Raw genomic sequence first — 56,385 nt, forward strand, 5'->3', positions numbered from 1 at the left:
AAGTTGGCTCTGATTATTTAGTAGTGACTTTAGTTCAGACTCACTCTCTTTTATTTCTATATCTATTTGTTTTGCCATACTACAATATACAATTTATTGAGTAAATTAACAAAAGAAATGGTATAAAGACATTAATGTTTTTTGTTTCAATTTATGTATCATACTCTGCCTTTTTAAATTGAAACTGAATTTCAGTAAAGAAACTATGTCATTCCGAATGCTACGGAGAGTAAAATATATTTTACTTGAACGTATATAGCGTAGCTATTTAGGAGCCTGCCTGTCGGAAGCTACGGTGTACCCACATCTTTTAAAAAAGATTTATATTTTATTATTTACTTTTCTTTGCGCGTCCAAAGAAAAGTAACAAAAGAAAGGACGCCCCCTTCGATAGGAATTTCTTCTCTCTTGCGCTCGAGAAGAACCAGGCACAAAACTTCGACGTCGCGCCAATGCGCCATCCAATACTATGCTCCTAGGCTTCAAAGCTTTTGTGCTTTATTCTTACGAAGGGGTCGGGGATGCCTGATGGTCATTCCTTAATGAGCACCTTAGACCCCTTTTTTAAATTAATTCCCAAAATTATACCTGATAGTAAAACCAGAGCGAATAGTGGTTTGTGGAAATGCTGTAGAGATAGCATATTCTGAAAACGAGTAATCAAAATAAAAGAGTGCTGTTAAATTTTTACTAAACGCATAATCTGCAGAATATTTTACACCCCAAATTGTTTGCCCAGATGTTACTTGATTATTTTCCAGATCCAAATATCTAATAATCGTTTTATTATCTCTTACAGAGATATCTGCCTTCATGTTTAAATCGCTTACCACACGTTTTCTTGGTCCTGCTAATTTAGAGCGTATTTTTAAATCTTTAATTCTATACCCTAAACCTATAATATACTCATTTCCTTGCACCTCTGTCATTAAATTATTATCAAAACTTAGTGATAACAATCTGTCTTTTCTAACTTCTGCTAAGATTTTAACGGAATTCTTCATTTCAAAATCAAGCCTAACCAAAGGGCTAAACATCTCTGTTAAGTTAATGTTACTTAACAAACGTTCATTTTTATAATTACCAGATTGATCTTTAGTATTAAGTGCCTGATTATCGTAATCTAAAGTTGGATCTATGGCCTCATAATCTAGATTAGATTGAAATTGGTTTATTGTATATGTTGAACGGTACCCGTGTGTTAATGAAAAACGTTTAAAACGCTTTTTAAACCATTTAAATTTCATAAAACCAGAATACTTTAAATCCCAGTTAGGAATAGGCATATCTCTAAATGCTCCTAGCTTCACACTACTGGCATCTTGACCGGAATAGGCTGCTAAAAAAGCAGGCAACAATACGGCTTGACTGGTTTTTCCATAACCTTTTGGATAACCATTTAAATTATCATCTTCAAAATTAGATGGGAGAGTCATATTAACTCCATTTCTCGCAGCTAATCTCCTAGCTATTATAAGTCTGTTTGCCTTAAAATCATTAAAAGCTTCAGAAGTAGTTTCGTCACTTTTACTAAATGCTGTTTTTAATAAAACAGTTGATATATTAAAATTACCAAAGGTATTTGGTGTTAGCGACTCATATTCATAAGTATCTCCATTTTCAGTAACTTTAAAGTTTTCGGTATAATTTTCAAGGTAGCCACGACTTCCCACAATGTCAATTTTTAAACTTTTGACTGGTTCTAAACTGGCAGATATATCAAGTTGTTTTGTATTAGTTGCTGTATACTGTTGATTAAATTCTGGAAAAACGGTTAACCAGCCTCTCCTTGCTGCAAGATGCCTCACATCACTTTGACTACCAAATGTAAATGCTGTTGTTGGTTTTAAAGTCCCTATAAAACCTGGTGTTTGTAAATATCCTGGTAAAAATGTTCCACTATTTTCTGAATAATTAACTTGAATTCTTTTTATACTTGTTAAAATATCTATACCTGCATTTAATATTTTTGTAACCGATTGATTCTTTACTTTTGGCGGTGCTTTTTTCTTTCCACCGGGCCCTGGAGGTGCTCCTCCATTTGAAGCTGACCTAGAGCGTACTCTTTTAATAGGTTTTTTCACCAATCCAATATATTTATACAACTTTTTCATATCTAAAGTTGAATTAATATTATGAACACTTGAATTTGAAATAGTGTTTCCTAAATCATAAGTGGTATTAGGATCATCTGGTAATGTAATATCACCATACAAATCCGAGCCTTTTTGCCATTGAAAATTACCTGTGTATTGATAAGTCGCATCAAGAAAGCTAAATGTTGGTATTTTATTAATTGGTAACTGATATGTGATTCCCAAATCTTGATTTTGTCTATTTGGATCTCCAAAATCTAGAAAACCATCCCAAACATCTAATGTTGGATCTTGCTCTCCATTAATAATATCATCTTTAAAATAATTACGTACTATATTATTATTGGCTGCCCTAAAGTTTAATTGTAACGATTTTGTTAAATTGTAGTTAATGGTGTATTGAAAATCGAATGTGTAGTTTCTTCTAAATAGTTCCTCTATACCAATGTTTCCTCCAGTGAGATCAACTTCTCTAAACTTTTGTCTATTAAACTGCCTATTAACATCCGTGTTAATGGTAAAACTTGTTGGTAATAAGTTAACATTGAAATCTTTTAAAATTTTCCAGTATTTCCCTCTAAACAGCGAATCGCTTTTCTTAAAGGGCTCTATTTCAATTGGATTAAAATTAAATGCATAGTTTGCACCAACTCGCACTGTTTTGTTAACAGAATTTTCAATCTCAAAATCTCTATGCTCTACTTTATTATATGAATAATTTAAAGTTAAATTCTCTACATCATAAAAACGCGGTGTCGCATCTGATGTTCTAACTTTCCTCACTCCTATAAAATTAATACTTTGTCTTCTGGTATAGTCTTCAGATTGTTCTTTAATCTTATCTCTATCGTCTTTGGTTTCCGCAGCATCTAATCTGGAATCCAGAGTTAAATCTTTGTAAAACTGATCGTACTTAGGTGTTATAAGCTCTTCACTTTGGGCATAGTTAAAAGGCACCTGAACACCCCACTTTTTTGGTAATAACTGTCCAACATTAATATTTGTAACAACATCGTATTGCTGTACATCTTCTAAGCTACGCTGACTTGGCCCTTGTTCAAGACCCCCAAAACCAGCAGTACTTTTTCTTCCTGTTGCACTTATATTTGCAAAATCTGCAATATTAGTATCTACACTTAATACAGCTGCCCATCCTCCTTCGTTATCTAAATCTGATAAACGGAGTTCGTTAAACCAAACTTGCGTACAAATGTTAGAAGCATCTGTATTTTTAACTCCCACCATAAGCGTTCTGATATCCCCGAAATTCGGATTCCCTTTTATAGCCACACGATGTTGATCTGTTACATACCCTGCAAATTGGTTATTTACTTCAACTATCTCATCATTAACAACATCATAAAATCTTGGGTCGTTATTTGGTAGTGGTCCATCTGATATTGCCTGAGCTTTTATTTTCCCCAAAATATCTAATGGTAAATTAATTTCATTTTCATTGGGCCAAACCTCATTGGGGTCTGTTGAATTTTTTTGAGATTTTAATAAAGGAATTTCAATTTGATAATAATTCTCTGTAAGATCGTTACCCATTCTAATGAAACCTACTAACCGTCCTCTTCCTCCTTCTCCTTCCGGGAAACCATCACTACCATCATCCTGAGCATGTATAAACATTCTTAAACGTTTATATTGACGCATATCCATACTGATATTTTTAAATGCACCACGAGAATCTTGTGATTCTAAATCGCAAACATTGGCAACTAACGATTGTTCATTTTGACGTACTACGGTATTATTGTTAAATAATTCTTCTGGTTCAACTCCGGGAGGACTCACATATGTTCCATCATCTCCATTTTCAATGGTTCCTATAATACCCAACGAAAATTCTGTAGGATCATTATCATTATTCGTTTGTGTATCTAAAGACTGCTTATAGCGCCTCCAATCGCTTCTAACTAAATCTAAGGTACCAAAACGAAATACTGTAGGTTCAGTAAATTCTTTTAAATACATTCTAGTAAAACGAATGGATCTAAAATCAGTAATACCTCCAACACGTTTATAAGGTATATTCTCTGGTGTCGTATTATCATCAAATCTTTCCAAGGGTACATCAACTGGAATTCTAAAAAGATACCACTTAGGATTTGGGCTAGATCCACTTTCACCAGAAGTGGTTTCTCCATTAGGGAATCTTCTTGGTTCTGAATTTTTAAAATCAACGATAAATGGGTTTGTATCTATATTTAAAGTTGCTGGTGTTATTTCCAATTCATATTCAAAATAACTATCAATCGTATTCATAGTATTATCACGATTAATATCTTCTACATCGGGCTGTGTATTAGCTGCTCTATCTGTATCTGTAAATGTCTCCGGGGTATTCCCTTCAACACCATTGTATTTTTTATAACGTTCGAAGATATTCCCTTCTGTATTTAAAAAATAAGTGTAATTATCATTTGATGGGTCATCCAACCCTCTAAACGGCTCGAATATCGAAGTTAATAAAGGATCTCCATCAATAACCGGAGCTTCATCACTATCGCCATAACCATCATACCCCACATCCTGATTTGTTCGTTCTTGACCAGTGGTATCAAATGCATAGATTAATGATTGATTTTGTGGTACCACGGTTCCCCATGTTGTGGGCTGTAACAAACTGATGTCGCCATCTTGAGGTAATCCATTTTCATATAGTTTCCTACCATCCTTAACAATATCCTCTGAAATATTTCCAAGGTTGAATACTAATTTTCCACCTGGGTTTGTTGGGTTTTCCTGAAAAGGATCCTGTAACCAGAATTCAATATACTCGACATTTTGTTGCTCAAAATCTGTAGACGTTAATTGCCGGGTAATTCCAGCCCAATTATTTTGAGGATTATTTAAAATACCACTTTCTGCTGAAGGCTCAAAATTATATGGTCCTCTTTCTTCTGGATAATAAGCCAAATCCAGTGTAAAAAGGACTGTATTTTGCCCCTGTACCAAATCTCTATCCGGAAACAGCTCGTTTATAAATACGCGACTGGTATATAAACTAGAGAGGTCATCATCCGATATATCAGAAGGACGCTGACTACTATAAAATATAGGGTCTATGCTATACCAGTTTAATAAAGCTCTACCATAACCATTTTGAATGCCTGGTCCATCTTCTGGATCTTCTTGTCTATTTCCGTTTATATCAAATGGTCTACTGGATAAAAACCATGATTGCTGAGATTTTAAGTCGATAGCATTTTGCGAACCTTCAAAATCATCAACATAAGACGTGGCTTCTCCATTAAAATCAGTACCTTTTGGAGATCCTGGTGCTAAATATGCAAACTCGCCTCTTACTGATAAATTTGATTCTGCATCTGTATCAATATTGGGTAACTTATTAGCTAACCGTGTTAAAAAAGGTACTTTTGTTGAATAATTCCCATTAAATCCAAAGATGGTATTATTTATAGGCTCTGACCCAAAATTTGCCTTTTGGGTAATAGGTCTTTCATTGAGGTTTAAGAGTGTTGCTCCTAACACAAAATTCTCATTAAATTTATGCTCTACGTTTATCCCTGTAAAACGCCTCGTTTGCTGACCAAAAACGGCATTGTTTTCGGTTGAAACTTCAATAGGTGTATTGGATGCTTTTAAAGCTTCATCTAAAATCTGAACGCGCCCTAACTGGTAATTTACAGTATAATCAACTCCTTCTACTAAAACACGTCCTCCAGCCGTTACTCTAACAGACCCCCTTGGAACATTAAAAGCGCCTAAAGGAATCCCATCTCCTCCTGTAGATTTATAACGCCCTTTTAGTCTGAATTTATTTTTCTCAATCTCCTCTAAAGCAGCTGTTTTTGTTTCCTTGTACAGAATATCATAAACATACTTTTCCTGATTAGGGTTGGTATAGGTTTCCTGATCATAATCAAAATCGTTATTATTGGGGTTTCCATCATCGTCTAATACATCAAATAAATATCTTCCAAATGGCTCTACTTTAGTGAAAATTATTTTTCCATTTTGAGGCAATACGGTAACTCCCGGTATAAAATCAAAAAAGCCATCCCCATTACTCTGAGGATCATTATTAAAGTTTAATTTATCTAGGTTGAATAACCTCAATAATGGTGTTTCTATAATGTCTTTATCGTCATTCGGGTCGATCGGTGTATGATTATCAAACGGAGGAAACGTCGTCCCTTCAACAGGTTTGATAAAATTTAATGGAGAGGCTTCGTTATAAAATATATTAAGCTTAAAATCATCCTGGCTTAAATTAAAAGCACCTGTATTATAGATGTTCTTCATCATTAAATCCCAAACAGGCTGTTCTACACTGGTAACACTGCTCTTTAATAGTTTTAAAATTAAATTAGAATTCACAACCTGTGTTACTTGTCCTGAAGCGTTGGTAGTTACATCGGTAGCATCTACACCATCATTGGCGAATTCTCCTACTTGGTACACATCTCCTCCTAAGGTATATTGAAATGCAACGGCTAAAACCTCGTCATTATTTAAGCGTTGATTTAATGATATATATCCTAACTCTGAATTTAAAGTATACTCTTGACCATTTATTAATTTTCTAGCGTTTTCTAGTTTGGCATAATCAAATCCTTCTGTTGTTCCAGGTACTGTTATTCCTGCCTGTGCCGTAGCAACATCTCTAATAGCATCTGTTATCTGAGATCCTGCCCCTCCAATATTAGTTGGATCTAACCCATTATTAGGGTTATTTGGTACAGCTTCCGGTCTAAGAATATTAAGAGCAGGTGCCCCTATTTGAGTGGCGACTGACTCTCCTAAATCCTGAAGTGCCACAATATTTCTAACATTCTCTGTTCTGTTACTTCTATTGGTTACCCAAACCTCAAGTCTTGTAATTTGTAATCCTCCATTATTTATAAAAGGATAATTAATTAAAGCTTGGTCGTATTTACCTCTAAAATACTGGGCTAAAAAGAAGTGTCTATTCTCATCGTAATCTCTAATAAACAAATCAAATTCTTCAACAGTTCCGCCACCTTGGGCAACTACAGTATTAGCCTGTGATTTTTGTTCGGAAAACACACCTGTAACTGTGGTTTTACCAAATTGTAATTGTGCTTTTACACCAAATAAACTCTGCGCTCCTGTAATTAATGAGCTGTTTAAAGGCATGCTCACATTACCAACTTCTATTTTCTGAATAATATCATCTTCTGTTGGCGTGTATTCTAACTTAATAAGGTTTTGAAAATCGAAAGTTGACTGCGTATCATAATTTGCTGTTACTTGCAAACGTGTACCAACTTTTCCTAATAAGCTTAGACTAATTCGTTGGTCAAAATCAAATGTGAAATTACTTCTATTTCTAGGTGAAAAGGATGGATTGTCTTGTTTTGAAAACAAAATTCCTAGATCCATTTCTACAGACCCCTGCGGAATAACCTCAATAGTATTCCCTCCAAAAATAGTTTCAAAAAGACCTGATTTTACATAAAATTCAGGTAAAAGGTTTTTTTGCTCGTCCTTAGCACCTCCTTTTTTACCATCAAAAGCATCAATTTTTTCTTTATAGTAGGCTTTTAAATTTTCTTTTGCAACAAAAGCATAGTATTCTTCAGGTGTTAAAATAATTGGAAAGTTAATATCAAATTCTCCTATTTTTTCGGTGTAGATATATCTGTTGGTAAAAGAATCGTAAGTGTATTTAGATTCTACACTGTTTGGGTTTGGTGTTTTTAAGCGACCTAAACTAAAACCTGTTTTAACTGAATCTTGCTGAACAGGCTGCTGAGACCACGCTGTTACTGAACATAGTAGAGCTAAAATTAAAAAAGCACTTCGATTGTACTTAGTATGATAATTTTTGACTAGTTTATAAAATTTGAGATTAGTTATATTCAAAGTCTACTATAAATTTTTTAAAGCTTGTTTGATAATGGTTTCTACATTAGCATCTGGCTGTGCAATTATAATCTTATCTACAACTCGTTCCGCCTGTTTCTTTACAAAGCCAAGTACTTCTAAAGCAGATAACGCTTCTTCTTTACTGGTATTGCCTTGAGAAACGGAAACTTCATCAATATCATAAATCTTTAAGATTTTATCTTTTAAATCTATAATAACACGTTGCGCTGTTTTTGCTCCAATTCCTTTTATGGATTGAATTAAAGCAACATCATTTGAGGCAATCCCCTCTCTTACTTGTTTTGGGGTTAAAGATGACAACATGGTACGCGCTGTACTTGCCCCAATGCCACTTACAGATATTAGCAGCCTAAAAATCTCTCTTTCTGCCAAAGATGAAAAGCCATAAAGTGTATGCGAATCTTCTTTAACTTGAAGGTGTGTAAATAGTTTTAAATTCTCATTGTCTGAAATTTGAGAAAACGTATGTAATGAAATATTTAGCATATAGCCTACTCCATTACATTCTATAACAACATGTGTTGGATTTTTTTCAGTAAGTTTCCCTTGAATATGAGTTATCATGTATTTTGTTCGTTAACCGACCAAATGTAATAAATTTATTCACATTAAGTTACTTCCTGCCAGCATTTTCTAACTCCCATTTTTCTTTATGCTGGGCATCTATGACCGCAATAGCAGTCATGTTTACAATTTCATCGACACTCGCACCTAATTGCAGAATGTGCACTGGCTTTTTCATACCCATCATAATAGGTCCAATAGAATCAGCTTCGTGTAATTCTTTTAATAATTTATAAGTAATATTTGCAGAATCAAGGTTTGGAAAAACTAATGCATTTACTTTCTTTCCAACCAATTTTGAAAACGGGAATTTTTCCCGAAGCATATCATCATTCAAAGCAAAATCTGTTTGCAATTCACCATCTACATTCATATCTGGAAAATGACGATGCAAATACGACACAGCTTCTCTAATTTTGGATGCCATTTCATTTTCTGATGATCCGAAATTAGAATACGATACCATTGCTAATACAGGATCCATACCAAACATCTTAATGACTTTAGCCGTCATTTGAGTGATCTTAGCTAAATCCTTCGCACTAGGATTAATATTTATAGAGGTGTCACTTAAAAATAAAGGACCTCTTTTTGTCATCATTAAATTGGTAGTTGCTATACGAGTCACGCCATGTACCATACCTATAAGTTCCAACATGGGCTTTACTACTGTTGGATAATTGCGAGAATATCCCGAAATAAGCGCATCTGCATCACCTTCATTAACCATCATGGCAGCAAAATAATTACGCTCCCTCATTAAACGCTGTGCTGAATAATAGGTTACGCCTCTTCGTTTACGCTGCTCCCAATATACTTTAGCATACTTGTTTTTGCGATCGTTCTCTTCTTCCGTTTTTGGATCTATAATAGGAATATCTGCATCAAACTCAATTTCTGCTTTAAGCGTTTCTATGGTTTCTTTTCTACCTAATAGAATAGGATGTGCTATGCCTTCTTCGTATACTATTTGAGCTGCCTTTAAAACGTCCAATTGATCTGCTTCAGCAAATACCACACGTTTTGGGTTCAGTTTAGCTCTATTCAAGAGCAGCCTAACCAACTTATTATCAGAACCTAATCGTTCTAACAGTGAATCTTTATATTTTTCCCAATCAGTAATAGGTTGTTTAGCTACACCACTTTCCATAGCTGCTTTAGCTACTGCTGGAGGTACCTCGGCAACTAGTCGAGGATCAAAAGGTTTTGGTATAATATAATTTTTACCAAATGTGAGTCTGGTTTCTCCGTAAGCTATATTAACTTGTTCAGGAACAGGTTCTTTCGCCAATTTTGCCAATGCTTTAACGGCAGCCATTTTCATAGCTTCGTTTATTTTTGTAGCGCGAACGTCTAATGCTCCTCTAAATATAAATGGAAACCCTAACACATTATTCACCTGGTTAGGATGGTCGCTACGACCTGTAGCCATAATGATATCTTTACGAGTAGTAACAGCGATGTCGTATTTTATTTCTGGGTCTGGATTGGCCATAGCAAAAACAATTGGATTTTTTGCCATAGCTAACAACATGTCTGGAGATACAATATTTGCCATTGAAAGTCCGATAAACACATCGGCATCTTTCATGGCCTCGTCTAAGGTATCTATTTTTCTGTGCGTAGCAAATTCTGCTTTTTCTTTAGTAAGGTTTTCTCTATCGTCTCTTATAACACCTTTACTATCCAGCATGACCATATTTTCTCGTTTTGCACCACAGGCTTGGTACAAACGAGAACAAGAAATAGCCGCAGCACCAGCGCCACTTATTACTATTTTAACTTCTTCAATCTTTTTTTCTGCTAATTCCACAGCATTTATCAAAGCAGCAGCAGAAATAATAGCTGTACCATGTTGATCATCATGCATCACAGGAATATCCAACTCTTCCTTAAGACGTCTTTCTATTTCAAAAGCTTCAGGTGCTTTAATATCTTCTAAATTGATTCCACCAAAAGTAGGCGCTATCATTTTTACAGTTTGAATAAATTCATCAACATTTTCGGTTCCTACTTCGATATCAAATACATCAATATCTGCAAAAATCTTAAACAGAAGGCCTTTTCCTTCCATCACTGGCTTTGATGCTTCTGGGCCAATATTCCCTAGACCCAAAACTGCCGTTCCATTAGAAATTACGGCTACTAGATTTCCTTTTGCTGTATATCTATAAACATTGTCTTTGTTTTTTTCAATTTCCAAACAAGGTTCTGCTACACCTGGTGAATAGGCTAAAGACAAATCTCTTTGGCTTGCATATTTTTTGGTTGGAACTACCGCTATCTTACCTGGTTTCGGTTTTGCGTGATATATAAGGGCCTCTCTTCGTTTGCTTTCTTCGCTCATAATGGACTAATTTTTAAAACTCCAAATATAACAATCCTATCTTACCTTTTAAGTGTTTAATACAATAAAAGAATTTTTTGAAACGAACTACCTCAAAGCAAAACCATAACGGTACACTTCGACAAATTCAGCACAGGTTTTGTCCTTTGAGATAAAAGTCAAAATTCTTATATTTATCTAGTATAGAGCGTCAAGAAATCCTTTTTGATTAAAAGCTGATATTGCAGATAGGTTTATTTGGTCATTTTGGTAAGTTTTCGCATCCAACATAATTTATCTTTTTAAAAATTCAATATTTCTTTTTAAACCTGAAAACTTAGCACGCTTAACTGCAGATTTTTGAAATACTTTTTTGAAGGTATCTTCTGTAATTTCTTCCCAATCTTTTTTAGTCATGGATAACAATTCGGGATGCGGGTTAAAAAGTGGTTCGCTATGTGGTTTCGAGAATCGATTCCACGGGCATACATCCTGGCATACATCGCAACCAAACATCCAATCTTCAAATTGTCCTTTAAATTCTGTTGGAATATTTTCTTTTAATTCTATGGTGAAATAAGAAATACATTTGCTTCCATCTACTACATAAGGTTCTGCTATTGCTTGTGTTGGACAGGCATCAATACATGCTGTACATGTGCCACAATGATCTGTTGTTGGTAAATCGTATTCTAAATCTAAATCGATAATAAGTTCTGCAATAAAATAAAAAGAGCCTACTTGTTGGGTTATTAAATTGCTATGCTTCCCTATCCAACCCAATCCGCTTTTTGCTGCCCAGGCTTTGTCTAAAACGGGAGCGGAATCTACAAAAGCTCGTCCTTCTACCTCTCCTATTTCTTCTTCTATAAAATTTAAGAGTGATTTGAGTTTATCTTTTATTATGAAATGGTAGTCTCTTCCATACGCATATTTACTAATTTTTGGAGCGGTCTTGTCTTGTTGAAATTCTGATGGATAATAATTTAATAACAGAGTAACAACACTTTTGGAACCTTCTACCAGTTTTGTTGGGTCTAGACGTTTATCGAAATGATTTTCCATATAATGCATTTGTCCATGCATATTCTTATTTAACCAATTTTCTAATCTTGGGGCTTCTTCTTCTAAAAACTGGGCTTTGCTTATACCACATGATAAAAACCCTAGGCGCTTGGCTTCGGTTTTAATAAGAGTTGTATGTTTTGATTTTGAATTCATTCTTCTATTGGGCTTCGACTGCGATCAGCCTGACATTACAACTGATACTTTCTTGAGGCTTCGACGCACTTCTGATATTATCACAACTTATTTGTGCTAAACTTTCTTTTTAATATAATTATGTTGTAAATATAAATGAATTCTATGATGTCACACTGAGCGCAGTCGAAGTGCTTATTTAACTTATTCATTATATTTATAATGGGTAGCATTTCTACACTCAGAAAGTATTTGAAGCATATCAAATTGATCATTTATTAATGCTTGTTTTTTTAGTCTAGTCCATCCTTTAATTTTCTTTTCAAAATAAATAGCTTGCAAAACATCATTAAATTCTTGATAAAATTCTAATACTAAAGGTCTTCTTTTATATGTATATGAATCTCTTTTGTATCCATATTCATGCTCTTTGAAACGTTTTTCGATATTATTAGTTATTCCTGTATAATAGGAATCATCTGCACATTTTATAATATAAACGTAATATAAATACATATAGTTTTTTATGGGCTTCGACTGTGTTCTCAGCCTGACAAACTGATATTTTACTTTAGTTTATCTCGAGCGTAACCGAAGCGCTCAGCTCTACATTACGTCTACATTACGGTAACTTACCTATATTAATTAAGCTTTCTATTTTAAAATTATAATTAATACGTGTAAATATAAATGAATTCTATGATGTCACACTGAGCGCAGTCGAAGTGCTTATTTAACGATTAACAACTTTAGGGCTTCGACTGCGCTCCTGACAAAATAGATAAAAATTTAACAATCGTAAACTTAATCTTTATACTTACAATGTGTAGCATTTTGACATTCTGAAAGTATTTGAAGCATATCAAAATTTCCATTTATTAATGCTTGCTTTTTAGCTCTAGTCCATCCTTTAATTTTCTTTTCAAAATAAATAGCTTGCAAAACATCATTAAATTCTTGATAAAATTCTAATACTAAAGGTCTTCTTTTATATGTATACGAATCTCTTTTGTATCCATATTCATACTCTTTGAAACGTTTTTCGATATTATTAGTTATTCCTGTATAATAGGAATCATCTGAGCATTTTATAATGTAGACGTAATATAAATACATGTTTAGTTTTTTATGGGCTTCGACTCCGCTCAGCCTGACATTATAGTACTCTTTAGTCTTTTAAAGTAAACTTCAATTTAACATCAACAGGTTTTAGAGTAATTAAAGGGTTCGTTTTTATCGTATTATTATCGGTAGATATATGAAACTTTTTTAATATGGTATTAACTGCTAAAATCATTTCATACATCGCAAAGTTATTACCTATACATAATCTTGGTCCTGCGCCAAATGGCATATAATAAGGCATGATGCCTTTTCTGTTTTCTTCAAAAAAACGAGATGGTTTAAATACTTCTGGGTTGTCCCAATAGTTTTTATTTCTATGTAATTCATAGATGGATGCACCTATAATGGTTCCTTTTTTTAATACATAGTCATCTATTTTATCGTCTTCAATATTTACTCTATCTGTTATCCAGGCTGGTGGATATAAGCGAAGACTTTCTTCAACACAACACTTTGTGTAATTTAACTGAGAAATTTCTTGAAGAGGTGTTAAGTTTTTAGCACTCGTTTCTTCAACCTCAGTTTTAACCTTAGTCAAAGCTTCTTTATTTAAAGCCAATAGTTTTAACGTAAATGTTAAAGCATTAGCTGTTGTTTCATGACCCGCTACAAACAAAATTAATATTTCATCAATTAATTGCTCGTTAGTCATGGTTGTTCCATCTTCATAGGTTGCAGATAGTAACATATCTAAAAGATCGTCGTGTTCATCAGCCGACTCACGCCTCTGATCAATAATCGTATTGATAATACTTCGGCTCTCTTTTACCAATTTCATATGGTATTTAATCTCGCCTGTTAGGGTATACCATAGTTTCTTATATGGCATCCTTAATTCTTTAACAATAAACAATTGCAGTTTTTCAATAATAAACTGTAATCGTTTCAAAGTGTCTCTTTCTGCTGAAAAATTAAATAATGATTTAGCGACTACTTCAAACGCTAACTCATTCATTATTGGATATAAATCAACAAAGCCCTCTGTATCAATTCTATTTACTTGTACATTAATAGCGTTATCTATAATCTCTACAAGATTTTGAATTTTCTCTTTATGAAATGCGGGTTGAATTAACCGACGTTGCTTTAACCAATAATCACCGCTTGAAGTTAATAAACCGTAACCAACATATTTTGATAAATAGGTGGTTTGAATTTTAGATTTATAATATACCTTATGGTTTTTCTGAAGCATGTGTTTTGTAACAACAGCATCTCGTGTTAAAACGATGTGTCCATAAAAAGGAGATTTGATTGCAAACGTGTCGCCTACCTCATTAAACCATTTATTATGAAATGGAATGGGGTTCTTTGCTATAGTAGATGATTTTATTAAAAATTTATAAAAGGGAACTTTATTGGGGTACTTGTATTTTGGCATGCTTAAATTATTAAATAAGATTCTGAAATAACCTTTCGACTGCGCTCAAGGGGACATATCAGAATGGTCTAGAGTTAAAATAATCCGCCTTGAATATCTCCTTTTATTCTACCTAAATGTTTATATGCTTGCTCGGTAACTTCTCTCCCACGAGGTGTGCGCATAATAAACCCTTGCTGAATTAAAAAGGGCTCATACACTTCTTCTATGGTTTCTGGACTTTCACTAACTGCTGTGGCTATAGTTGTAATCCCTACAGGACCTCCTTTAAATTTATCTATGATGGTTGATAGAATTTTGTTATCCATTTCATCCAATCCATGTGCATCTACATTTAAGGCTTCTAATGCAAACTTTGCAATTTTTATATCGATGGTTCCATTACCTTTTATTTGAGCAAAATCCCGAACGCGACGTAATAAAGCATTTGCTATTCTTGGAGTTCCTCTGCTTCGTCCTGCAATTTCTATAGCTGCTTCCATAGATATTGGCATATTTAAAATGCTGGCACTTCGTTGTATAATGGTTGTTAGTAAATCCGTTTTATAATATTGCAATCTACTTTGAATACCAAAACGGGCACGCATTGGTGCCGTTAATAATCCTGAACGGGTTGTAGCTCCTACTAAGGTAAACGGATTTAAATTAATTTGCACGGATCGTGCATTAGGTCCCGACTCAATCATAATATCAATCTTATAGTCTTCCATTGCAGAATATAAATACTCTTCTACGATGGGACTCAACCGATGAATTTCATCTATAAACAATACATCGCGTTCATCTAAATTGGTTAGTAAACCTGCTAGATCGCCTGGTTTATCTAAAACAGGTCCCGATGTTACTTTTATACCTACACTTAATTCGTTAGCTAAAATATATGCTAAAGTTGTTTTTCCCAGACCTGGAGGCCCATGAAATAGTGTATGATCTAATGCTTCTGTTCTTAAGTTCGCTGCTTGAACAAATATTTGAAGGTTCTCTAAAACTTGATCCTGACCTGTAAAATCATCAAATGATAATGGTCTTAATTTTTTTTCTACATCTAATTCCTCTGGAGAGAAATTTTCGTTGGATGGATCTAGATTTTCGTTCATATTTGTAGACTCCTTTGACTGTGCTTAGGATGACATTAGTTCAGTTTAAATAGGTTCCCGCCTTCGCGAGAATGACAAAAAAGTTGAGTACAAGCAAATATAATCAAAAAGCCTTTCCAATTAGGAAAGGCTTAAGCAAATAATTTGGTTAAAATTATGGCTAGTTATAAATGGTTGGTTGGCTAATTTATAATGGTAAATTCACAGCGTCTGTTAATATCGTATTCTTCGTCACTGCAAATGCCTTCTTTAACACATTTATTAAGTGGTTGCATTTCTCCATAACCAATACTTTTTAATCGGTTTCTGTCAATGCCTTTGCTTACTAAATATTCTAAAGTAGATGCTGCACGGCTTTTGGATAAATTCAAGTTATATTGATCTGGCCCTCGTGCATCTGTATGTGCAGATACTTCTACCTCCATGTCTGGGTACTTGTTCATTAAATCGACCAGTACATTTAAAGTTGTTGCCGCATCTTCACGAATATTAGATTTATCGAAATCGAAATAGATTTTATCTAATTGAATTTGAACATCACCTCTTTCGTTTTCTTTAACACTCTCTTCTGCTACTACATACGACTCTAAAGACAAATAAATATTGTGACTAATTTTACCTTTACTGTCTGTTGAGAATTCAACATCTTGAGGAATATATGCTTTTCGTGTTCCACGAACTTTATACTTTTTATTAGGTTCTATTTTAAACAGGTAATCTGCTTTATCCCCTACAATAGTATCTTGAATTACGGTACCAGTTTCATCAAATAACGTTACTAAAGCCCCTACTAATAATTCTTTACTGTTTTTATCTTGTACAATACCTTCTACTAAATACTTGGTTAAAACATTCTCTTCTCTGGCAAAACCATATAACCTGTCATAACCACTTCTGTTAGAAGATACATAGCCTTTATTATTCTTTTCTCTTATGGTATATGCAAAATCGTCTAAACTACTATTTATAGACCCTCCTAAGTTTATAGGTTTTTCAAAGGTACCGTTTACCATATTACTCCTAAATACATCTAAACCACCATATCCTTGATGTCCGTCTGAAGAAAAGTATAGCACTCCAAGATCACTTATATAAGGAAATTGTTCACGGTGCTTTGTATTTACTTTATCACCTAAGTTTTCTGGTTCTCCATAAGTACCATCATCGTTAATAGCTACTTTATAAATATCGAATCCGCCAATAGTCCCAGGCATATCGCTGGCAAAGTATAATGTTTTCCCATCTTTACTTAAGGCTGGATGTTCTGCACTGTACGCATTTGAATTGAATGGTAATTCGGTAACGTTTGTCCATACACTATCTACAAACTCTGCTTTAAAAATTTTAATGTGGGCGATTCTCTCGGCGTCAGTTTTGGTACGTGTTTTATTGGTTCTATTGAAATACATGGTCTTAGCATCGCTACTAAATGTAGCACTACTTTCATGAGAATCTGTATTTATTTCATCTGAAAAAGGTGTTATATCTTTCATTGTTCCATCATCGTCCATAGTTGCTTTATACAAATCCAGATACGGCAAATTATTCCATGAATAGGCTGGGTTTTTACTATTTCTTGATGAAGCAAAAGCTACTTTATTATCCCCATAGAATGATAAACCAAAATCGCTGGTTGAATTAGAACTCTCAATTTGTTTTAGTTTAAATGTGTGTGGCGTCATTTTCTCTAAGCCTTCTATAAAAGCAGGTGTATTTATTTTTTTATTGAAATATCTGCTTAAATGGAAATCGGCCTCTTTATAATTTTTAGCCCCTTTTAAAGCTTGTGCATATCTAAAATGCAATTCGATATCTATAGAATCTCCGTAAGTTACAAACAGCTCGCGATAAGTTTTTATAGCTTTTTGCAAATTAGCATTGTAATAATAGCTGTCTGCCAAATTTTGAAGTACTTCCTGAGTACGTTCTTTCTTTTCATAAATTTCAGCCGCTTCAATATAGGCTCTCATTTCGAAAAGCTTATTAGCCCTTTTTAAATTTCCCTTTTGCGCCAATGCTATTCCACTAACTAATAAAAGGCTTGCAAGTATGTATATTTGTTTTTTCATGTGTAAATTTTATTGTTTTTCAACTGTCACATGTAACATCCATGACATATCTATTCTTTGGTATTGAATTTTTAGTAATGGATGTTTCATAATTGTAATCATTTTTGGTTAGAAGAATCTAGGTGAACGATCATACCCGCCTTTGAGACCGAATAAATCAATATCAAACAAAATAAATATTTCATGAGACCCTGAATTGAAATCACCTAAGTTTGTGGTTGTAAAATCGTAAGCATACCCAATTTTTAATTCTGGTGTTACTCTAAAACTTACTAATCCACTTATCGCATCATCTAAACGATAGCCTAACCCCGCTTCAAATCTATTATTAAATAACACGTTTGCTGTAATGTCTAGAGACAAAGGTGCGCCTCTCACTGATTTTGCCATAAATGCAGGTTTAAATTTTACATCTCTGTTGATGTTAAAAACATACCCCCCTGTTAAAAAATAGTGAATGTCTTGAACTCCTGTAGATTTCACACCATTTTCTGTTTCTATATGTTTTGTTGTTAGTAGATTTGGGGCAGATAAACCTATATAGTAGTTTTCGGTGAAATAAAATGCTCCGATACCTAAATTAGGAAATGTTTTACTAATGTTTTCATTAAATGCTACATCGGTAGATACGTTACCCGACTGTAAATTGAAGCCATCGAAATTAACATCAAATAATGTAACTCCGGCTTTAATACCAAGTGATAACTTAGCTTCAAATCCTACGGGTAATATATAAGCGAAATCTGCATAAATATTATTTTCATTTACGATATCTCCTATATTGTCATTAGAAAATGAAATACCCATTTCTATTTTTTCATTAATAGGTGTATGCGCGAAAAATGTCCCTGTTTTTGGTGCTCCTTCTACGCCAACCCACTGTGTTCTATACAAGCCTCCTAAATTTAGAATCGCCTCATCTGCTGTTGCATAGGCAGGATTAATAATACTCATGTTATACATATACTGAGTAAATTGAGGGTCTTGTTGTGCAAAACTTTGAAATGACAAAAGCGTCAAACTTAACAAAGCAGCTATTTTATGATATATATTTAAATTTTTCATTGTTCTTAAATTTTGCTTTATCTATAAATTATCTGCTTAAGTATAAGCGTCCTCGTTCTGGTTTGTTTTCTCCATCATTGAAATAGAAAATATAATAATAGACACCTACTGGTAACTCTCCATTTCCAATGGTTCTGGATTGATTAGAAATTCCATTAAATCTTGGTGTATTATCATTTCCTTTATACACAATGTTTCCATAGCGATTAAAAATCTCTATCGTGAAGTTTGGATATAGAACACCTAAATGATCTATATTAAACGTATCATTAGTACCGTCTCCATTTGGCGAAAATCCGTCTGGAATTATCAATTTCCCACAAGACGTTAAGTCTGTAGTAATTGCTAAACGCACACTACTTTCACAACCTGTAGTAGCATCTACTAAAACAGCGTAATAAGTAACGTTGTGGCTTAAAATGGTACTTTCTGAAATAGCTGTACCATTTGTTGCTGCATCGTACCAAATTATATTGTTTGCTAGTGCATCATATTCTGTAATGTTCAATGATAAGTCATTAATTGTTGGATCGTCATTAATACAATATTCTACAGCAGGATCAAGTAATGTTGGGGTTGGTGTGTCATTAACAATAACATCAACTTGTACACTTATTGAAGATTCACAACCAGAAGCGTTTCTTTGAGTTGCATGGTAATCTTCACCATCTACCAATATATCTGTAGCATTAAGCTGTGTTGTTAAAGCGGCATCTTCATACCAGGTAATCGTTCCTGTTACTGTTAAAGCCGCGTCTAAATCTGCAACTGTAGGATTGTCTACTAAACAAAATTCCATAGTTGCATTATTTACAACTGGAGGTGTAATGTCACTAACTGTTACTGTTATGTCTGCGGTAGCATTTGTTGTACATGCGCCCGCTGCCGTTACAGTATATGTATAAATATCGGGAGCATCTACTAAAGGATCGAAAACTCCTGTGCCACTTGCTAATGTTGGAAACCAGTCCCCTCCTGTATCTGCTACTCCTAAATAGGTAAATAAATCTGTTGGACCATCAATCACACAAATTAAAGCTGTACCACTAGTTCCCGCATTTGGTGCTGGTGTGACAGATATATCAAAACTTGTACTTGAGCTACCACATGCATTAGAAGTCGTATATGTATATGTTCCTGATGGATCCGTTGCTGGATTAAATTGATCAGTAATCACTGCTGAATTAAAGGTCCATTCACCTCCAGGGCTTGCGCCTGTTAAATTAGAATCCAGATCGAATATTCCATCTGTACTACAGAATGTAGGATCTCCATTGGATGTTCCTGCACTTAAAGGTTCTTCTACAGTAATTGTTATTGTTGTACTATCATCTACACATGGTGAAGAAGCTGTTACATAATATGTAAATTCATAACTATTAGCACTAAACCCCGTTACATCATAGGCAGTTGGAGCCGCTACTACTGTCCCTGTATTATCAGGACCTTCATACCAAATACCTCCTCCATCTTGAGAACCGTCTAGTCCATTAAAAAGATCTATTGTCGTATTATTACATTCAACAATTCCTGGATTAGCTGCAATTCCAGCGTTTGGAGATTGATATATTGTAACTGTTACTTCTGTTCTTACTGAAGATTCACATCCTGTTGTGGCGTCTGTAGCTGTTGCAAAATAATTTTCTCCATTTACTAGAGCTACAGTTCCATCCAATGGTGTTCCTCCTGTTGCATCATCGTACCATTGTATTGTGTTTCCTGTTAAAACATTTAAATCTGCAACCGTAGCTGCATCGCAAAATTCCTGAATTGCATTCGCTGTTGGTACTGGTGTATCATTTATAGTAATAGTTACCATTGGCATTTCTGGTGTATCACATCCACCTATAGCTGTTACATCGAATGTAAAACTATATGTCATTCCCGGTAACAAACGATCTAAATTCACAATGCTTCCTAATAATTCATTTGAAGGTGTATTGTCAATCCAAACACCTGGGTCAGCATCGGCACTTAAATAATCTGATAAATCTAATGTTTGTCCTGGTGTAATATCTGATATACAAAAAGCATTAGGGTTCGTTGTTGTCCCTGCATTTGGTGCATCTTCTATTGTTATACTTGTTGTTGTACTATTGATGCATCCGTTAGCATCAGTAATACTATACGTGTAATTATATGTTTGTAAACCTGTAAGTGTATTTAAATCCAGAATATTAGAAATCATTGTTCCTGTAGTATCAGTACCTGAGTACCATTGACCACCTAGATCTACTGTTCCTGATAAAAGCGTTAATAAATCAAAAGATGTATTATTTAACGCAGGATTATTTTCACAATAAGTCGCTGGATCTGCTGTTCCTGTATTAGGTTGTGTATTAATTGTAATTAATACAACTGGCATTTCCGGCGCATCGCAACCAGAGAATGATGTTACATCAAATGTAAAGCTATATGTTGTTCCAGGCAGTAGATTATCTAAACGTACAGTACTTCCTGTTAATTGATTTGAAGGTGTATCGTCAATCCAAACACCTGGGTCTGCATCGGCACTTAAATAATCTGATAAATCTAAAGTCTGTCCTGGTGCTATATCTGCTACACAAAAGGGATTCGGATTTGTTGTTGTCCCTGCATTTGGTGCATCTTCTATTGTTATACTAGTTGTTGTGCTATTTATACACCCGTTAGTATCAGTAATACTATAAGTATAATTATACGCTTGTATATTCGTAAGTGTATTTAAATCCAGAACATCAGAAATCATTGCTCCTGTAGTATCTGTACCTAAGTACCATTGTCCACCTGCATCTACTGGAGCTGTTAAAAGTGTAAATAAATCAAAAGATGTATTATTTAATGCAGGATCATTTTCACAATAGGTTGCAGGATTTGCTGTTCCTGTATTCGGTAATGGATTTATTATAATTGATACGGTTACATTGGTATCGTCACACCCTAAAATATTTGCTACATCATAAGTAAAATTATAAGTTCCAACTCTAAGACTACCAATTGTAACCTCGTTTACTGATAACTCACCCGAAGCATCATCATCATTCCATGTTCCTCCTGTGTCCTCGCCTATTAATAAATCAAATAAATTAACTGTTTGCACAGTTCCTTCACAAAACTCTGGCATAGATGCTATGGGAGTTCCTGATTCTGGCGCAGGTAGAATGGTTATGGTTATTGATTCTGTATCGGTACAAGCTCCATTATCTATTGTGTAATTGAATGTATAAGGGCTTCCTGTAACTGTAAGTCCTGTAATATTTATAGGGTTTGTTACTGGGTTATTTGTTGCATCGGTCCAAGTTCCTAAATTATTATCTTGTGACCCAAATACTAAGGCATTAAATAAATCATAAGGTGAATTGGTTGCTAATTCATTCTCACAAAACGAAGCATTTGCTGCTGTTCCTGCATTGGGGTCAGCTAACACTAAAACCTCAACTGTTGCAGAGTCATCTGGACAAGGTGTTAGAACATTTTGGAAATATGTAAAGCTATACGTATTTGGTGTAAAAGCTCCTGTTGTTAAATCTATCGGAGAAGTCACCACGGGGTCAGAACTTGAAATCCCTTGTACCCAAAAACCATTATCGTCTTCATTATTCAATAAAGTTGTCAAGTCAAAATCTGATGGTAAGTCTGCTACACAAAAGCGTGCTGGAGTTCCAATTGGTGTTCCTGAAGAAAGTATGGGTGAAATTGTAATGGTTACAGTTGAACTACTAGATGGACAAGCTCCATTACCAGAAATCGTATACCTATACACATATGTTCCTACAGTTAAAGTTGAGATATTTACTGTTCCTAAGTAGCCATTTGTTATTGGTATTGTCGAAGACGGAGGAGCAGTCCAAGTACCTCCCATTTGTGGAAAACCTTCTAATTCATCAAATAAATTGAAAGGTGTAGCAAGGATATTATCTTCACAATATGGTGGTAAAATTCCTGGTAATCCTGCATCTGCTGGAACATCAACATTAACTAATACTGCAACGGCATCACTATCACAGCCAGCAAGTCCCTGAATTTGAACATAATAAGTAGTACCGTCTACTAATAGATCTGAATCTAACAATGGTGCTCCTATAGGTATTTCAGAGCCATTAACTGCTGCATACCATAAATAATTAGTAGCTGGAGTACCTGGCTTTAAATCTTCTATTTTTGGAAGTTCTGGTAGATTAGTGCAGAAATTTTGTACAATATCAGGCATTGGTTCTTGAGGTGCAGAGATTAGAGCTATTGTTGCAGGCTCAGCCTGACTTTTACAAGTTCCAAAAGCGTCTACAAATACTACAAATATTGCTATTCCTGGATTTGGAATTACATCAGTAGTGTTTGCTTGATTAAGTAAACTGTCATCATAATAAATTTCAACACTACCTCCTGGAGGGATAATTGATTGTAGAATCTCATCTGTATAAGTCTGAATGGTAGCTCCCTCATTGCTGCAATAATTACCCTTTAAGTTTATTCCTGTAGGAGGGTCTAAGACAAAATCTATATTTATAGCTGTTCGATTTCCAGCCCCGTTACAGGTTCCTGAATCATCATCAACATAATAAGTCCCTTCTACAACGAGTTCGGTCGGAAAAAAAGCAGTTCCTCCTGTTGGAACATCATACCACTGTACACCATTACCTCCATCTTCTACAAAATTGTGTGTTGATGTTGGTCCCGTTAAATCAGCAAAAGTTAATCCAGAAGCATCACAAATTGGAGTCGTAGGATTTATTATGGGGCATTGTGCAGAAACTGACAATGAAACACAAAATAACATTAAAACATAAAATGTATTCTTCAATACATTTCTATATGTTAGAGTCGTTTTCATAATTGAAAATTTATATTCATATTTAGTTGGTTTAGAATAAGGCATGTAAAATTTCAAAAATATTTTGATTGAAAGTTTTTCATAAAATTATTCAATTCGCAATTTAACGGATATTTTTGTATTTCGTCGATTTTTTTATATTTTTTTTGTATTTCGTCGATAAAATCTGCAAATAAGCGATGTTCAAGAGTTGTCCTTATTTGTTTTTAAGAGCAAAAAATATGTTTGTGAGGATTTTTTTGTAGTACAAATCTTATATAATAAAGAGCAAAAGGAGATAAAATACTAAAAGCCAAAGCCTTTCTAAATTAGAAAGGCTTTGGCTTTTATATTAAAAAGTTATGTTTACTAGTGTACGCTAGTGTTGCAATTCTTCTTCTCCGTCTTTTAGAGGAATATTTTGTGGAACGAAATCTACATCGTGACCTGGCTTACTATAATCATAAGCCCAACGGTACACATGTGGAATTTCTCCAGGCCAGTTTCCATGCATATGCTCAACTGGTGCAGTCCACTCTAAAGTTGTAGACTTCCAAGGGTTTTGTGTTGCTTTCTTTCCAAAGAATATACTGCTAAAGAAGTTATATAAGTAAACGATTTGAACTGCCCCTCCTATTAAAGCAAATATGGTAATAATAACATTTACATTAGCTAAATCGTCAAATAAAGGGAAGTTACTATTTGTATAATAACGACGCGGTAATCCTGCCATTCCTATAAAATGCATTGGGAAAAATACGCCATAAGCACAAACTGCTGTTATCCAAAAATGGATATATCCTAAGTTCTTATTTAACATCTTACCAAACATCTTAGGATACCAGTGATAGATTCCTGCAAACATACCATATAATGCAGATATACCCATTACCAAGTGGAAATGCGCTACTACAAAATAAGTATCATGTACATTAATATCTAAAGCACTATCTCCTAAAATAATTCCTGTTAAACCTCCTGTAATAAATGTAGATACAAAACCGATAGAGAATAGCATCGCTGGATTCATCTGTAAGTTTCCTTTCCAAAGCGTGGTTATCCAGTTAAATGCTTTTACTGCAGATGGTATTGCAATTAATAGGGTTGTAAATGTAAATACAGATCCTAAGAATGGATTCATTCCTGAAACGAACATATGGTGACCCCATACTATTGTAGAAAGGAATGCAATCGCTAAAATAGAAGCAATCATTGCACGATACCCAAAGATTGGTTTACGTGAATTGGATGCCATGATTTCTGAAACTAATCCCATTGCCGGTAATATGACAATATAAACTTCTGGATGTCCTAAAAACCAGAATAAGTGTTCAAACAATACTGGTGAACCTCCTTGATAATGCAATACTTCTCCTTGAATGAATATATCTGATAAGAAGAATGATGTTCCAAAACTTCTATCCATTATTAATAATAAAGCAGCAGATAATAATACCGGGAAAGATATAACCCCTATAACTGCTGTAATAAAAAATGCCCAAATTGTTAAAGGTAGTCTTGTCATAGACATCCCTTTAGTACGTAAGTTAATTACTGTAACAATATAGTTAAGCGATCCTAATAATGATGAGGCTATGAATATAGCCATAGATACCAACCATAAGGTCATACCCATTCCAGAACCTCCTTGCGCCATTGGCAATGCACTTAATGGCGGATAAATTGTCCATCCTGCCGCTGCTGGTCCTGCTTCAACAAATAAAGAAATTACCATGATCACACTTGATAAGAAGAATAACCAATACGATACCATATTTAAAAAACCTGATGCCATATCTCTCGCACCGATTTGCAACGGAATTAATAGGTTACTAAACGTACCACTTAAACCAGCTGTTAATACAAAGAATACCATGATGGTACCATGTATAGTTACTAAAGCTAAATAGATATCTGCATCCATAACACCATCTGGTGCCCATTTACCTAATAATGCTTCAAACAATACATTAGGTTCTTCTGGCCATGCAATTTGCATACGAAACATCATAGACATTAATACACCTATAACTCCCATAATAGTACCTGTAACAAGGTACTGTTTAGCAATCATCTTATGGTCTTGACTAAATATATATTTAGTTACAAACGTTTCTTTATGATGATGTCCGTGGTCGTCTTCGTGTGCGTGAGTATCTGCGTGTGCTGACATAATCTTATATCGTTTTATCTTTTAAAATTAGTTAATTAGAGAATTTTTGAATGCTTTCTGCTCTTTTATCCAAGCATTATATTCTTCTTGAGTTTCTACAACTATCTTCATTTGCATGTTGTAATGAGACTTTCCACAAATTTTATTACATAATAGTATATAATCAAATTCGTAAGATTCTAAAGGCTCTTCTCCTTTTGCTAATAGAGGTTTACTATTCTCTACTCTAATATTATTAATTCTTTTAACTTTTTCTTGCATTTGAGGTGTTTCACGCATTTCTGCAGTAGTCACTGTTGGCGTGAAACCAAATTGTGTGATCATTCCTGGAACACAGTTCATTTGAGCTCTGAAATGTGGCATATATGCTGAATGTAAGACATCTTGTGAGCGCATTTTAAATAATACAGGTTTACCAACTGGTAAATGTAACTCGGTAGTAATCACATCGTCTTGCGCATTAGGATCTGCTTCATCTATACCTAAGATATTAGCGCGATCAATATCAATTAAACGTACATTAGCTTTTCCTAAAGTATTATCTGCTCCAGCGTATCTGGCTTTCCAGTTAAACTGTTGTGCGTATAACTCAACTACTAAAGGATCATCACTTTCATCAACACCCATAATATTAATCCAGGTGTTTAATCCGTAAATAATCAATCCAGCTAAAACTATTACTGGAATAATTGTCCAAATAGCTTCTAGTTTATTGTTATCTGCAAAGAATAATGCTTTCTTCCCTTTTTCACCTTTATATTTAAATGCAAAATAGTGTAGTAAAAACTGCGTAACCGTTTGTACAAAAAAGATAATTACCATAGAAATAACCATCAAATTATCAATAGTTGGTCCATGTGCAGACGCAGAATTTGACATTAATGGTAAATCACCCCATTTTACTAAACATACAATGGTTATGATATAAATGAAAGCTAAAAAGCCCATCATTAAATATGCATTCAACGTATTGTCTTTATCTGTAGCAACTTGAGAATTTTCGTTTTTAGCTTGTGCTAAATCGAAAATCTTTACCATTTGCCAAATGGCAATTAAAATAAATACTAAAACTATAATTGTTAATAAAGCAGTCATTTGTATCGTTCGTCTTTATTTATTTCTTAATTAATAATGAAATTCTTCACTTTCTTTTCTAAAAGGGTATCCTTTTACTAGTAATGGCGCTTTTGTTAAAGCTGTAAATACTATAAATATGAATAGTCCTGCAAATAGTAATACTGAACTTATTTCTGGAATCCCTATAAACCATCTATCACCAACGGTTGCTGGCATGATCATATTGAAAATATCAATATAATGACCTGCTAATATTACCAATCCAGCCATAACAACAAACCATGGAATACGTTTGTAATCGGCATTCATTAGCATTAATATTGGAAATACGAAGTTCATAACCACCATACCTAAAAATGGTAATTTATAATCTTGAAAACGTGTTACAAAATAGGTAACTTCTTCTGGGATATTTGAGTACCAAATAAGCATGAATTGAGAAAACCATAAGTACGTCCAGAAAATACTGAATGCAAACATAAATTTAGCAACGTCATGCAAATGGTTTTCATTAACAAACTCTAATTGTCCTTTAGATTTTAAGTATAAAGTGATTAAAGCTAATACTGTTATGCCACTTACAAACATACTAGCAAAGACATACCAACCAAACAGTGTTGAGAACCAGTGTGGGTCTACACTCATAATCCAATCCCAAGACATCATAGACTCTGTGTAAATAAAGAATACTAAAAACCCTGCTGCTATACGGAATGACTTTTTAAAATTGCTTTTATCTTCGGCTGTATCTTGTGCAATAGAAAATTTACGTGAAAAATGACGATATAAACTCCATCCGCCTATAAATATAAGCGCTCGAATTAAAAATCCAGTTTTATTTAACCAGCCAGATTTCCCAGCTACCAACTTATCATAATCCGCATGATCTGGATTGGTCATGTTCTCATTCATCCAAACGAAAATATGATCTCCTGAGAACATTGCTATGGCCACCACTATTAAAGCTCCTGGTAATAAATAAGCGGTCATACCTTCCATGACTCTAAATAATACCGGAGACCATCCTGCCTGTGATGCGATTTGAATCGCATAAAAGGCTAATATTCCTAAAGCAATCATCATAAAGAAAAATGCAGCAACGTACAATGCAGACCAAGGTCTGTTATGAATTTGATGTTGTACGTGTTTTGCGTGCTTATCACCGTGATGTGCGTCAGTAACATGTGCTGCTGCTTCATGCCCTTTTTCGGCGTGTGTATCTGCTACAGCATGTGTTGCTTCTTCTGCATGACCACCTCCATGATGAGAGGCCTCTTCAGCAAGCATTGTTTTTACTTCTTCTAAAGATTTATGAGATGTCAAAAAACCATATCCCACACCCAATGCACCTAGTATCATTAGTATGAAAGAAAATGTCTTTAATTTATTTGAAAATGTATACATATCTATAATAATCTTATCAATCTTACTTTTCTAAATCTGATTTTAACTTCAACACGTATGCTACTACTTGCCAACGTTCCTCTTCGTTCAATTGGTTAGCATAAGAACCCATTGCGTTTTTACCATAATAAATAGTATGGTAAATACTTCCTACTGTTATTGCTCTTCCAGCATCATCATAACTTGGAATACCAAGAATTTTTTCACGCTTTACAAGCTTCCCTTGTCCATCCCCTTTATTACCATGACAAATGCCACAGTAGATATCATATAATGCTTTTCCTCTATCTAAATCTACTTGAGTAGAATCTAATGTACTTACTAATGTCGTTTTGGCTAACTCGTAACCTGCTGTTGTATTATCAATATCAAAAGGTATATATCCTCTCGCTACTGATCCTTCTGCAGGTAATTGTGCTTCCAAACCATTAGGAAACGCTGCCTCGCCATAAGTCTCATATCCTTCAGACTCATACATATTAGGCATGAATTGATAGTTAGGAGCTGAATCTTTTTTACATGATACAGAAACAAAAACTACTGCTACTACTAATATTTTAATTAAGCTTTTCATTTGTCAACTTATATTGTCTTTTTTGTCAAATGTAATTCACAAAACATTTTAATTTTTTAAAAATCTAAAAATTAAATTCTGTTTATGCTCATTTCATATTTATTATTAATGGGCTTTATCAACTAAATTAACTTCAACTGCTCCAGTTTCTTTAAGCAAGCTTTCTAATTCATTTTCATTACCATGAACTGCTATTTCCATTAAGAAATGATCATCTGTAGTTCTAGGATCTGGATTTTCGGCTTCTTTAAAAGGCCACATTCTACTACGTAAGTAAAATGTTATTACCATTAAGTGAGCCGCGAAAAAGACTGTTAACTCAAACATAATTGGCACAAATGCCGGCATGTTTTCTATATAACTAAAACTTGGTTTACCTCCAATGTTCTGAGGCCAGTCTTCAATCATAATGAAATTCATCATGACAATAGCAACAGTTAAACCAACTAAACCATACATAAATGCTGTAATAGCAATACGTGTAGGTGCTAACCCCATGGCTTTGTCTAGTCCGTGAACTGGAAATGGTGTATATATTTCTTCAATGTGATGTTTTTCTGCCTTAACTTTTTTAACAGCAGACATTAATACATCATCATCCGTATAAATAGCGTGAATAACTTTTGAAGCTTCCATTGACTATATTTAGTTTATTAAATTTTTAGCTTGTCCAGACCAATCATCACGTTCTGCTCTTCCTGGGAAAGAACCTGTAATAGAATCTAACAAGTCATATTCTTTTTTCGTCATCTTACTAACCTGAAGGAAGGTATAAATACCAATACTGTTAAGCGTTTCTTCCATTTTAGGTCCGATACCATTTACTTTCTTCAAGTCATCAGCTTCTTGTGTAGCAGCATCAAAAGCGCCTATACTTCCAAGTAAATCATTTACTTTAGCCGAATTACCTTCTGTTGAATTATCCTCTTCAGTAGTAGTTGTTTTAGCTGCTAGTGCTGGCTTAGGAGCTTGTCCTCCTGAAGTTCTTGCATCCACTCCTGTACCTACTAAGCTATCTCCTCTCTCTCTAATTTTCTTATAACGCTCTCCAGAAGATTTCAAAATTGTTTTAACCTCTGCTTGTGCTATTACTGGGAACGTTCTTGAGTATAATAAGAATAATACAAAGAAGAATCCAATAGTTCCAATAAAGATACCTATATCTACAAATGTTGGGGAGAACATGGTCCATGATGATGGTAAGTAATCTCTGTGTAACGATGTTACAATAATTACAAAACGTTCAAACCACATGCCTATATTTACCACAATAGAGATAAAGAAAGAGAACATAATACTTGTTCTTAATTTCTTAAACCACATGAATTGTGGAGAGAATACATTACAAGTCATCATTGCCCAATATGCCCACCAGTAAGGTCCTGTTGCTCTGTTTAAGAACGCATATTGTTCGTATTCTACACCAGAATACCACGCAATAAATAACTCTGTAATATATGCTACACCAACTATAGAACCAGTAATCATAATTACTATGTTCATTAATTCGATGTGTTGTACTGTTATATAATCTTCAAGGCTACACACTTTTCTCATGATAATAAGAAGTGTATTTACCATCGCAAATCCTGAGAATACCGCTCCTGCAACAAAGTAAGGTGGGAATATTGTGGTATGCCAACCTGGTATTACCGATGTTGCGAAGTCAAATGATACAATGGTGTGTACAGAAAGTACTAATGGTGTTGCTAAACCTGCAAGTACCAAAGATACTTCTTCAAAACGTTGCCAATCTTTAGCACGACCAGACCATCCGAAACTTAATAAAGAATATATTTTCTTTTGGAAAGGCTTAATCGCTCTATCACGTAACATAGCAAAATCTGGTAGTAAACCTGTCCACCAGAATACTAATGATACAGATAAATACGTAGATATTGCAAATACATCCCAAAGTAATGGAGAGTTAAAGTTTACCCATAAAGAACCAAATTGATTTGGAATAGGTAATACCCAATAACCTAACCATGGACGACCCATGTGAATGATTGGAAACAATCCTGCCTGAACAACAGAGAAAATGGTCATTGCTTCTGCAGAACGGTTAATTGCCATTCTCCATTTTTGACGGAATAATAATAGTACCGCAGAAATGAGTGTTCCTGCGTGACCAATACCAACCCACCAAACGAAGTTAGTAATATCCCAGGCCCAACCTACGGTCTTGTTTAAACCCCAAGTTCCAATACCTGTTGATATGGTATAAATAATACATCCAATTCCCCAAAGAAAAGCTACAAGTGATATGCTAAAAACTATCCACCATTGTTTATTTGCTTTTCCCTCCACAGGTTTTGCCACATCGACAGTAACATCGTGATATGATTTTTCGCCTGTAACTAAAGGTCTTCTAATAGGTGCTTCGTAATGAGACGCCATAATTATATAATTGATTCTTTAATTAGATTTATGCTTCTGTTATATTTCTCACTTTTGTTTGATACTGCACATTTGGCTTAGTACCAACACTTTCTAATAAGTGATACATACGATTATCTTTTAAAAGTTTTGCAACTTTACTTTCTTTATCATTGATATCTCCAAATGACATAGCACCGCTACTACAAGCTGCAGAACATGCTGTTTGGAATTCACCATCTTTAATTTCACGTCCGTCACGTTTTGCATCAAGAATCGTTTTTTGTGTCATTTGAATACACATAGAACATTTTTCCATCACACCACGAGAACGTACAACGACATCTGGATTTAATACCATACGTCCTAAATCATCATTCATATGATAATCGAACTCATCATTTCCATTGTATAAGAACCAGTTGAAACGACGTACTTTATAAGGACAGTTGTTTGCACAGTATCTAGTACCTACACAACGGTTATAAGCCATATGGTTTTGACCTTGACGACCGTGTGATGTTGCTGCCACTGGGCATACAGTTTCACAAGGTGCGTGGTTACAATGTTGACACATTACTGGTTGGAACGCTACCTGAGGATTCTCAGATGCATTTTCCATTTCACCAAATTCACTTAATGAACTTCCTAATCCAGATATATCATCTTTCTTAGTATTGTCACCTTCAAATGATTCTTCAGATGAATAATATCTATCAATACGTAACCAATGCATATCGCGGCTACGACGTACTTCAGTCTTACCAACCACAGGTACATTGTTTTCTGCATGACATGCAATAACACAAGCTCCACATCCCGTACATGCATTTAAGTCGATTGATAAGTTGAAATGATGTCCAATTGAACGATCAAATTCATCCCATAAATCAACCTCTGGTGATGTTACTGGAACAGGTTCGTGATTTAAAGATACTGTAGGAACTGCATTCCAATGTTTTTTATCTTTTGTGTTGAATATCTCTAAAGTTGTTTCTTTAATGATATCACCACGTCCCATTAAGGTATTATGTAACTGTACTGAAGCAAATTCATGCTCTCCAGCTGCTGGTTCTATAGTTACTGTTTGTACGCTATTAAAATCTTGATATAATGCATAGGCATTAACACCTGTTTGCATTTCTGTTTTTAAACCTAATGTTTTTCCATAACCTAGTGCTAATCCAACAGAACCTTTTGCTTGTCCTGGTTGAATCATTACTGGAGCAGTAATTGTTACTCCGTTAACTGTAACATTAGCATAGCTACCATTTAATGCGCCGTTAGCAACGTGCTTATTAATTAAACCTTTTTCATCAGCATCTGCTTTTGAAATCGTTAAGTAATTATCCCAAGATGCTCTTGTAATTGGATCTGGAAACTCTTGTAACCATGGGTTGTTGGCTTGTTGCCCATCTCCCATACCTACTTTGGTATATAATGTTAATTCTAATCCTTTACTTTTTGCAGAAACTGCTAAAGCTCTTGCTGCATTTCCTGAGGGTGCTGTTTCAGCAATTTCTTCAGCACTATCATCTGATGAAGTTTCCTCTGTTGTATCAACTGTTTCAGTAGCAATAGCTCCAACAAATACACCATCGTGTAATGCTTTATTGAAAGAACTTCCTCCTAAAATATCGGTTCCCCAAGCGTCTTTAATATAATCATGGTAAGAAACATTATTTCCTATCCATTTTAATAAAACGTCTTGAAATTGTTTTGTATCGAATAAAGGACGAATAGTTGGTTGTGTTAATGCGTAATGTCCTTTTTTAAGTTCTACATCTCCCCACGATTCTAAGTAATGAGGTGCTGCTGCTATATATTGAGCTTTAGAAGATGTTTCATCAACCTTCATTGAAAACGCAATTGACAATCTTGTTTTCTTTAAGCCTTCTTCAAATTCTGAAGCATTAGAAAGTGTGTACATTGGATTTACACCACTCATGATGATGGCTCCAACTTTACCTGCTTTCATATCTGCTATTAAACCTGCAACAGCTTTATCACTACCTTGTCTAGTTTTAATAGGTGTTTTAGGGTCGAATGCTTTACTTGCTAAAGTTTCATTTATTTCTAGAGCAATTGTTTGTGCATTTACATCTTGAATTCCTGTAACAACAACACCATTGCTTCCTGCCTTTTTAAGTTGAGAAGCAGCGCTTTTTACAGCGGCTTCTACTTTTTCTGAAAGTCCTTTTACTGAAACATTGTTACCAGTAATTAAACTATACAATTTGGCTAAAACTAATTTTTGCTGTGTTGGCGTTAATGGCACACGCTTATCTGCATTAGCACCAGTTAAAGACATATTTGACTCAAACTGTACGTGACGTGACATTTTTCCATGATCTGGTACTCTGTTTTTAGAGTATCCAGAATCAAAACCGCCTCCTTGCCAATCTCCTAAGAAATCAGCACCAACAGACACGATAGTCATGGCCTTAGAGAAATCGTAATTCGCTAATCCGCGTTCTCCATATTTAGCTTGGTAAGCATCTAATGCAGCAGATTCTGAAACAGCATCATAAGCTACATGACGAACATTACCGTATTTTTCTTTAAATTCTGAAATTAACTTGCTAGTAGATGGACTTGCAAATGTTTGTGTTAACAACACAATATCTTTATTTGCAGCAGCAATATTTGTTAACTTTTCAGTTGTTTCAGAGTTAAAAGTATCCCAAGAAATAGATGCTTCTCCTTTTCTAGGACCTTGTATTCTTAAACTGTCATACAAACCTAAAACTGAAGCATTCACTCTAGCATTTGCACTACCATTGGTAGCTGCCATAGTATTGTTTTCAATCTTAATTGGACGACCTTCTCTCGTTTTTACTAAAACACTAGCAAAATCAAATCCATCAGCAATAGTAGTTGCATAGTAGTTAGCAACACCAGGGATAATTTCCGTAGGTTGCACTACATAAGGAATAGATTTTTTAACAGGACCTTCACAAGCCGCTAATGATGCAGCTGCAGTACTAAAACCTACGTACTTTAAGAAATCACGACGCGTTGTAGCCGTTTCTTCTAATGTTTCTTTATCACCTAAAAATTCATCAGTAGGAATTTCTGCTACAAACTCGTTTTGTTTTAGCGTCTCAACAATAGAACTATTTTCGTTTAGCTCTTCAACACTTTTCCAGTATTTCTTGTTTGATGACATATTATATAATTGAATTACTTCTTATTATTTATTGTTTCACTTTTATAAGCACTTCGACTGCGCTCAGTGTGACATTTAATTATTTAGTAATGGCACTTACCGCATTCCAGTCCACCCATTTGAGCAGCTGTTAACTTATCTACACCATATTTCTTAGATAACTCTTCGTGTATTTTAGTGTAGTAGGCATTGTCTTCTACATTAACATTGGTTGTTCTGTGACACTCGATACACCAACCCATTGTTAATGGGGCATGTTGATACATTACTTCCATTTCCTCAACAGGACCATGACATGTTTGGCATTCAACGCCTGCAACAGAAACGTGTTGTGAGTGGTTAAAATATACGAAATCCGGTAAATTATGAATCCGCACCCATTTTACTGGCTGAGAGTCACCTGTATACTTTTGCTCGGCATCATCCCATCCTACAGCTGCATATAATTTTTGAATTTCAGCATTATAATCAACACCTATTGCTTTTCCTTCTGCTAAAGTTTCTGGAGCAACTTCATAAATAGATTTATGACAGTTCATACATACATTTAATGAAGGAATCCCTGAGGTTTTACTTACTCTTGCAGAAGAGTGACAGTATTTACAATCGATACCATTATCGCCTGCATGAATTCTGTGTGAGTAATGTATTGGCTGTACTGGTTCGTAGCCTTGATCTATACCTATTTGCATGAAATATCCAAAAGCAAAATATGCACTAGCTAATAAAAAGAATATAGCTGTTACTAACATCAAGAATTGATTCTTAACAAAAGCTTTCCATAATGGCGTTCTTTGTGTAGCTTCAGTCAACTCAATATTTTGAGCTAAAGCAAAACGACGTAGTGTCTTATTTACCACATATAAACCAACAGCTAGCAATATAAATAGAATTGCTAAAGCGCCTAAAATAAGTTCGTTAGAAATACCTCCTTCACTAGACTTAGCAGTGGTAGATTCAGTACTAGCCACAGCAGCAACAGGAGCTGCTTTTTCCTCAGCAGTATATGCAAGAATATTATTTAAATCATCGTCAGACAATTGTGGAAACGCCGTCATAGCTGCACCCGCATACTCATTATAAACCTTGTTTGCATAGGCATCGCCAGACTTTATAACACCTGCACTATTACGTATCCAAGCATAGATCCAATCCCTGTCTAAACCTTGATCGTCAGACAAACGTTGTTCCACATGACGTAGTGCAGGACCAGTCATTTTCTTATCTAATTGATGACAGGCAGCACAATTGGCATTGAATAAAGCTTTTCCTTTTGCTGGATCTCCTTCTTGGGCCGAAAGAGAGGTTGTAAACGCTAATAAAATAATTAAGCCTAAATGAAGGATGTTTTTCCCTAATTTACGGTGAATCACCTTTTCCATATTGTTAGTTAAATTAACTTCTAAACTTTAATATGATTTTTTTCATATTTTAATAAAAAAACCACACAGTTGTAAAATCTCAGGCAAAAGTAATACTTAAAGTCGATTTTAGAAATGTTACAGAACTGTTAGTTGCTAATTTAGAGACATTCTAAATAATAAAAAGAGCCACAATTAAGTTTATAACGTATACATTTGTATAAATATATTTTTGACATGAAACTATTGAATATTAAAATCAGCTTTTTGAGTATTATTTGTTTTATAATTTCTTCAGCTCATTCGTCTGCACAAGAAGGTAAAGTTATTATAAACCAAGATAAAAATATCGCTGCATTACTGGATTTTAAAAAACGAACCAATAAAAATGTAGATAATCCTACTAGATATAAAATACAAATCTATTCTGGGAATCGTTCAGGATCTCAAAATGCTCAAAAAGAATTCCGTAATTCATTTACGGTATGGAATCCCACTATTAAATATGAGTCTCCGAATTTTAAAACTTGGGTAGGTAATTTCAGAACACGTCTAGAAGCCGATAGAGCTTTAAAAAAAGTGAAGACTAAATTTCCAAATGCTTTTATATTTAAGCCTAAAAAAAAGAAAGGCTAATAGCTCCTTGATGGGAAAATACCTTGTAATGCAATTATAAAACGAACTCCTAAATAAGGATCTCGAGTATAGAGTTTGGAATTACTGCTTTTAACTGTATAGGTCTCATAAGATTTTCCTTTGGCGTTTTCAAAAACAGTCATTTTACGTAGTTCTTTTGATTCTGAACCTCCTTTATCACCTAATCTTATATTGTTTAAGTTGTTACCTTGTCCTGCATGAATCGGAGCTCTCCCTCTAAGATCAGGTAAATTAAATGTGCTTCTGCCATCTCCTCCATAATTTGTTCCCAGCAAAGAAAATAATGCATTATACTGACTTATTTGTAATGTTTGACCATCGCAGAACGCCCATCCTCTTGGTGCAAAATCACCAGCAAACATTCTAATTTCTCCTAAAATAGGTTCTTGAGCATGTAATGTACCATTAATAGATAATACAAAAAATAACACTAAAATTGAGAGCTTGGTTTTCATAATTGGTTTTGAGTTAAAGTTTAGGCAACAATGTATTAAAATTAATTCCAATAAAAAAGCGACTCATTTCTGAATCGCTTTAATCACTTATCTATTTAACGTGAGCTTCTATATTGAAACTTAACAATCAGTTGTTTAATTGTTTTAATAAAGAAACTATGTCATTCCGAATGCTACGGAGAGTAAAATATATTTTACTTGAACGTATATAGCGTAGCTATTGAGGAGGAATCCCATCATTATGAGATTTCTCGAAAGTTTATCTTGAGTACTTCGACTACGCTCAGCATAAACTAAAGTCGAAAGGCTCATGCTTCGCTTTGTCGAAATGACAAACACTTGAAAATCATTGTTTTAATATTATTTTTTATAAAAAATTAAATCGAACTGACGTTATTTATATTTTTTATTTCAATTTTTTCTTAACTTCAACTTCATGGAAGGCTTCGATAATATCTCCTTCTTTAATGTCATTGTAGTTTTTAACTTGTATACCACAATCGTAACCTTTTGTTACTTCCTTGGCATCATCTTTAAATCGTTTTAATGACGCTAATTCACCTGTATAAACGACAACACCATCTCTAATTAAACGGATACTTGACGATCTAAGTATTTTACCATTAGTTACCATACAACCAGCGATAGTCCCAACTTTAGAGACTTTAAATATTTCTCTAATTTCGGATGTACCAGTAATCTCTTCTTTAAGCTCTGGAGATAGCATCCCTTCCATGGCATCTTTAAGATCATTAATAGCATCGTAAATAATAGAATATGTTCTGATGTCTATTTCTTCTTTATCGGCTATTGTTCTTGCGTTTCCAACTGGACGCACATTAAATCCAACAATAATAGCGTCAGATGCAGATGCTAATAACACATCACTTTCAGTAATCGCTCCAACACCTTTATGTAAAATATTAACTTGAATCTCTTCAGTAGATAATTTCTGGAATGAGTCTGTTAATGCTTCAACAGAACCATCCACATCACCTTTAAGGATAATATTTAATTCCTGGAAATCACCTAATGCTATACGACGACCAATTTCATCTAGTGTAATATGACGCTGTGTTCTAACTGATTGCTCACGTTGTAATTGTGCTCTTTTTGACGCAATTTGTTTTGCTTCACGTTCGTCTGCAAATACATTAAATTTATCGCCTGCTTGTGGTGCACCGTCTAGACCAAGTATAGAAACTGGTGTAGAAGGTCCAGCTGCTTCAACATCATTCCCACGTTCATCATGCATTGCTTTTACCTTACCACTATGCTGACCAGCTAGTACATAATCTCCAACTCTTAAAGTTCCTGCTTGTACCAAAATAGTAGATACATAACCTCTACCTTTATCTAAGAAGGCTTCCACTACTGTACCTACTGCTGGTTTATTTGGATTTGCTTTCAGTTCTAATAATTCAGCTTCAAGTAATACTTTTTCTAATAATTCTTTAACACCTGTACCTACTTTGGCTGAAATATCGTGCGATTGAATTTTACCACCCCAATCTTCAACTAAAAGGTTCATTTGTGCTAATCCTTCTTTAATCTTATCTGGATTTGCATCTGGTTTATCAATTTTATTAATTGCAAAAACAATAGGCACCCCTGCTGCTTGAGCATGAGATATAGCTTCTTTTGTTTGTGGCATAATATCATCATCGGCAGCAGCTACAATAATAGCGATGTCAGTTACTTGAGCACCACGAGCACGCATTGCTGTAAAGGCCTCGTGACCAGGTGTATCTAGAAATGCAATTTCTTGTCCATTTTCTAATTCAACGCCATAAGCTCCGATATGCTGTGTGATTCCTCCAGATTCTCCTGCTATTACATTTTCTTCACGGATATAATCCAGAAGTGATGTTTTACCATGATCTACGTGTCCCATAACTGTTACAATTGGTGCACGTGGCTCTAAATCTTCTTGCTTATCTTCAACTTCTTCTATAGATTCTTCTATATCTGCCGTTATAAATTCTACTTTATAACCAAATTCTTCTGCTACGATAGAAAGTGTTTCTGCGTCTAAACGCTGATTCATAGTTACCATCATACCAAGAGACATACACGCAGAAATAATTTCAGTAACACCAACATTCATCATGGTAGCTACTTCACTTGCAGTAACAAATTCTGTAACTTTAAGAATCTTACTTTCTGCTGCTTCTATTTGTTGATCAATTTCAGTTTGTTCTCTGTGTTGATCTCTTTTATCTCTTCTGTATTTTGCTCCTTTACCTTTTGAAGATTTTCCTTGAAGTTTTTCAAGTGTTTCACGCACTTGCTTTTTTACATCTTCTTCACTAGGCTCTTCCTTAACAATATTGCGACGTCCTTGACCTTGTTTGCCTTTAAATCTGTCGTTACCTCCAGATCGTCCGCCTCCTTGTCTATTATTACCTTGACCATTTCCAGATTGTGGGCCACCAACTTTGCTAATACGTCTACGTTTCTTCTTATTAGCAGCTCCTGCATCTCCTGCTTTGGCTTCTGGCTTCTTTTCTTCTTTCTTTTTCTTTGGCTTATTAAATTGAGATAAATCAATTTTATCTCCTGCTATTTTTGGACCTGTAAGTTTCTTATACTGTGTTGTAACCTTTTCATCTGGAAGGACTTCCCCATCTTCGTTTATAACACGCTTCTTTGGTTTCTCTTCCTGTTTTTCTTCAACTTTCTTCTTCTCTACAACAGGTTTTTTAGCCGGTTTAGATTTTACTTCTTCCTTAACAGGCTCTGAAATTTCTTTTTTTACGGCTTCTTTTTTAACAGACTCTACTTTTGCTTCTTTTTCAGCAGGTTTAGCAACCTCTTCTATTTTTTCGGCTTTCTTAGAAACAGTTTCGACTTTCTTTTTCTTCGCTTCTAAATCGATTTTTCCAACTTGCTTTGGCCCAGAAAGTGCCGCAGCTGCTTTAACTATTTCTTCTTTTCTGGCTGTCGCTTTTTGTTTCTCTTCAAGTTCACGCTCGCGTTGCTCTCGCAGCACTTCTTTCTCTTTTATTTTAGCTTCACCAACTTCTTTAGATGCTACTTTTTTATTTGCATCTGTTTGAAATTCATTAGAAAGAACCGTATATGTTTCTTCTGAAATTTTTGTAGTAGGTCGTTTCTCTATTTCAATACCTTTAGAATCTAAAAATTCTACGGCACGATCTAGAGAGATATTAAGCTCGCGTAATACTTTATTTAATCTAATTGTTTCAGCCATAAATCGCCTTTAAAATACTCAAATATATATTTATATCAATTATTAATCGATATTATTCTTCGAATTCTTCTTTTAAAATTCTAATAACTTCATTAATTGTTTCTTCTTCTAAGTCTGTTCTTTTTACTAAATCGTTTACTTCTTGCTCTAAAATACTTTTAGCAGTATCCAATCCAGCTTTACTAAACTCTTCAATAATCCATCCTTCTATTTCATCAGAGAATTCTCTTAATTCTACATCTTCTTCTGCACCTTCTCTAAATACATCAATCTCATAACCAGTTAATTGACCGGCTAAACGGATATTATGTCCGCCTCTACCAATCGCTTTACTTACTTCTTCTGGTTTTAAAATAACTTCTGCTCTTTTTGTTTCTTCATTTAATTTTATTGAAGTCACTCTTGCAGGACTTAATGCTCTTGTTATGTATAATTGTAAATTATTTGTATAATTAATTACATCTATATTTTCATTACCTAATTCACGAACAATTCCATGAATTCTTGAACCTTTCATACCAACACAAGCTCCAACAGGATCTATTCTATCATCATAAGAGTCTACCGCTACTTTTGCTTTTTCTCCTGGAATTCTTACCACGTTTTTAATCGTAATTAAACCATCAAAAACCTCAGGAATTTCTTGTTCAAATAACTTCTCTAAAAACGCAGGAGAACTTCTAGACATGATGATAGTTGGTTTAGCGCCTTTAAGCTCAACGGAATCTATCACACCTCTTACATTATCTCCTTTTCTAAAGAAATCTGAAGGTATTTGTCTGTCTTTTGGCAATACAATTTCGTTGCCTTCATCATCCAACAGAATAACTGCTCTGTGACGAATATGGTGTACTTCTGCTGTATAAATCTCCCCTATTAAATCTTTAAATTGCTTATAGATTATGGTATTATCGTGCTCATGAATTTTAGAAATTAAGTTTTGACGTAATGCTAAAATAGCTCTTCTACCTAAATCAATCAGCTTTACTTCTTCAGACACATCTTCTCCTACTTCAAAATCTGGCTCAATTTTTCGAGCTTCAGACAAAGAAATTTCCTGATTTGGTTCTTCAACTTCTCCATCTCCTACTACGACTCTATTTCTCCAAATTTCTAAATCTCCTTTATCTGGGTTTACAATAATATCAAAATTATCATCATCGCCATACTTCTTTTTTAAGGCGCTCCTAAATACATCTTCTAATATTGCCATTAACGTGACTCTGTCAATTAGCTTATCGTCTTTGAATTCTGAAAAAGATTCAATTAACGCGATATTTTCCATAACTCTTTTTGAATTAAAATTTAATCATAACTTTTGCTTCTACAATATTTTCGTAAGCGATATCCGCTTGTTTTTTTACAGTTACTTTACCTTTACCTACTGGTTTTGGCTCTCTAACTTTCCATTCTAATTTTATATTACTATCTGTTACCTCTGTAAGTGTGCCTTCCATTGTATCAGAAGCAGTTTTTACATCAAGTACTCTATTTAAATTCTTTTTATACTGTCTTTTGTGAACTAAAGGCGATGTCGCTCCTGCAGACATGACTTCTAAAGAAAAATCCTGTTCTTCTCTATCAAGATTATGCTCAATGGCTCTACTAATAAACATACAGTCTTCAACTAAAACGCCTTTATCTCCGTCTATTGTTACCTTAATTTGATTATCTCCTTGAACAGAAAAATCTATAAGAAATAAATCTGGTCTTTCAATTAACGCCGCTTCTAATAATTCTGTAACAGTATTTTTAAACATTTTTTAGTATAAAAAGAGGGGACTTTCCGTCCCCTCATTTCTTAAATTTCGCCTTTCAACGGTGCAAATATATAATATTTTATTGATTTCTAAAGGAATATTTCATAAATTTAGATACATCATACTTGTTATTTTATGAAAAAAATACTAGTTCCCACAGACTTTTCAATTCAAGCAGAAAATGCTTTAAAAGTAGCAGCCCAATTAGCTAGAAAATATAATTGCGAAATTTATTTATTACACATGCTTGAAATACCATTACATGAGGTTGATGCTTTAAGCTCTTATAATAGCTTACCTGAGGCTATTTATTTTATGAAATTAGCACATAAACAGTTTGAAGAATTAAAAACTAAAGATTATCTAAAGGACTTAACCATACATGAAATGGTTGAACTTAAAGAGATTTTTAAAGGCGTTTTTCATAGTTCCAAAAAACATGATATAGATTTGGTTATAATGGGATCTAATGGTGTAAGTGGTTTAAAAGAAATGCTGATTGGGAGCAATACTGAAAAAGTGGTTCGCACCTCTGAAACTCCTGTTTTAGTTATAAAAAATGAGCACAAAACTTTTAAAATTAAAGATTTTGTATTTGCATCAGATTTCAAAGATGAAAGTAAAGCAACTTATGAAAAGGCCATTGCTTTTGCTAACATTTTAAAGGCCAAAATACATTTACTCATGGTAAATACACCTAATAAATTTATCACCTCTGCAAAATCGGAAAGCAGAATGAAAAAATTTGCTGAAGCTTTCGATTTTAAAAATTATACAACTAATATTTATAACGATATTAGTATTGAAAAAGGCATCATGAATTTTTCTCAGTCTATAAAAGCGGATTTAATTGGCATGAGTACTCATGGAAGACAGGGCATTTCTCATTTCTTTAATGGTAGCATTAGTGAAGATTTAATAAACCATGCTAAACGACCTGTGATTACTTTTAAGATATAAATGGTCATCTCTCACAAATACGCTAAGGCGCAAAGCCACCAAGTCTATATCCTTGCTGTTTTACAAGAATAAAAACCCTAACCCTGAAAAAGGTTAGGATTTTTAATGCTGGTAAAAGTGAATTTACAGTTTTACAAAACGTTTTATGCCGTGTGCTTTTGTTTTTATAATATAAATACCCGAAGTTAGTTGAGACACATTTAAAGAAGTTTCTTTTTCAAACCTTTTTATCTCTTGTCCACTTACATTATAAATAATTCCAGATAATGTTTTATTAAACTTCAAATCGACATCAATTACAGGATTAGGATACATTTTAAAGTCGTTTTTTGCTACGGCTTCGCTAATGCTTAGCACTTGATCATCTATTTGAATAACCCCTAAAGTCCCACTGACTTCATAACCTACTAAAAGTAGATTTTTGGAATTCGGGCTATCTGCTGCAGGAACAAATTTTATAATTTCTGGCGCCACATCACCAGATGTTCTATTTCCCTTATAGTACGTAATGAACTCTACATCATTAGGATCTGTAATATCATACATTAATATTGCGCTTTGTCTTTCTAAGCCAACAAAAGCATACATTTTACCTTCAATAGTCCCAATAGCAACCGCTTCTGGTTCTCCTCCTTTATCGTCAGATCTATCATCAACATCTCCTTCATCTTCATTAAATAAAGCAGATTCTTCTGAAGCTATTTTTTGCCCAAATTGGTCTGCACTATCAAACACCAAGTTTCCATATTCATCAAAAATTGAAAATGATCTTGCTCCATAAGAATAGATTTGTTCAATAGTACCATCGTTATTATAATCGCCTGTTGCCGTTGTTGTTTTCAACCTTCCTAAATCTGTATCTGTTTGAAGCGTTGTGGCATTTGGGTAGTATGATGCATTTAATGTTAAATCTTTTACACGCTCTTCTTCCGAATACCCATCATAATCCCTGGCATCTCCTTCATTTGCGGTTACTATATAATTTACTCCACCTACTTTGTATGATGCCATTCCATCTGGCATAAACATACCTAAAGTAGGATGTTGTGTTATATTAATAGTACTATCTTTATTAGAGGCGTCAAAACCATAATCGTTTGCAAAAGAAATAATACCTAGCACGCTATTATCTGTAATACCTGCTCCTGCCAATCCAAAATCATTATCATTTATAATGGCTATTTCATTGTTTGGCAACAAGGCTATTCCTTCTGCTTTATCAGATCCTTGATAACCAATAGATGGCAAATTGAACATTTTTGTTTTATGGACTGCTTGAATATTTTGAGCTGCTATTTCATCTGCTGTTAACTCTTCCAATTCTTTAGCTCCCGTTAAAACAGTATTTAAAATGTTAGTAGCGAAATTGATATCTATTTCAAATACATATTTTTTTCCTGTGGATATCGTTGGTCCTTCCGAATCTCTTTCTATAACTAAAAATTTTCCGTTTCCTGTGTAAACAGCATCACCAATTTTATCTACTCTAGAAGAAGCATAGCCAGCATCTTTATTTCTTTCCAATAAATACACATATTCTTCAACCGAAGTACCTGTAGCACAACTAATTCCTAAAATCCTGATAACATCAGAATTGTTTTTAGTAGCACTAGAAGGGTTATATAATGGTGATTGAATAAATGCATATATAATATGATTCACCTCATCATAGGCAATGGCTTCAAAACCTCTGTTTGCTCTTCTTTTGGAATATACTGCAGGCAGTGTTTCTACTCCATAGGTTCCTTCTGGTTGTGGTGTTGTTCCTAATAATGATGTTCCAGATGGCACATAACGTTCTATTAGTTTTCCCATAGAATTAAACTGATATATCGCTGGTCTGTACTCATCACACATCCAAAAGTTACCATTTTTATCTATTAAAACACCTTCAAAATCTCCGCCATATTCATCGTAAGACAACTCATGGTATTCTTCTGAAGCACCGTCAACATAATCAGCATTTGTGTAAGCCGTAGATGCATCTGTATACGTCACAGGAACCTCATCAAATCCCGGTATATTCCCTCTTCCGGTAATAGGTGTTGTTCCATCTTTTCTTGTCAGTAAGATTTGATCATCTAAAGTAATCGTTCCTGTTGTTTTATTTAAAGTGAATTTCGCAATTCTACCTTGATAATCTGGTAATTTAAACGGTCTTAAATTTTGAGAAGCAGCAGGGGTTACATCTGCTTTTTTAACGGCGCCATCATTTGGACCTCTATCTGGGACTGCATAAAAAACATGATCTGTAGCAGTAGAATTTGCTTCATCATAAAACAAACCTGAAAAACCTCCTAAAAAAACAGGTGCCTGACCTCCATCATAAACAGGGGTTCCTAATACTGGCCAACTAGCTACTAAATCATTAACAATATAACTTGTAACTGTTGGAGTTCCTAATAGATGATTTTTATAACCCAGAGGTAAAATATCTAAAACGGTATTATTGGTTAAATCTAAAACAACTAATGCATTGTTTTCCTGACAATTTACATAAGCTTTTGTACCATCTTCTATAACCGTTATAAATTCTGGCTCTAAATCTTGAGACACGCTTGCAGCTCCGTTGTTTCCAAAAATACGAATGCCTTTATTTTGAAGTGATACTTTTTTATCGTTATAGCTATTAAAATTAATTGAAGTTGTTGTGGCAGACATAACACCACCGCTTAAATCTATTACAGTAATAGTTCCTTCTGGGTCATTAGTATAATCATCTGATGGTTCTCCTTCATTAGCCACTAAAAGCTTAGTACCATCTGGTGTAAATGTTATCATATCTGGTAATGCTCCAACAGAAATGTCATCTACATAAATACCGTCTAAATCAAAAAACACTATTTTCCCAGGGTCTTGTTTAGGACTAGCTTCTACAGCTATAGCAACCACATCTCCACTTATTGCAATTGAATTAGGTCCAGCTCCATAAGTTGATAAATCTACATTTTTAACTAATGTGGGAGTGCTAGGATCACTAATATCTACTATTGTAAAACTATTATTTGATGAATTAGTAAGAAAGGCTTGTTGGTTAATTGCATCATGGGCAACAGTCTCTGCAGAATCTGACATGGTTGTATCGTAACCAGATAAATACTGTAGGTCTTGACCTTGTACTGTTGTAAAAGATAGCGCTAGAAAACTAGCGATGAGAGTAATTTTTTTCATTTTATTTATAAAGATTAATTAATCCTGTAAATAAAAGGATTACAAGCCTTTTAAATATTACCTCATAATTATCTTGATGTAAACTATTAGCTTGTAATTTTAATTTAATGCAATCTTAACTTTATCAATATTAAGTGAATATTAAAGAGATTAAATTATTGAGGATATATTTATATATAAACTTGAAATGGTTTCTTTTCGAAAAGTGCCTAAGTCTCCTAGCTCTAGTATTTACTAGTGTTGTACCGAATTAAAAACACAAAAGTCATTCTATTTCTAAAACAATTCCTTATATTATTTTTTCTTACTTTTATCGCCACTAGTAAATACTAGCGGTAGCCATACTAGGGAACAGCGGGGGTTAAATTATTGAGGATATATTTATATATAAACTTGAAATGGTTTCTTTTCGAAAAGTACCCAAGTCTCACTATTAATAATACCTGCTAAGATTTACTTCGATAAAGTAGAACACGAACTTCTCTATAAAGGCTTCATGCTTCAAACAAAAAAACCCAACCAAATTAATGATCAGGGTTTTACAATTAATGTTACCCCACTAAGGCTTACTTCGATTGCGCTCAGGACAGGCTTCTCGCCCAAACACTTTATTCTTAAAACAAAAAGCCCTAACCTTTTTCAAGATCAGGACTTCAATTTATGTTGGCCTACTAGGGCTCGAACCTAGACTCTTTGGTACCAAAAACCAACGTGTTGCCAGTTACACCATAGGCCAATATGCTATTGAGGGTGCAAATTTAATACAAAGTTTTATTTGTACAAGTATTTTTTGAAAATAATTTCGAATACTTTACGTTTCTTTAAAAAACACTTAAAATACTATCTATTCGCTAATTATTATTTTATTGTCTAAATGTGTTTCTTGTGTTCTTTTTATATGTTAAGACTAACTAAATAGTTATGCCTCATTTCATATTTATTATTAAATTCGCCAAACCAAACAAACATCTATATATATGGCACATTTTAACTTTAAAAAATGGAATACTGTTTTAGGCTGGTTCTCTTTTTTAATTGCTCTCGTTACTTACACACTAACAGTCGAGCCTACCGTAAGTTTCTGGGATGCTGGTGAATATATTTTAACATCATCTAAATTACAAGTTGGACACCCTCCAGGAGCTCCTTTATTTCAAATGTTTGGAGCCTTTTTCTCAATTTTTGCTTTAGAGCCTTCGCAAATTGGTTGGGTGATGAATATGATGAGTGCTGTATCTAGTGCATTTACTATTCTTTTCATGTTTTGGACCATCACTTTATTGCTAAAAAAGCTTGTTGGTAATAATGAAGATCTTAATAAAAGCCAATCTATGGCCATTCTTGGAAGTGGTTTAGTTGGTAGTTTAGCTTTTACATTTACCGATTCTTTTTGGTTTAATGCAGTTGAAACCGAAGTATATGCCATGGCGACCTTAATTATGGCTATCTTATTTTGGCTAGGTTTACGTTGGGAGCAGGACATGAACAAACCTCGCGGTAACCGTTGGCTTATTTTAATTGCTTTTGTTATTGGATTATCTTTTGGAGTTCACTTTATGGGACTCTTAACTATTCCTACTATTGGTCTTGTTTATTATTTTAAGAATTATAAAACCATCACGGTTCAAAACTTTATCATTGCCAATGTTGTTTCGGTAGCAGTTTTATTATTCATTTTTAAACTTTTAGCACCAAATATTCTTAAGGTTTTTAGTGTATTCGAAATCTTTTTTGTGAATACCATCGGATTACCTTTTAATTCCGGATCTATAATTGCAGGTCTATTATTAGTAGCTATTATATTCTATGCATTACGTTATACCAGACAAAAAAGCTTTGTTCATCTAAACACAGGAGTCCTTTGTTTAACCTTTGTAATTATTGGATTTTCCACATGGCTAATGCTTCCTATTCGCGCCAATGCCAATGTGGTTATTAATGAAAATAATCCATCTAGTGCTAGAGAATTACTGGCTTATTATAATTTAGAGCAATATCCTGAAACACACTTGTTTTATGGTCCCCAGTTTACAGATCAGTATGCTTACCTTGATGAGAATAACCCGTATGTAGATGACAAACCTAAATACGAAAAAGACGAAGCAAAAGGAGAATATGTTGTAGTAAACGATTATAAAGACGCAAAGCAAAATTACAACTCAAAACATGCTTCCATTTTGCCTCGCATGTGGAGTGCTGAACATGCCGAAAATTATATGATGTTTTCTGGGTTTTTAAACTTTAAGCTAAAGCCCGATTATCAAATGGAAAACCAATTGCGGAAGACTGTTTCAGATTTTAAGAATAATGTTGCCCAAGGCAATGTAGATTATGAGGATTACAACAATTTCTTAAAACGATTTAAAGATTATATAGACATTGAAAAACCTTCACTTGGAAGCAACATCGCATACATGCTTGAATACCAACTAGGATATATGTATTGGCGTTATTTTATGTGGAATTTTTCTGGAAGGCAAGACGATATTCAAGGACGTTATGATAATCATGGAAATTGGATTACTGGTATAAAACCTATAGATGAAATGCTATTAGGTTTTTCGCAAGATAATTTACCTAGTGATGTTAAAAATAATAAAGCACGTAACACATATTACATGCTACCTTTTATTTTAGGTATTCTAGGTTTCTTCTTTTTATTCAACAGAGATAAAAAGCTATTCTGGACCATGCTTGTTTTTTTCCTTTTTACAGGACTGGCTATTCAGGTATATACCAATGTCCGTCCCTTTGAACCTCGTGAACGTGACTATTCGGTTGTAGGTTCATTTTATGTATTTGCAATTTGGATTGGCTTTGGGGTATATGCTATTTTTGATGTACTAAAGAAGTATTTACCAAAACAATTAGCAGCACCAATAATCACAGTAGTTTGCTTAATATTAGTTCCTGGTATTTTAGCTGCCAATAATTGGGATGATCATGATCGATCTGGTAAATATACTGCCCAAGCTATGGCAAGAAAGTATTTAGATTCTTGCGCGGAAAACGCTATTTTATTTACTATTGGTGATAATGATACGTTTGCGCTTTGGTATGCTCAAGAAATTGAAGGCTATAGAACCGACGTGCGCGTTGTTAATACCAGTTTATTTCAAACATATTGGTATATAGATCAAATGAAGCGTAAAGCATATGAAAGTGACCCTATACCATCTCAACTAACACATGACTTATATAAATATGGCACTAATGATTATATAGTGATACAACCTGTTGTAAAAGATACTTTAGAAGTAAAACAATTTTTAGATTTTGTAGCAAGTAATAACCCAAAAACAAAATACAAATATGTTTTACAACAGAAGGGTGTTGACCTCTCTCAAGTTAGAAGTCAAGACTTAAATGCTACATACCTCCCTACTGAGTTCTTAAGAATTCCTGTAAATAAACAGAATGCTTTAAATTCAGGTATTGTAAAGCCCGAAGATGCAGGTGAAATAGTTCCTTACATTGATATAAATATTAAAGGAGGTGCTCTTTATAAAAACAGATTACTTATGCTCGATATTGTTGCCAACAACGAATGGAAGCGCCCTATATATTTTACTGGAGGCAGCTTTGGTGATGATGACTATATCTGGATGAAAGATTATCTACAGCTTGATGGTATGTGCTATAAACTAGTTCCTATTAAAACATCTGTAGACAGAGCAAATCCTTTTGATATGGGACGCGTAGATTCTGATCTTATGTATGAAAAGGTTAAAAAATGGAATTGGGGTAATAGTGGTAGTCCAGATATTTATCATGATGTTGAAACTCGTAAGAATTCTATAACCTATAGAGGTAATTTAGCAAGATTAATTGAAACATTAATTAATGAAGAAAAACTGGACAAAGCAGAGGAAATAGCAGATATAGCTATGAACAACATGCCTGTTGAATATTTTGGATATTATACACTTTTAGAGCCTTACATTAGTGCATACTACGAAGTTGGTAATAAAGAAAAGGCACAGCGTTTATTTAAGAATGTTTCTAAAAAATACCAAGAAAACTTAAGTTATTATAGTAGTCTAAAAACAGATAATCAAGAACGTTTATTTGAGGACATTTATACAGACATTCAACGTTATAAAGGATTGATAGATGTTTTAGTAGAATATGACATAGCCTTTGCTGAAAAAGAGGGTGATATATTTAATAACCATTTAAAAGCATTTAGGCATTTTTATGGTGATGAGCCAGAAGAAGAATTAATACCGAAAGTTGAAAAAGATATTCCGTCAATGGATAGTATCATACCAATTGATAGTACTAATTAATTTGGTATGAGGTATGCCTTAGCACCTGTAAAAATACCAGTAATTGTAAAAAAAATATTCCCAAAGTATATTTGGGACATACCATCAATAGATAAAGTTATTTATCTAACATTTGATGACGGTCCTACACCTGAAATCACAAATTGGGTACTGGAAACTTTAAAGGCATACAACGCCAAAGCAACTTTTTTTTGTATTGGTAACAATATTGAAAAACACCCTGATATCTTTCAGAACATTGTAGATGCAGGTCATAGTATTGGAAACCATACGTACAACCATATTAAAGGCTGGAAAACAAAGAGTAAAGACTATCTAAAAAATATTGAAAAAGCGCAAGAAACTATTAATGATCAAATTCCAAATAACAATTCTAAAATCGTCAATCGTCAATCGTTAATCGTTAACCTATTTCGCCCTCCTCATGGACAAATAACACCTAAACAAGGAAAAAGACTCATTGCTTTGGGTTATAAAATAATTATGTGGGATGTATTATCTTTTGACTGGGATAAAAGTATTAGTAAAGAAACTTGTTTAAACAACGTTACCAATAAGGCAACTCATGGTAGTATTATTGTTTTCCACGATAGTATAAAAGCTTCAAAAAACATGCAATACACTTTACCAAAAGTATTAGAGTTTTTTAGCAAAAAAGGCTACACATTTAAAGCTATTTAATGCTAAGCGTACTGCTGAATAATACTTATAAGTGTATTAGCATCTTGTTCTCCACTTTGACGCCATTTCATCTCACCATCTTTATAAATAATAAGTGTTGGCAAGGTTTTCACCCTTAGGGCTTCAGCAAGTTCTTCATTCTTTTCAACATCAATTTTTATAACTTTAGCTTTATCACCTAGTGCTGCAGCAACATCTCTTAAAACAAGATGCATTGCAGTTGATTGCTCATTCCATTCCGTATAAAAATCTAACAGAACAGGAATTTCCACATCTATAAGTTCCCCAAATTTTGACATACTTTATTGTTTTTTAGCCAAATTGTGCTTATACAAATATAGCATTTCTTAGCAATTATGCACTATTTGAGCTTTTTTTAAGTTCTATAACTGTAATTTCTGGCCATATTCCAACACGTCCTGGAAATGCTAAATATCCAAAGCCTCTATTTACATTAATAAATTGTCCTAATTCCTCATAGATACCTGCCCAGTATTTATAGCGCCATTTTACAGGACTCCACTTAAACCAGCCAGGTATTTCAATTCCAAACTGCATCCCATGCGTATGTCCACTTAATGTTAAATGATAATGATAATCATCCTTAATCACTTTTTTTTCCCAGTGGGACGGATCATGACTCATTAAGATTTTAAAATCATCTTTGTTAATACTAGTTGAAGCCTTTTTTAAATCACCTGCTGTTTTAAATCCTCCTGCTCCCCAATTTTCCACACCAACCAAAGCAATGCGCTCACCATTTTTTTCTAAGTATCTACTTTCATTCAATAGTACATCAAACCCAATTTCTTTCTGGAGGTTTTTTAAATCTTCTAAATTTTGCTTTTTTGCGTCTTCAGACTCCCATTGAACATAATCACCATAATCATGATTTCCTAAAACAGAAAACAACCCATCTTTAGCCTTTAGTTTACCAAAAACATTTTTATAAGGCACTAACTCTTCTGCTTTGTTATTTACCATATCTCCTGTAAACAATATGATATCGCTTTGTTGTTCGTTTATTAAGTCAACTGCATAATTTACCTTATCCATATTATCGAAACTCCCAGAATGAATATCGCTAATTTGAGTTAATTTATAACCATCAAAAGCTTTCGGTAAATCTTCAAAGTGAAGTGTGTATTTTAATACTTTATAATTGTATTTTCCTTTATAAATACCGTAAATAATTGAAGCCAATGGTATAGCCGCAATACCTAGTGCTATCTTGCTTACAAACTGACGTCTGGATGCAAAATAATTCCCTCTAGCTGTATCGCCTTCTGTAAAATACCTAAAAACTGCTTGTGGTACCCTAATGATATCCTCCCCAACCATAAAGACTAATAAAACCATTTTGGGGATTAGCAAGGCTATAAAAAACCCAAAAGCATAAGCATGTCCATGAGAGAACCCATCACTTCTGTTAAAACCGTAATAATGAAAAACAAAATTACCTATTACTAAAACTGTAATAAACCAATATAATATTTGAAGCCAATTATTTTTTGATATCGTTTTAAAGGCTTGAAAGGCATAAATATCTGCAATTCCAAAAATAACAAGGAAAATAATCCAGCGAAGCATATTTCTTTTTTATCAAATATAATAGTATTTCAAGTTAATGATTGCAAAGTGAATTTTATTTAACTAATTGTTAAGATTATATTTTGAATCTTAATTTTACACCAAAATCAAAACCAAATCAAAGTAAAAATCTCAGAAGCTTTATCTAATCTTCTAAAGTTTATAACTAAACCTAGACATTTAATTCACTGTTATAAATCAATAAGTATTCTTTATTTTCGTCAATCTTTTAAGATCTTAATAGCCTTAGTCTGTTTTTTTTCATTTTTAAGTGTTAAAAAATACAATCCGCCAAGGAGTAATTGTGTATCTAATTTATGAATGCCTTGATTATCTGCTAGTCACTTACATTATGCTTAGAAGTTTACTAACATTATTTAAGAGACAGTATAAATCAACAATAAATTTTAAACATATAATCAATCTTCGTAGCTTTGGTATTTAAATAAAACAAACAACATGTCTGATCAAAAACGTCTTTTCTTAGTTGATGCTTACGCACTTATTTTTCGTGGTTACTATGCTTTTATAAAAAACCCCAGAATTAACTCTAAAGGCACAGATACCTCAGCTATTTTAGGTTTTATGAACTCCCTTTTAGATGTTATAAAGCGTGAACGTCCAGATCACTTAGCCGTTTGTTTTGATAAAGGAGGAAGCGCAGACCGTGTTGAGATGTACCAAGAATATAAAGCCAATAGGGACGCAACACCAGAAGCTATAAAAATTGCCATTCCATACATTTACAACATACTAGAGGCCATGCATATCCCAATTATGGTTAAGGAAGGCTATGAAGCTGATGATGTTATTGGAACACTTTCCAAACAAGCCGAAAAAGAAGGCTATAAAACTTTTATGGTAACTCCTGACAAAGATTTTGCGCAATTAGTGTCTGAAAATATTTTTATGTATCGCCCCGTTTTTGGTGGAGGTTATGAAACCTGGGGCATTCCAGAAGTACAAAAGAAATTTGAAGTAACCGATCCTTTACAAGTCATCGATTTTTTAGGAATGATGGGAGATTCCAGTGATAATATTCCTGGACTTCCTGGCGTTGGTGAAAAAACAGCCAAAAAGTTTTTAGTGCAATATGGTAGCATGGAAAATCTTTTAGCCAATACGCATGAATTGAAAGGCAAAATGAAAGAGAAAATTGAAGCGAATGGCGAATTGGGAATCCTATCAAAAAAATTGGCAACTATTATGCTAGATGTTCCTGTTGAATTTAATGCCAAAGATTTTGAGTTAGACCATCCAGATATTCCTAAAGTTCTAGAAATTTTCCAAGAATTGGAGTTCAGAAGATTGATTGACAATTTTACTAAAACATTTACAGTTGAAACGTCTACCTCAGCGAGTATTAAAAACTCTGATGTTTCAGAAAAACAGAAAACAAAAGCAACACCCAAAGAACAAGCCTCTGCAGGTTCTGGACAATTTTCTTTGTTTGGAGGCAATGTTTCTGAGGCATCGAATACAGAAACCGTATCGGAATATGCTAGAAAAACAGCAGAAACAACGCCTCATTTTTATCAAAGTGTAGACTCAGGAATTGCTACGAAACTCTTCATTAAAAATTTAATGAATCAAACTTCAGTGTGTTTCGATACAGAAACCACAGGTTTAAATCCTATTACAGCAGAATTGGTCGGTATTGCCTTTTCGTGGGAAGTCGGTAAAGGCTTTTATTTACCATTCCCTGAAGATAAAACGGAAGCACAAGCACTTATAGAACAGTTACGTCCGTTTTTTGAAAATGAACTCATTCAGAAAATTGGTCAGAACTTAAAATATGACATTAAAGTTCTGGCTAAATATAATGTCGAGGTTAAAGGTAAATTGTTTGACACCATGTTAGCGCATTACCTCATTAATCCAGATATGCGACATAATATGGATGTGTTAGCAGAAACATATTTAAATTACACACCTATTTCTATAGAAACTCTTATCGGAAAAAAAGGAAAAAATCAATTATTAATGCGGGATATTCCTTTAGAAAAACAAACTGAATATGCGGTTGAAGACTCCGATATTACACTTCAATTAAAAGAGCATTTTGAAAAAGAATTAGGTGAAGCAAATACTCAAAAACTCTTCGATGACATTGAAGTACCATTGCTTCGTGTATTGGCAGCAATGGAATTAGAAGGTATCAATTTGGATAAAAAATTCCTTGAGACACTCTCGGAAGAATTAAACAAAGATATTGCTTCATTAGAAACAATAATCTACGAGGCTGCAGGTGAGGAATTCAATATAGCATCACCAAAACAACTAGGTGTCATACTCTTTGAAAAACTAAAACTTGTAGATAAACCTAAGAAAACCAAAACAGGTCAATATGCAACCTCTGAAGACATTCTATCTTATTTAGCAAAAGAACATGATATCATTCAAAATATTTTAGACTATAGGGGCTTAGCGAAATTAAAAAGCACTTATGTTGATGCTTTACCAACCCAGGTTGAGGAATCAACTGGCCGTGTACATACCGATTATATGCAGACAGTTGCGGCAACTGGAAGGCTAAGTAGTAACAATCCGAATCTCCAAAACATCCCTATTCGTACAGAACGTGGTAGACAGGTAAGAAAGGCTTTTATTCCAAGAAACGAAGAATATACACTTTTAGCTGCCGATTATTCCCAAATAGAACTCCGCATTATTGCCGCTTTGAGTGAAGAAGAAACTATGATTTCTGCATTTAAAAATGGGGAAGATATTCACGCATCTACAGCTTCAAAAGTATTTAATGTTCCTTTAGACAAAGTAACTCGCGAACAACGTAGTAATGCTAAGACAGTTAATTTTGGAATTATTTATGGTGTTTCTGCCTTTGGATTAAGCAATCAAACAGATTTATCTAGAAGTGAATCCAAAGAACTTATAGATACGTATTATGCAACTTATCCAAAACTTAGAAACTTTATTAGTGAGCAAGTTGATTTCGCTAGAGATAATGGCTATGTACAAACCGTATTAGGCCGTCGTCGTTACTTAAAAGATATTAACTCTAGAAATGCTGTTGTTCGAGGTGCTGCTGAAAGAAATGCTGTTAACGCCCCTATACAAGGAAGTGCTGCCGATATTATTAAAATTGCCATGATTAATATCTACGACAAGCTCTCTACAGGAGGTTATAAATCTAAAATGCTTTTACAGGTACATGATGAATTGGTTTTTGATGTGTATAAACCTGAATTAGAAACTATTAAAGCATTAGTAAAAACTGAAATGGAAAGTGCTTATACATTAGAAGTGCCTCTTGATGTAGATTTGGGTATTGGTGCTGATTGGTTGGAAGCGCATTAAATTATTTATTTTCAATTATCATTATATTGAAATAAATTTTGTTTCTCGCTTCTTCTCCATAACCAAAAGTTGCTCCAGCTTGAAAACTTTCAGTATTGATATTAAATACCTCTACACCGTCATCCCCAGCTATAATTGGAATTATATATGGTTTTTTTGTGAATTTGGGGAGTCTATCATCAATGTTAGTAGTTAAATCTTTAAATTCGAAAACAGGGTATTTATATGTTCCATACCGTGAAGACTAAACAGCAAAAACAAGTATGACTAAAATTGTATTCATTGATTATTTTTACTAAAAGTAAGAAAATACACTTATTTTAGTGCGCTATTAACTAATTATATTGTTTTAAATTGAAATTGAAAAACACCCCTATAATCCCTTCAGGGGATATTTAGTTCCTAAGTTTAATTTGAGGATTGTCCCCTTGAGGGGCGATTTCCTAGAATATGGCAAAAATTGGTTATATTATGATTATGGAACAACAATCAATACTTTCAATCACGCAACGTTTCGGTACTCAAGAAGCCTGTATAAGCTACCTTGAGTCGATTCGT

At 34.0% G+C, this 56,385-nt stretch carries 31 protein-coding genes and 1 tRNA gene; 5 read left to right on the forward strand and 27 right to left on the reverse strand.

The window, feature by feature from the left end; translation table 11 throughout:
* Positions 1–569: 569 nt before the first annotated feature.
* The 19 genes from sov to EM932_RS17615 all read right to left on the reverse strand — a co-directional run bounded on the left by sov (position 570) and on the right by EM932_RS17615 (position 35,753).
* Complete coding sequence (sov, locus tag EM932_RS17525) at positions 570–7,955, reverse strand: T9SS outer membrane translocon Sov/SprA (protein ID WP_135878506.1); 7,386 nt, start codon at positions 7,953–7,955, stop codon at positions 570–572.
* Positions 7,956–7,961: 6 nt separating this feature from the next.
* Complete coding sequence (ruvA, locus tag EM932_RS17530) at positions 7,962–8,543, reverse strand: Holliday junction branch migration protein RuvA (RefSeq protein WP_135878507.1); 582 nt, start codon at positions 8,541–8,543, stop codon at positions 7,962–7,964.
* Between the two features lie 49 nt (positions 8,544–8,592).
* A complete protein-coding gene (locus EM932_RS17535; protein ID WP_135878508.1) occupies positions 8,593–10,890 on the reverse strand; it encodes an NADP-dependent malic enzyme in 2,298 nt (765 codons plus the stop codon).
* A 273-nt stretch (positions 10,891–11,163) separates the two neighbouring features.
* Positions 11,164–12,090, reverse strand: a complete 927-nt coding sequence (queG, locus tag EM932_RS17540) for a tRNA epoxyqueuosine(34) reductase QueG (RefSeq protein WP_135878509.1) — start codon at positions 12,088–12,090, stop codon at positions 11,164–11,166.
* Between the two features lie 183 nt (positions 12,091–12,273).
* Positions 12,274–12,585, reverse strand: coding sequence for a GIY-YIG nuclease family protein (locus EM932_RS17545; protein ID WP_135878510.1), 312 nt, complete (start codon positions 12,583–12,585; stop codon positions 12,274–12,276).
* A 288-nt stretch (positions 12,586–12,873) separates the two neighbouring features.
* Positions 12,874–13,185 (reverse strand): GIY-YIG nuclease family protein, encoded by a 312-nt coding sequence (locus tag EM932_RS17550; protein WP_135878511.1) that lies wholly within the window; start codon positions 13,183–13,185, stop codon positions 12,874–12,876.
* 52 nt (positions 13,186–13,237) lie between these two features.
* Complete coding sequence (locus EM932_RS17555) at positions 13,238–14,575, reverse strand: cytochrome P450 (protein ID WP_135878512.1); 1,338 nt, start codon at positions 14,573–14,575, stop codon at positions 13,238–13,240.
* A 74-nt stretch (positions 14,576–14,649) separates the two neighbouring features.
* On the reverse strand, positions 14,650–15,672 hold the full coding sequence (ruvB, locus tag EM932_RS17560; RefSeq protein WP_135878513.1) for a Holliday junction branch migration DNA helicase RuvB: 1,023 nt from the start codon (positions 15,670–15,672) through the stop codon (positions 14,650–14,652).
* 182 nt (positions 15,673–15,854) lie between these two features.
* The gene (locus tag EM932_RS17565) at positions 15,855–17,741 is read right to left on the reverse strand and encodes an OmpA family protein (RefSeq protein WP_135878514.1); all 1,887 of its coding nucleotides are present in this window, start codon (positions 17,739–17,741) and stop codon (positions 15,855–15,857) included.
* A gap of 108 nt (positions 17,742–17,849) precedes the next feature.
* Entirely contained in the window at positions 17,850–18,806 is a 957-nt protein-coding gene (locus EM932_RS17570; RefSeq protein WP_135878515.1) for a PorP/SprF family type IX secretion system membrane protein, read from the reverse strand.
* A gap of 28 nt (positions 18,807–18,834) precedes the next feature.
* Positions 18,835–23,616: a gliding motility-associated C-terminal domain-containing protein gene (locus EM932_RS17575; protein ID WP_170179840.1), complete on the reverse strand. Its 4,782-nt coding sequence runs from the start codon at positions 23,614–23,616 to the stop codon at positions 18,835–18,837.
* Positions 23,617–23,974: 358 nt separating this feature from the next.
* The gene (locus EM932_RS17580; RefSeq protein WP_135878517.1) at positions 23,975–25,768 is read right to left on the reverse strand and encodes a cytochrome c oxidase subunit I; all 1,794 of its coding nucleotides are present in this window, start codon (positions 25,766–25,768) and stop codon (positions 23,975–23,977) included.
* 27 nt (positions 25,769–25,795) lie between these two features.
* Positions 25,796–26,863: a cytochrome c oxidase subunit II gene (locus EM932_RS17585; RefSeq protein WP_135878518.1), complete on the reverse strand. Its 1,068-nt coding sequence runs from the start codon at positions 26,861–26,863 to the stop codon at positions 25,796–25,798.
* Between the two features lie 30 nt (positions 26,864–26,893).
* Positions 26,894–28,249: a quinol:cytochrome C oxidoreductase gene (locus EM932_RS17590; protein ID WP_135878519.1), complete on the reverse strand. Its 1,356-nt coding sequence runs from the start codon at positions 28,247–28,249 to the stop codon at positions 26,894–26,896.
* A 22-nt stretch (positions 28,250–28,271) separates the two neighbouring features.
* The gene (locus tag EM932_RS17595; protein WP_170179841.1) at positions 28,272–28,823 is read right to left on the reverse strand and encodes a c-type cytochrome; all 552 of its coding nucleotides are present in this window, start codon (positions 28,821–28,823) and stop codon (positions 28,272–28,274) included.
* Positions 28,824–28,928: 105 nt separating this feature from the next.
* Entirely contained in the window at positions 28,929–29,459 is a 531-nt protein-coding gene (locus EM932_RS17600; RefSeq protein ID WP_135878520.1) for a DUF3341 domain-containing protein, read from the reverse strand.
* Positions 29,460–29,468: 9 nt separating this feature from the next.
* Positions 29,469–31,223: an NrfD/PsrC family molybdoenzyme membrane anchor subunit gene (nrfD, locus tag EM932_RS17605; protein WP_135878521.1), complete on the reverse strand. Its 1,755-nt coding sequence runs from the start codon at positions 31,221–31,223 to the stop codon at positions 29,469–29,471.
* 28 nt (positions 31,224–31,251) lie between these two features.
* Positions 31,252–34,371 carry a TAT-variant-translocated molybdopterin oxidoreductase gene (locus EM932_RS17610; protein WP_135878522.1) on the reverse strand — a complete coding sequence of 1,040 codons (3,120 nt, stop codon included), beginning with the start codon at positions 34,369–34,371 and terminating at the stop codon, positions 31,252–31,254.
* An 83-nt stretch (positions 34,372–34,454) separates the two neighbouring features.
* A complete protein-coding gene (locus EM932_RS17615; RefSeq protein WP_135878523.1) occupies positions 34,455–35,753 on the reverse strand; it encodes a c-type cytochrome in 1,299 nt (432 codons plus the stop codon).
* A gap of 246 nt (positions 35,754–35,999) precedes the next feature.
* Here EM932_RS17615 and EM932_RS17620 point away from each other — a divergent pair, with 246 nt between their 5' ends.
* Positions 36,000–36,368 (forward strand): SPOR domain-containing protein, encoded by a 369-nt coding sequence (locus tag EM932_RS17620; protein ID WP_246041136.1) that lies wholly within the window; start codon positions 36,000–36,002, stop codon positions 36,366–36,368.
* Here EM932_RS17620 and EM932_RS17625 read toward each other — a convergent pair.
* The 4 genes from EM932_RS17625 to rimP form a co-directional block, all read right to left on the reverse strand.
* A complete protein-coding gene (locus tag EM932_RS17625) occupies positions 36,365–36,751 on the reverse strand; it encodes a phage tail protein (protein ID WP_211344318.1) in 387 nt (128 codons plus the stop codon). The two genes, EM932_RS17620 and EM932_RS17625, sit on opposite strands and share 4 nt — an antisense overlap.
* A gap of 499 nt (positions 36,752–37,250) precedes the next feature.
* A complete protein-coding gene (infB, locus tag EM932_RS17630; protein ID WP_135878526.1) occupies positions 37,251–40,058 on the reverse strand; it encodes a translation initiation factor IF-2 in 2,808 nt (935 codons plus the stop codon).
* A gap of 52 nt (positions 40,059–40,110) precedes the next feature.
* Positions 40,111–41,343, reverse strand: a complete 1,233-nt coding sequence (nusA, locus tag EM932_RS17635; protein ID WP_135878527.1) for a transcription termination factor NusA — start codon at positions 41,341–41,343, stop codon at positions 40,111–40,113.
* Positions 41,344–41,356: 13 nt separating this feature from the next.
* Positions 41,357–41,818, reverse strand: a complete 462-nt coding sequence (gene rimP / locus EM932_RS17640) for a ribosome assembly cofactor RimP (RefSeq protein ID WP_135878528.1) — start codon at positions 41,816–41,818, stop codon at positions 41,357–41,359.
* Between the two features lie 135 nt (positions 41,819–41,953).
* On the opposite strand from rimP, the gene EM932_RS17645 reads away from it, so the two are divergent.
* Positions 41,954–42,778: a universal stress protein gene (locus tag EM932_RS17645; RefSeq protein ID WP_135878529.1), complete on the forward strand. Its 825-nt coding sequence runs from the start codon at positions 41,954–41,956 to the stop codon at positions 42,776–42,778.
* Positions 42,779–42,901: 123 nt separating this feature from the next.
* Here the strand turns inward: EM932_RS17645 and EM932_RS17650 are convergent, their stop codons facing one another.
* Together EM932_RS17650 and EM932_RS17655 are read right to left on the reverse strand one after the other, a co-directional pair.
* The gene (locus EM932_RS17650; protein WP_135878530.1) at positions 42,902–45,949 is read right to left on the reverse strand and encodes a choice-of-anchor I domain-containing protein; all 3,048 of its coding nucleotides are present in this window, start codon (positions 45,947–45,949) and stop codon (positions 42,902–42,904) included.
* Between the two features lie 663 nt (positions 45,950–46,612).
* Positions 46,613–46,685, reverse strand: a tRNA-Gln gene (locus tag EM932_RS17655).
* A 241-nt stretch (positions 46,686–46,926) separates the two neighbouring features.
* Between EM932_RS17655 and EM932_RS17660 the strand changes: the two genes are divergently transcribed.
* Both EM932_RS17660 and EM932_RS17665 read left to right on the forward strand, forming a co-directional pair.
* Positions 46,927–50,238 (forward strand): glycosyltransferase family 117 protein, encoded by a 3,312-nt coding sequence (locus tag EM932_RS17660; protein ID WP_135878531.1) that lies wholly within the window; start codon positions 46,927–46,929, stop codon positions 50,236–50,238.
* A 6-nt stretch (positions 50,239–50,244) separates the two neighbouring features.
* Entirely contained in the window at positions 50,245–50,919 is a 675-nt protein-coding gene (locus EM932_RS17665; protein ID WP_135878532.1) for a polysaccharide deacetylase family protein, read from the forward strand.
* Positions 50,920–50,921: 2 nt separating this feature from the next.
* Here the strand turns inward: EM932_RS17665 and EM932_RS17670 are convergent, their stop codons facing one another.
* Complete coding sequence (locus tag EM932_RS17670) at positions 50,922–51,218, reverse strand: thioredoxin family protein (RefSeq protein WP_135878533.1); 297 nt, start codon at positions 51,216–51,218, stop codon at positions 50,922–50,924.
* 55 nt (positions 51,219–51,273) lie between these two features.
* Positions 51,274–52,509, reverse strand: coding sequence for a metallophosphoesterase (locus tag EM932_RS17675; protein ID WP_135878534.1), 1,236 nt, complete (start codon positions 52,507–52,509; stop codon positions 51,274–51,276).
* A gap of 459 nt (positions 52,510–52,968) precedes the next feature.
* Here EM932_RS17675 and polA point away from each other — a divergent pair, with 459 nt between their 5' ends.
* Positions 52,969–55,827: a DNA polymerase I gene (gene polA / locus EM932_RS17680; RefSeq protein WP_135878535.1), complete on the forward strand. Its 2,859-nt coding sequence runs from the start codon at positions 52,969–52,971 to the stop codon at positions 55,825–55,827.
* The last annotated feature ends 558 nt before the right edge of the window (positions 55,828–56,385 follow it).

The sequence above is a fragment of the Flavivirga rizhaonensis genome (assembly GCF_004791695.1).
GTDB lineage: Bacteria > Bacteroidota > Bacteroidia > Flavobacteriales > Flavobacteriaceae > Flavivirga > Flavivirga rizhaonensis.

What these genes read in the sequence shown, in the direction of transcription:
- ruvA (WP_135878507.1), bottom strand. Translation starts at nt 8,543, where the DNA reads ATGATAACTCATATTCAAGGGAAACTTACTGAAAAAAATCCAACACAT.
- EM932_RS17535 (WP_135878508.1), bottom strand. Translation starts at nt 10,890, where the DNA reads ATGAGCGAAGAAAGCAAACGAAGAGAGGCCCTTATATATCACGCAAAA.
- queG (WP_135878509.1), bottom strand. Translation starts at nt 12,090, where the DNA reads ATGAATTCAAAATCAAAACATACAACTCTTATTAAAACCGAAGCCAAG.
- EM932_RS17545 (WP_135878510.1), bottom strand. Translation starts at nt 12,585, where the DNA reads ATGTATTTATATTACGTTTATATTATAAAATGTGCAGATGATTCCTAT.
- EM932_RS17550 (WP_135878511.1), bottom strand. Translation starts at nt 13,185, where the DNA reads ATGTATTTATATTACGTCTACATTATAAAATGCTCAGATGATTCCTAT.
- EM932_RS17555 (WP_135878512.1), bottom strand. Translation starts at nt 14,575, where the DNA reads ATGCCAAAATACAAGTACCCCAATAAAGTTCCCTTTTATAAATTTTTA.
- ruvB (WP_135878513.1), bottom strand. Translation starts at nt 15,672, where the DNA reads ATGAACGAAAATCTAGATCCATCCAACGAAAATTTCTCTCCAGAGGAA.
- EM932_RS17565 (WP_135878514.1), bottom strand. Translation starts at nt 17,741, where the DNA reads ATGAAAAAACAAATATACATACTTGCAAGCCTTTTATTAGTTAGTGGA.
- EM932_RS17570 (WP_135878515.1), bottom strand. Translation starts at nt 18,806, where the DNA reads ATGAAAAATTTAAATATATATCATAAAATAGCTGCTTTGTTAAGTTTG.
- EM932_RS17575 (WP_170179840.1), bottom strand. Translation starts at nt 23,616, where the DNA reads ATGAAAACGACTCTAACATATAGAAATGTATTGAAGAATACATTTTAT.
- EM932_RS17580 (WP_135878517.1), bottom strand. Translation starts at nt 25,768, where the DNA reads ATGTCAGCACACGCAGATACTCACGCACACGAAGACGACCACGGACAT.
- EM932_RS17585 (WP_135878518.1), bottom strand. Translation starts at nt 26,863, where the DNA reads ATGACTGCTTTATTAACAATTATAGTTTTAGTATTTATTTTAATTGCC.
- EM932_RS17590 (WP_135878519.1), bottom strand. Translation starts at nt 28,249, where the DNA reads ATGTATACATTTTCAAATAAATTAAAGACATTTTCTTTCATACTAATG.
- EM932_RS17595 (WP_170179841.1), bottom strand. Translation starts at nt 28,823, where the DNA reads ATGAAAAGCTTAATTAAAATATTAGTAGTAGCAGTAGTTTTTGTTTCT.
- EM932_RS17600 (WP_135878520.1), bottom strand. Translation starts at nt 29,459, where the DNA reads ATGGAAGCTTCAAAAGTTATTCACGCTATTTATACGGATGATGATGTA.
- nrfD (WP_135878521.1), bottom strand. Translation starts at nt 31,223, where the DNA reads ATGGCGTCTCATTACGAAGCACCTATTAGAAGACCTTTAGTTACAGGC.
- EM932_RS17610 (WP_135878522.1), bottom strand. Translation starts at nt 34,371, where the DNA reads ATGTCATCAAACAAGAAATACTGGAAAAGTGTTGAAGAGCTAAACGAA.
- EM932_RS17615 (WP_135878523.1), bottom strand. Translation starts at nt 35,753, where the DNA reads ATGGAAAAGGTGATTCACCGTAAATTAGGGAAAAACATCCTTCATTTA.
- EM932_RS17625 (WP_211344318.1), bottom strand. Translation starts at nt 36,751, where the DNA reads ATGTTTGCTGGTGATTTTGCACCAAGAGGATGGGCGTTCTGCGATGGT.
- infB (WP_135878526.1), bottom strand. Translation starts at nt 40,058, where the DNA reads ATGGCTGAAACAATTAGATTAAATAAAGTATTACGCGAGCTTAATATC.
- nusA (WP_135878527.1), bottom strand. Translation starts at nt 41,343, where the DNA reads ATGGAAAATATCGCGTTAATTGAATCTTTTTCAGAATTCAAAGACGAT.
- rimP (WP_135878528.1), bottom strand. Translation starts at nt 41,818, where the DNA reads ATGTTTAAAAATACTGTTACAGAATTATTAGAAGCGGCGTTAATTGAA.
- EM932_RS17645 (WP_135878529.1), top strand. Translation starts at nt 41,954, where the DNA reads ATGAAAAAAATACTAGTTCCCACAGACTTTTCAATTCAAGCAGAAAAT.
- EM932_RS17650 (WP_135878530.1), bottom strand. Translation starts at nt 45,949, where the DNA reads ATGAAAAAAATTACTCTCATCGCTAGTTTTCTAGCGCTATCTTTTACA.
- EM932_RS17660 (WP_135878531.1), top strand. Translation starts at nt 46,927, where the DNA reads ATGGCACATTTTAACTTTAAAAAATGGAATACTGTTTTAGGCTGGTTC.
- EM932_RS17665 (WP_135878532.1), top strand. Translation starts at nt 50,245, where the DNA reads ATGAGGTATGCCTTAGCACCTGTAAAAATACCAGTAATTGTAAAAAAA.
- EM932_RS17670 (WP_135878533.1), bottom strand. Translation starts at nt 51,218, where the DNA reads ATGTCAAAATTTGGGGAACTTATAGATGTGGAAATTCCTGTTCTGTTA.
- EM932_RS17675 (WP_135878534.1), bottom strand. Translation starts at nt 52,509, where the DNA reads ATGCTTCGCTGGATTATTTTCCTTGTTATTTTTGGAATTGCAGATATT.
- polA (WP_135878535.1), top strand. Translation starts at nt 52,969, where the DNA reads ATGTCTGATCAAAAACGTCTTTTCTTAGTTGATGCTTACGCACTTATT.